The organism is Pseudomonas marginalis, assembly GCF_900105325.1.
GTDB lineage: Bacteria > Pseudomonadota > Gammaproteobacteria > Pseudomonadales > Pseudomonadaceae > Aquipseudomonas > Aquipseudomonas marginalis.
This window is the reverse complement of record NZ_FNSU01000003.1, coordinates 2,619,383-2,676,435: the sequence shown is the minus strand read 5'-3', so window position 1 is coordinate 2,676,435 and position 57,053 is coordinate 2,619,383. Positions and strand designations below refer to the sequence as shown.

Below are 57,053 nucleotides of genomic sequence, written 5' to 3'. Positions count from 1 at the left end.
TAGTTGGCTTCTGGCTGGCCGAAGTTGCGATCGTAGATTTCCAGCGGACGAAAGCCCGGCAGGGCATTGACGAAGTGTTCCAGGTCCCGCGCCCGTTCGGGGTATCGGCAGTAGTAGGCACCGGCGAAACAGAACGCATCCTTGCGCTCATACAACTCGATCGGGTTGTGCATCGCCGGTTGGCAGGCAAAGGGCAGCAGGTAGACACGCTCATGCCCCAGCGCGCTTTTATAGCGATGAATACAGTCGATATCCGTGGTGAACACCAGGTCGAACTGTGTGGCGGTACCCAGGAACGTCTCGAAGTGCACCGGGTCTTCCTTGTTCCAGAACACCGTTGGCACCTTGTGTTCCCGGCACCACTGCAAGACCTGGCGCAGCTCTGTGCTGTTCTGGGCGATCTTGTTATGCCAGCGGCCATCCTGGCCGCGCCATGCGGATTCGATAAACAGCAGGTCGGGTTGGAACGATTGCAGTTCGGCCAGGCCCTGGTCCGGTGTCAGTTGCAACAGCTCGCATTCATACCGGTAGGCCTCATGGGTAAAGGTGTCCATCACACAGGCCATTCTGAAGGGCTTGGCCGTGTCGTGGGGGGCGAGCAACAGCTGGTTGCGCACATGCTCTGCATCCGCCAGCGGAGTGGGGGCCGGCGTGACAAGGAAAGCGGCGGTGCCAGGCAGCGCCGGTGGGATCGCATCATCGCCAGGGGGGGCCGTAGGTGCGTTGCCTTTGCGACGTGCGCGGGCTTGTTGATACAGCTTGAACAAGGCGCCAGGCAAAAGCAGGCATTCACGTAGCGAGCCCACCCCCACACGCAGTTGATACCCCAACTGATAGGTGGTGCTGGCCCGCGTCTTGATCAAGCGATTTTCCAGCAGGTGGCACCTGGCGTTTGCGCGCTGCAGATTGGCGGTCAGGACTTCTATTTGCCCTTGCTGCCGGGTATTGCACTCGGTTGAGTACGCCAGTTCGTTCTTGAGTTGCTGAATGCGCTCAGTCGCTTCACGGTATTTCTGATTGACCTGTTCCCGCTGTTGGCGACCGCCGGCTACCTGTCCTAGCAGGTTACGCTCGACGGACTCGAACGCCGCTTCCAGTTGACGTAGATGCTCGACACCCAGCGAACAGCCCTCGGGTTCTGTTTTGATGGCGACCATTCCCACCCACTTGCCCAGCATTTCGACCTGGATGACCTGCAGGTACGCACTCAACAGCCGAAAGGGTTCCAGCAGGTAGAACGTGTGCTTGTGGTCAAGGAAGTCATTCACCCCGAACGGCACGGTGATGATCAGCCGGCCACGCGGCTTGAGCATCGATGCGGCTTTTTCGACGAAGGTTGCCGGGTGGATGAGGTGCTCAAGCACTTCACTGATCACGATGCTGTCAGGTTCCAAGCCCTGGGTGTCCAGCGACATAAAGTCTGCATTCAAGTAGCGGACGTTGCGCTGCACGTGATCGGGTTCGGCCCTCAGGTAATCTTTGGCCTGCTCGAACGCCCTGGGGTCGTTATCCACGCCCGTGACCCTGTGGCCTTCACGGGCCAGCAACACGGGGATAATGCCCTGGGAGCAGCCTATGTCGAGTATTGTCCTGCCGGTGACCTGTGCGCAGATCCAATGGATCCGCGCACGGGTTTCCTGCATGAAGTGTTCGCCCAGCTTGCCGTAATAGGCTTCCATGACACGATCATGGGTATCGGCGAGTGGCGGTGGATTATTCATCGTCAGTTCGCCAGTACGCCGGCAGCATCAATCACCACGCCGTTGCTATGTCGCGCTGACATGGATCTGAACTCGCGATGCCCGACCAGCAACACATGGATATGGGCGCTGTCCCAGGCACAGGCCACGTCGGTCAGGGAATGGCCAGTCAGGTCGTCGGGCAGTGCATCGATATTGGGCTCGACCAGCAGCAGCGTTATCCCCAGTTCGTTGGCCAACTGGCGGGCAATGCCAAGTGCCGGGCTTTCGCGCAGGTCGTCGATGTCTGCCTTGAACGCCAGGCCATAGCAGGCAATTCGCACGTTGTGCGCGCACAGCCCGGGGTGCTTGAACAAAAGGTTGGCCACCGCCACCTTGACTTGCTGGATGACCCACTGGGGTTTGCTGTCGTTGACCAGGCGTGCGGTGCGGATCAACAGCGCCAGGTCCGGTGTTTTACTGACGATGAACCACGGGTCCACCGCTATACAGTGCCCACCGACGCCAGGCCCGGGCTGCAGGATATTCACACGCGGATGATGGTTGGCCAGGCGGATCAGCTCCCATGGGTCGATCTTCAACTGTGCGCAGATCATCGAGAGTTCGTTGGCGAAGGCGATATTGACGTCGCGGAAACTGTTTTCGGTCAGCTTGCACATTTCCGCGGTGCGTGTGTCAGTGACAATGCACTGGCCTTCGACAAACTGCTGGTAAAGCCGTACTGCTGCGGCTGAGCAGGCATCGGTCATGCCCCCGATGATGCGGTCATTGCTGACCAATTCCCTCAAGACATGCCCTGGCAGTACCCGTTCGGGGCAGTGGGCGATGCGGATGTCACTGGCTTGCTGATGGGTGGTGGGAAAGGTCAGGTCCGGACGCACACTGGCCAGCCATTTCACCATCAGTTCGGTGGTACCGACCGGAGAAGTCGACTCCAGGATCACGAGGTCGTGCTTTTTCAGCACCGGGGCGATGGCACGGCAGGCTGCTTCTATATAGCTCAGGTCTGGCTCGCGGTTTTCCAGGAATGGGGTGGGCACGGCGATCAGGAAGGCATCCGCCGGCTCCGGCCGGGTTGTCGCCCGCAGGTAGCCGTGGCTGACCGCCGAGCGGACCAACCGGTCCAGATCGGGCTCTATGATATGCACTTGGCCGAGATTGATGAGGTCCACGATATGCGGGTTTATATCGACGCCAATGACTGTTCGTTGCGGCGAGGCAAACAGCGCGGCGGTGGGCAAGCCGATATAACCCAGGCCGAGGACGCAGAGTGTCGGCATGCTCATGCCGCTGCCTCGTTTTTTCGCCAGGTTGCGATCAGAACTTCGCGAATGCGTGTGCACGCTCTGCCGTCACCGTAGGGGTTGTGGGCATTACTCATCTCCCGATAAGCCGCTTCATCGCTGAGCAACTCCCTGAGGTGGTGAGTAATGCTTGCGATCTCCGTGCCCACCAGCCGCGCCGTCCCGGCATCGACTGCCTCGGGGCGTTCAGTCGTGTCACGCATCACCAGCACCGGCTTGCCCAGTGCAGGTGCTTCCTCCTGGATGCCGCCCGAATCCGTGAGGATCAGGTACGCCCGGGTCATCAGGTAGACAAACGGCAGGTAATCCAGCGGCTCGATCAGATGTACATTGCTGATGCTCGCCAGTCGCCGTCGCACGGGTTCCTGCACATTGGGATTCAGGTGCACGGCGTAGACAAAGGTCACCGCCGGGAAATGCGCGGCGGTTTCAGCCAGGGCCTGGCAGATACGTTCAAGACCCTCGCCAAAATTTTCCCGGCGATGGCCTGTCACCAGGACCATCCGCTGGTCTTGGGGCAGAAAGGCAAATTGCCGGTCAAGGCGGCTACGCAGGGGTGATGTCGGGGCGTGGAGTTTCTCTACAACACTGAGCAGTGCATCGATCACCGTATTGCCCGTGACATGAATGCATTCGGCGGCCACCCCCTCATTGATCAGGTTCTGCCGCGAGGTTTGGGTGGGGGCGAAATGCATCGACGCGAGGCTGCCCGTCAGGCGTCGGTTGCCCTCCTCGGGCCAGGGGGAATAAAGGTTGTGGGTACGCAGCCCGGCTTCGATATGGGCAACGGGGATCTGTTGGTAATAGGCCGCCAGACTGGCTGCAAAAGTGGTCGCCGTATCCCCGTGGACGAGGATCACATCGGGTTTGAAGTCTTCCAGGACAGCTTGCAGCCCCTGGATGATTGCCGTCGTCACATCCGTCAGGTTCTGATCCGGCTTCATGATGTTCAAGTCGTAGTCGGGTACCAGTCCAAACAGCTCAAGCACTTGGTCCAGCATCTCCCGGTGCTGCGCCGTGACACACACTCTCGAGTGGAAACGGTCGTCATTTGCGAGATTGATCACCATCGGCGCCATTTTGATGGCTTCCGGGCGGGTGCCGAAGATAGACAGTGTCTTGAGAGGCATGGGGATGGCTTCTTGTATAGCGGGTGAATAAACGCTGGGCCTGAAACGCGGGTGCACAGCTGCCTTCAACGCAGTGCCAGGCGTGTCAGCGCGTGGGGACCGGGTTGTACGGAGTGGGTCGGTAACGAAGGGGGATTCTGCCCAAAGGGCGCGGAGCCGACTACTGACCGTTCGGCTGGTTACGAGGTGTTACCAATGTCGTAAAAGTACCCGCGCCGCGCCGAAGGCAGCCTCAGCCTGCCAGCATTGGATAGGTAAACAACCCGAAGTGAAGCAGATTCAAGCCAAAGTGCGTGGCAATCGCCGCACCCAGCCCGCCAAACCGATACGCCAGGCCATAACCGACCCCGGCGATGCCCGCCAGCAGCACCCATTGCCACCCTGCACCCACGTGCACCAGGCCGAACAGCAGCGATGCCAGCAGCAGCGCGAGGTTTTCGCCGTAGGGCAACTGTTTGAAGCGTCGGCTCAAGCCGCCTTGAATGTAGCCACGGAACAGGGCTTCTTCCACCAGGGTCACCAGCAATAGGTTGTTGAGTACCCACAGCCAGGCCTGGTCCGGCCATTTCGGCGCCCAACTGATCACGCCCAGCAAGGCTGCGCCACCCAGCGCGACGATGGCGGTAAGGGTCAGTACCAACGCGGTGACGCAGATCGACAGGCGCAACGAACGCCGCGCCACAATCCACGGGCAGGCCAGCAGCAACCAGAAACCAATCAGCGGCTTGTCCTGGTTCAGGTACATCGAGAACGGCACGGCATCAGGCGTAAATCGCTGCGGGTCAATGCCGCGACCGTTATAGAACCCCGGCAGCCAGTGCATCGCCAGGCCTAGCGCCAACACGACAAACAGCCCGTGACCCAGGTAACGCGCCCACGGCGTGCGCTGCTGGCATACGGCATAGCCGGCGATCAACAGCAAGGCGACGGACACCAGCGCCAGTACGCCCAGTTTTCCGTAGGCCAAGGCCAGCAGATAGCCGATGGAAAGAAGTGCCAGGTACAGCCAGGGCAATGGGAGCATGGGGGAATCCTTGGAAAATACCGGTCGGCATTATAGCGACGGCCCGCGCCCCGAAACGTGAAAACGCCTCCCCGCAAAAGGGCTTGGGCAAGTGATTGCAAAACATGTCATCGGCTGGTTATAGTCCTCGCGTCCTTATCCCTTCAAAAAGATCAGCACATGCCAGCTTCCCTGCGCATAGCGGTAGTCGATTCAGCGGTCAACGCTGTGCGCGTGCCGTGCGCGAACAAGCAGCCTGCGCAGATCAGTCACTACCCCCCACCTGTCAGTAGCACGCCGGTGTACGCAGTCGTATCACCGCCGGGTGTTGGCATTTCGGGCTGATCGGCACGTTGCTGTGCCCGCTCTGCCTGCCTGAAAAAAAACTACTGAATTTCAGCCTCTGCGGCTGAATCGGCTTTTTTTGCCTGATTACAGGTGGTAACCATGTCCGTTCTTTCGAAACACTCCGTGGCCGCGGCGGCCTCGACGAGCCTGTTTGTCCTGCTGTGGAGCAGCGGGGCGATCTTCTCCAAGCTGGGCCTGGCCCATGCTTCGCCCTTCGCCTTCCTGCTGATCCGTTTTGCCATCGCCCTGGCGGGGCTGGTGATCCTGGTGCCGGTCCTGCGGTTGAAACTGCCGCGTCCCGGCAAGCCCATGTTGTACGCGGTGGCAACCGGGTTGGTATTGCTGGGGGCCTATCAGATTTTCTATCTGCTGGCCCTGGACCTCAGCGTCACCCCAGGCGTCATGGCGACCATCATGGGGGTGCAGCCGATCCTCACCGTGGTGCTGATGGAGCGCCAGCGATCCTGGCGCCGGATGTTCGGCCTGAGTCTGGGCCTGGCCGGGCTGATCATGGTGGTCTACCAAGGCATCGGGCTGGCGGGCATGTCCCTGGCCGGGATGCTGTTCGGGCTGCTGGCCCTGGCAAGCATGACCTTCGGCTCGATCATGCAAAAGCGCATCACCGACAACCCCCTTGGCACCCTGCCGGTGCAGTACCTGGCGGGGCTGCTGTTGTGTTCGGTGTTTGTGCCGTTCCAGCCGTTCCACGTTGAACACAACGCCGGCTTTTACCTGCCGGTGCTGTGGATGGGCCTGGTAGTGTCGTTGCTGGCAACGCTGTTGCTGTACCGCCTGATCGCCCGGGGCAACCTGGTGAATGTCACCAGCCTGTTCTACCTGGTGCCGGCGGTGACGTCGGTGATGGATTACCTGATCTTCGGCAATCGGCTCGCGATGCTGAGCCTGTTGGGGATGGGCTTGATCATCATTGGGCTGGTCTTCGTGTTCCGCAAAAACTGATGCCCCCCGTAGGTGCCGGCCAGCCGGCGCCTACGGTTTTCGAGGCCGCAATACCAGCCACAACGCCCCGGCAATCAACACGCCGCCATATAAATGCGCCATCGATAAGAGCTCGTCGAGCAACAACGCCCCCCACAACACGCCGAACGGCGGGATCAGGAAGGTGGTGGTCATCGACCTCACCGGCCCAATCGCGGTGAGCAGCCGGAAGTACAACACGTACGCAAACGCCGTACACACCAGCCCCAACCCCAGCAGCGACGACCAGACCTGCCACCCACCCCAACTCGCAGGCGGATGGCTGATCGCGCTGTAGGCAAATAACGGCAGCAGAAACAGCGTCGCGCCCAGCATGCTGCCCAGGGCCGCGAGACGACTGTCCAGCCCGCCACGCTGGTCCAGCCAGCGCCTGGCGAGGAACCCGGCAAAGCCATAACAGGTGGTGGCCAACAGGCAAGCCAGTGCGCCCATCAATAATTCCAGGTCAAACGCCACCGGTCCTGCACGGGTCAGCACGCCTACACCGAACAGACCCAGGCACACCCCGGCGATTTTCGACGGGGTGAGGCGTTCGCTGAAAAACAGCCCGCCAATCAACACCCCCATCAACGGCGTGGTGGCATTGAAGATCGCCGAGTAACCCGCCGGCAGCACCTGGGCGGCCACCGAATACATGGTCGCCGGGATCCCCGAGTTGATCACCCCCAGCAACAGGACTGTCTTGAACTTGCCCTGGAAATCCCAGTTCACCCGCGCCATCGCCAGGATCACCAATAGCCCGGCGGCGGCAATCGATACGCGGAAAAATGCGGTCGGCAGCGTGCCGATTTCCGGCGCGATAATGCGCATGAACAGAAAGCTCGCGCCCCAGATGGCGGCGAGCCCCAGCAGGTAAAGGGTGTCAACGGGCCTCACGGAACACTCCTACATCAATAAGGCCGCGAGTGTTGCACGCCGCCTTCATTGATTACAGGACAAACCGCGTCACCAGCCCATTCAGGTCCACCGCCAGCCGCGACAGTTCCTGGCTGGCGGCCGAGGTCTGGGTGGCGCCGGCGGCGGTCTGGGTGGACAGGTCGCGGATGTTCACCAGGCTGCGGTCCACATCGCGCGCTACCAGCGCCTGTTGCTCGGCGGCGCTGGCGATCACCAGGTTGCGCTGGCTGATCTGCGAGATGGCGGCGGTGATTTTTTCCAGGGCGCTGCCGGCGCTGTTGGCTCGCTGCAAGGTCTGGCCGGCATGCTCGGCGCTGCTGTTCAGCGCCTCGACGGTGGCCTGGGTGCCTTGCTGGATACCGGTGATCATCTGTTCGATTTCTTCGGTGGAGTCCTGGGTGCGCTGTGCCAGCGAACGCACCTCGTCGGCGACGACCGCGAACCCACGCCCGGCTTCACCGGCACGCGCCGCTTCAATCGCGGCGTTGAGCGCCAGCAGGTTGGTTTGCCCGGCGATGCCACGGATCACTTCCAGCACCTTGCTGATGTCCTGGGCTTGCAGCGCCAGGCCTTCGGCCTTGTTCGAGGCGCCGAGCACTTCGTCCACCAGGTTCTGGATCGAGCTGATGGTTTCGCTGATCTGGTAGTGGCCGTGCTTGCTGTCCTCATCGGAAGCCTGGGACGCCTCGGCGCTGGACACCGCATTACCCGCGACCTCGTCCACCGCCGTGCTCATCTCGGTCACGGCGGTGGCCGCCTGCTCGATTTCATCGTTCTGCGCCTGCAGGCCGCGCGTGCTTTGTTCCATCACCGCGCTCATTTCTTCCGCGGCGGAAGCCAGTTGCTGCGCCGATTCGCTGATGCCTCGGATGGTGGTCTGCAGCTGCGCTTGCATGGTCGCCAGGGCGCTCAGCAATTGCGCGGGTTCGTCATGGCCGTGCACCACGATCGGCTGGCTCAAGTCGCCGGCGGCGATGGTGCGCGCCACGTTCAGGGCCTGGCCGATCGGCGCGGTGATGCTGCGGGTCAGCAGCCAGGCCAGCAGCAAGGTGGCGATCAGTGCGACTGCGATAATCAGGCCGACAATCCACTGTGCGCTCGAATACATCTGTGCGGCCGAATCGGCCGCCGCTTCCACGCCGTTCTGGTTAAAGACGATCAGGTTTTCCAGGCTCTGGCTCAGGATCGTGCCCTGGGGGGCGAGGCGGCTGACGAGCAGGTCGAGGGCGTCTTGCTGTTGATCCTTGTCCACCAACGCAACCATCTGCCCGACGATGGCCAGGTATGTCGCGACATTGGCCTTGAGGGTTTTCAGCAGTTCGCGCTCTTCGTCATTGCTCAGCAAGGTTTCATGGCGCTCGAGCAGGGCTTGCAGTTCGCTGCTGGTGCGGGTGATCAGGCCTCTGCTGGTCTCACGCACGCGAGACTCGTCGGTGCTCACCAGGCGCAGGGACTCCAGGCGGACAGTGGCCACCAAGGCTGCGCTGTCATGGATATTCTCGATGCTCGGCATCCAGGTTTGTTCAATGACCAGCGCGCTTTCCCGCAGCTTGGCCATCTGGCCCAGGCCAAACATTCCCACAATCACCAGCAAGCTGGCCAAAACCCCAAAACTCAGACTGGCACGCAGACCGATCCTCATATTCCTCAATGACATCTCAATGCTCCTTGGGCGATTAGAACCTGCTCCCGGGTCGGTCTTCGGACCTTGTTAGGGTGGGAGAGGGCGCGCTATATATCAAAGTGCCATCAAGGTAGTAATCGGGGTTTCCCTTAGTTGGATCCAAAGCCCTATGGAGGACCCGCGGCCGTTCTGGTTGGCGGTTTTTCGGCTTCTACCTGCCAGGCCACGGCGCTCAAGGCCTGTGGATCAAACGCGGATCGACTGTGAGGTGCGTTTATTGACCGTTCGGTCGAATTAAAAAATTGAAAATAAATGTACGAAATGAACGGAGCTGTACAAGTCAGTGCAAAAAATGACCCTTCTCCTGCCTGCGTACACTGGCTAAGCTCAGGGCATCCCAGATGCCCGCTCGAGGTTTCCCGCATGTCGCCATCCACGCCTGCCCTCGCTATCGCCCGCACTATCCTCGAAGGCTTCGACGATTACCGCGAGCACTTTCGCCAGATCACCGATGGCGCCCGCGAGCGTTTCGAAAAGGCCCAGTGGCAACAGGGGCAGGCGGCATCGGCGGCGCGGATCAACCTGTACGAAGACAAGGTCGGTGAAGTGAGCGCGCGCCTGCGCGCGAACTTCGAGGGCAGCGCATTGCTCGACATTGACCTGTGGCCGCTGGTGAAAAGCGCCTATATCGGCCTGATCGACCTGCGTTTTGACGATGAGCTGTCCGAGACCTGGTACAACTCGATCTTCTGCGGCCTGTTCAGCCATGACCTGATCAGCGACGGCTGCATGTTCATCCACACCACGCGGCCGAGCCTGCGCCGGGCACGGGCGGCACAAACCCATACCTACGCGCCCGCCGGCCAGATTCCCGAGATACTCGCGCAGATTTTTGCCGACTATCGTTTCAGCGAGCCCTACGCCGACCTGGCAACCGACCTGGGTCGCCTCGAAACCCAACTGCGGGAAAACCTGCCGGACTGGGTGTGCAAGGACCCGGACCTCAAGGTCGAGCTGTTTTCCTCGGTGCTCTACCGCAACAAAGGCGCCTACCTCGTCGGGCGCATCTACACCCGCGACGAACAATGGCCCCTGGTGATTCCGCTGCTGCACCGCGAAGGCCAGGGCATCCAGATCGATGCGCTGATCACCGACGAGGCCGAGGTGTCGATCATCTTTTCGTTCACCCGTTCCTACTTCATGGTCGACGTGCCGGTGCCGGCGGAATTTATCGGCTTTCTCAAACGCATCCTGCCGGGCAAGCACATTGCCGAGCTGTACACCTCGATTGGTTTCTACAAACACGGCAAGTCGGAGTTCTACCGCGCGCTGATCAACCACCTGGCCACCACCGACGATCAATTCATCATGGCCCCCGGCGTGCGTGGCATGGTCATGAGCGTGTTCACCCTGCCGGGCTTCAATACCGTGTTCAAGATCATCAAGGACCGTTTTTCACCGTCGAAAAACGTCAACCGCGCCACGGTGATCGAGAAGTACCGCCTGGTCAAAAGCGTCGATCGCGTCGGGCGCATGGCCGATACCCAGGAGTTTGCCGACTTCCGCTTTCCCCTGGGCAAGTTCGAGCCCGAGTGCCTGGCTGAACTGCTGGACGTCGCTGCCGGCACCGTCGAAGTGGAAGGCGATACGGTACTGATCCGCCACTGCTGGACCGAACGGCGCATGACCCCGCTCAACCTCTACCTGGAAAACGCCAACCCCGCCCAGGTGCGCGAAGCCCTGGAAGACTACGGCCTGGCGATCAAGCAACTGGCGGCAGCGAACATCTTCCCCGGCGACATGCTGCTGAAGAACTTCGGCGTCACCCGTCACGGTCGCGTGGTGTTCTACGACTACGACGAAATCTGCTTTCTCACCGAAGCCAACTTCCGCCACATCCCCGCGCCGCGCACGCCCGAGGATGAAATGGCCTCGGAGCCCTGGTACTCCATCGGCCCGCTGGACGTGTTCCCGGAAGAATTCCCGCCGTTCCTGTTCGCCGACGCCGGCCAGCGCAAGCTGTTCGATGAACTGCATGGCGAGCTGTATAACGCTGATTATTGGAAAGGCCTGCAGGATGCGATTCGTGCAGGCAAAGTGATCGATGTCTTCCCTTATAAAAGAAAAGAGCAGCCATAAGCTCAAAGCGGCAAGTAAAAGCAGATCCGCCCTGACTTGCCGCTTGAAGCTTGCCGCTCGCAGCTGCTTTTCTGCGACAATCCGCACCCTGCATAAATAGACGACCTTTGCGTACCCGATGACTGACCAAGCGCCCGCTATCGACCAACTGCTGAAAAACCTCGACCACGCCATGCTCGCCGACCGTCACCGCTTGCGGCGGCAACTGCTTGAGCTGCGCAAGAAGCCCGACGAGGAGAAGCTGGCGCAGTGGGTCACGCGCATGCAGGCGTCCTGCGCCCAGGTCACGGCGCGGCGCGCCAGCCTGCCGGTGATTCGTTACGACGACAGTTTGCCGATCGCGGCCAAGCGCGATGAGATCAAGGACGCGCTGCAAAAGCATCAGGTGCTGATCATTGCCGGCGAAACCGGCTCGGGCAAGACCACCCAGTTGCCGAAGATCTGCCTGGAGATCGGCCGCGGCCAATATGGCCTGATCGGCCATACCCAACCACGTCGGATCGCTGCGCGCAGCGTCGCCAGCCGCGTCGCCGAAGAGTTGGCCACGCCGCTGGGCACGTTGGTCGGCTATCAGGTGCGCTTCGAAGACCAAAGCGACGCCAACACCCTGATCAAGCTGATGACCGACGGTATCCTGCTGGCGGAAACCCAGAACGACCGTTACCTGGAACGCTACGACACGATCATCGTCGACGAAGCCCACGAACGCAGCCTGAACATCGACTTCCTGCTGGGTTACCTGAAAACCCTGCTGCCGCGTCGTCCGGACCTGAAAGTTATCATCACTTCGGCGACCATCGACCTGGAGCGTTTTTCCAAGCACTTCGACGACGCACCGATTGTCGAGGTCTCGGGCCGCACCTTCCCGGTGGACACCTGGTACCGCCCGCTGACCCTGGAACAGGACGAGGAGGGCAACCGTGTCGAAGACGACCTGACCGTCGATCAGGCGATCCTCGCCACCCTCGACGAAATCGCCGCCTATGAGCGCAGCGAACGCCGCAGCCCTGGTGACGTGCTGGTATTTTTGCCCGGCGAGCGCGAGATTCGCGATGCAGCCGAGATGCTGCGCAAGGCCCAGCTCAAGCACACCGAGATCCTGCCGTTGTACGCACGCCTGTCGCCGGCCGAACAGCAGCGCATTTTCCAGTCCCACCCAGGGCGCCGAGTGGTGCTGGCGACCAACGTCGCGGAAACCTCGCTGACGGTGCCGGGCATTCGTTATGTGATCGACAGCGGCACCGCACGCATCAGCCGCTACAGCTACCGCGCCAAGGTGCAGCGCCTGCCGATCGAGGCGATTTCCCAGGCCAGTGCCAACCAGCGTAAAGGCCGTTGCGGCCGGGTGGAGCCGGGGATTTGCATTCGCTTGTACAGCGAAGAGGATTTTATCGGCCGTCCGGAATTTACCGATCCCGAGATCCTGCGCACCAACCTCGCCGCCGTCATCCTGCAAATGCTGCATTTGCGCCTCGGCGAAATCACCGACTTCCCGTTTATCGAACCGCCGGATGGCAAGGCCATCAGCGATGGTTTCAACCTGTTGCAGGAACTCTCGGCGGTCGATCGCAACAGCCAGCTCACGCCATTGGGCCGTCAGTTGGCGCGCCTGCCTGTGGACCCGCGCATGGGCCGCATGCTGCTTGAAGCCGCCAAGCTCGGCAGCTTGCAGGAAGTGCTGATCGTGGCCAGCGCCATGTCGATCCAGGACCCGCGCGAGCGCCCACCGGAGCGCCAGCAGGCCGCCGACCAGGCCCATGCGCAGTGGAAAGATGCGGACTCGGACTTCGCCGGGCTGGTCAATTTGTGGCGTGGTTTTGAAGAGCAGCGCCAGGCACTCACCGCCAGCCCGCTGCGCAACTGGTGCCGCAAGAACTTCCTCAACTACCTGCGCCTGCGCGAGTGGCGCGACTCCCATCGCCAGTTGAGCCTGATCTGCCGCGACATGCAGTTGACCGTCAACAAAGAACCGGCGGACTTCCCCAAGCTGCACAAGGCGGTGCTGTCCGGCCTGCTCAGCCAGATCGGCCAGAAGACCGAGGACGGCGATTATCTCGGCGCCCGTCAGCGACGCTTCTGGATTCACCCGTCCTCGGGTATCGGCAAGAAACGCCCGCAATGGCTGATGACCGCCGAACTGGTGGAAACCACCAAGCTGTATGCGCGCATGGTGGCGAAGATCGATGCCGACTGGATCGAACCGCTGGCCGGGCACTTGATCAAGAAAAACCACTTCGAACCCCACTGGGAGAAGAAGCGCGGCCAGGTGGTGGCGTTCGAGCAGATCACCCTGTTCGGGCTGATCGTGGTCGGGCGTCGGCCGGTGCATTACGGGCCGATTGACCCGGTGGTGTCGCGGGAGTTGTTTATTCGCGAAGGCTTGGTGCGTGGCGAGATCCAGTCCCGCGCCAAGTGCCTCACGGCCAACCAGCAACTGCTGGAGCAGCTCGACGAACTGGAAGCCAAGGCGCGCCGCCGCGATATCCTGGCCGACGAAGAGACCTTGTACGCGTTCTATGACGCACGGCTGCCGGCGGAGATCCACCAGACCGCCACCTTTGACAGCTGGTACAAGGTCAACAGCCAGAAAGACCCGCAGTTGCTGATCATGCGCGAGGAAGACGTGCTGGCCCGCGAAGCCAGTGAAGTCACTGCCGCCCATTACCCGGACACCCTGCACCTGGGCGATCTGGAACTGGCCCTGAGTTACCACTTCGAACCCAACCACCCCCGCGACGGCGTGACCCTGCGCGTACCGGCACCGCTGCTGCCGGCCTTGCCGCCGGAGCGCCTGGAGTGGCTGGTGCCGGGGGTGATCGAAGCCAAGTGCATCGCCCTGGTGCGCAACCTGCCCAAGGCCCTGCGCAAGAACTTCGTGCCGGTGCCGGATTTCGTCAAGGCGGCGCTGCAGCGCATCGAGTTTGGCCAGGGTTCGCTGCCCCAGGCATTGGGGCGCGAATTGCTGCGCATGACCGGGGCGCGGGTCAGCGATGAGGCCTGGGCCGAAGCGGCGCAGCAGGTGGAAAACCATCTGAAGATGAACCTGGAAGTGGTCGACGGTCAAGGCAAGTTCCTTGGCGAGGGCCGCGACCTGGCCGAGTTGACCGCGCGTTTTGTCGAAGCCAGCCAGGCCGCGCTGGCCGTGCCGCACACCGCGAAAAGCCAGCAGCCGGTGGAGGCCAAGGTGTTCGCGGCGGTGGCCGAGAAAACCCAGCAGAAGATCGCCGGGCTGTCGATGACGGTCTATCCGGCGCTGGTGGAAGAAAACGGCACCGTGAAAGAGGGCCGTTTTTCCACCGCCGCCGAGGCTGAGTTCCAGCACCGCCGTGCGTTGCAACGCCTGTTGATGCAGCAATTGGCGGAACCGGCCAAATTCATGCGCGGCAAATTGCCCGGCCTCACTGAACTGGGCCTGATGTACCGCGAACTGGGGCGTATCGACGCCCTGGTGGAAGACATCCTGCTGGCCAGCCTCGACACCTGTGTGCTGGAAGGCGAAGCCAGCCTGCCCCGTGACGGTGCCGGTTTGGCGGCGCTGGCTGAACGCAAGCGTGGCAGTTGGACCGAACACGCCGAACGCCTGGCGCGCCTGACCCTGGACGTGCTGAAGCTCTGGCATGGCCTGCAAAAGCGCTTCAAGGGCAAGATCGACCTGGCCCAGGCCGTGGCCCTGAACGACATCAAGCAGCAATTGAGCAACCTGGTGTATCCCGGCTTTGTGCGCGAAACCCCGGCGCAGTGGTTCAAGGAATTGCCGCGTTTTCTCAAGGCCATCGAATTGCGCCTGGAGAAACTGCCTGGCCAGGTGCAAAAGGATCGGGTGTGGAGCAGCGAACTGGGCGGCCTGTGGGCGCAGTACCAGAACCGCTTGAACAAGCACACCCAGGAAGGCAAGCGCGACCCGCAACTGGAGCTGTATCGCTGGTGGTTGGAGGAATACCGGGTGTCGTTGTTTGCCCAGCAGTTGGGGACCAAGGTGCCGATTTCCGACAAGCGCTTGAGCAAGCAGTGGAGCCTGGTCGAGGCCTGATCCCTTTCTCGGTTATCCAGACCAGACAGGTCCAAATGTGGGAGGGGGCAATCTCCCACATTGAAACTTGATCGCGCTTTGATCAGGGTGTTTATCCGGCATATGGCGCCAAACCCCAGGGTTTGTGGCAAACTTCGCGGTTATAAATGCCGGGATCGTCGTGATGGGCTGGTGTGTAGCCACGGCGCGATGGAATAAAGCGATGCCAGTTTGATGTCCGCTGGGCGGAATAGAACTACTTACGGTTTGGTACGTCGGTACCAATATCATCTGCCTGACAGATTTAGAGGAACGATCGTGCATAACGTCGTCATCAGCGGCACTGGCCTTTACACCCCTGCCAACAGCATCAGCAACGAAGAACTGGTGCAGTCTTTCAATGCTTACGTGCACCAGTTCAACTCGGACAACGCCGCTGCCATCGAGCGCGGTGAAGTCCAGGCGCTGACGGAGTCGAGCGCTGCGTTCATCGAAAAAGCCTCGGGCATCAAGAGCCGCTTTGTGATGGACAAGGAGGGCATTCTTGACCCGCAGCGCATGGCGCCGCGCCTGCCCGAGCGCAGCAATGACGAGTGGTCCGTGCTTTGCCAGATGGCCATCGGTGCCGCCGAGCAGGCCCTGCAGCGCGCCGGCAAGACCGCCGCCGACATCGATGGTGTGATCGTCGCCTGTTCCAACCTGCAACGTGCCTACCCGGCCATCGCCATCGAAGTCCAGGAAGCCCTTGGCATCGCAGGCTTCGGTTTCGACATGAACGTGGCGTGTTCCTCGGCGACCTTCGGTATCCAGAACGCCGCCAACAGCATCCAGCTGGGCCAGGCCCGGGCGATCCTGATGGTCAACCCTGAAGTCTGCACCGGCCACTTGAACTTCCGCGACCGCGACAGTCACTTTATCTTCGGCGACGCCGCCACGGCCGTCGTCCTCGAGCGCGCCGACCTGGCGACCTCCGCGCATCAGTTCGACGTGGTGAGCACCAAGCTGCTGACCAAGTTCTCCAATAACATCCGCAACAACTTCGGTTTCCTCAACCGCGCGGCGGAAGAGGGCATCGGTGCGCCCGACAAGCTGTTCGTGCAGGAAGGCCGCAAAGTCTTCCGCGACGTGTGCCCGATGGTCGCCGAACTGATCGGCGTGCACCTGGAAGAGAACCAGTTGAACGTGGCCGATGTGAAGCGCTTCTGGCTGCACCAGGCCAACCTGAGCATGAACCACCTGATTGTGAAGAAACTGCTGGGCCGCGAAGCCACGGTGGAAGAAGCACCGGTGATCCTCGATACTTACGCCAACACCAGCTCGGCGGGTTCGGTGATTGCATTCCACATCTACCAGGACGATCTGCCCAAGGGCGCCGTCGCGGTACTCAGTTCGTTTGGCGCAGGCTATTCGATCGGTAGCGTGATCCTGCGCAAGCGTTAAGACAATCGAGGTCTTGAATGGCAGCAGCGGACGACGCGCACCTGCTTGAACGACTGCTCAAGGGCGAGCAACGGGCCTACAAGGAATTGGTCACCACGTACCAAAGCGCAATGCGGGCGGTGGCGTATGCCATCGCCGGCCAGCGGCATGCCGACGAAGTGGTGCAGGACGCCTGGCTGTCGGTGGTGCGCAACCTGGCCAAATTCGAAGGGCGTTCCAGCCTCAAGACCTGGCTGCTGACCATCACTGCCAACGCCGCCAAGGGGCGCTATAAGCAGAATCGCCGGGAAGTGCTGCTCGACGATTTGCCTTCGCCCCACGGCACCATCGGCGATGATCGATTCTCCCCCGATGATGGCCACTGGGCCGTCGCCCCGTATGCCTGGCACCAGGACACCCCGGAAGCCTTGCTGACCGAGGATGAGCTGCGCAAGTGCCTGGAGCACACGTTGCTGAGTTTGTCCGAACTGCAAAGCAGCGTGCTGGTGCTGCGTGAACGCCAGGGCCTGGAACTGGAGGAGATCTGTAATCTTCTGACGCTCTCACTCTCCAATGTCCGCGTGCTGTTGCATCGAGCACGGCTTAAAGTCTTCGCCACGGTGGAGCATTTTGAGGAAACGGGCGAATGTTGACCTGTAAAGAACAAGTGGCACGTTCCAGTGACTATCTCGATGGGCAATTGACCTTTCGCGAACGTCTGCTGGTGCGTCATCACTTGATGTTCTGCCCCAACTGCCGACGGTTTATCCGCCAGATGCGCCTGCTGCAGGCGACGTTGCGGATGCTGCCGCAGGAACCGGTGAAGGATGTGGATGCCTTGGCGCAGCGGCTGGCTGCCGAGCGGCTCAAGGATCAGAAAGGCGGGGAATAAGCAGGCTCGCGTGGGGCGATCGGACGGATGATGGGGACCGATCCACCCACGCAAGTCTGGTACAGCCACCTCGGGCCGTCCTGGCCCGAGGTCTTGAACACTTATCTTTAGAACTTGGCTTCTGCATCCAGCTGGAAGGTGTTGGCTTTGGCGCTACCGTCCACCAGCGTGCGGCTGTAGGTGTCGGTCTTGGTCAGGAAGTAGGTCGCGCCGACGGCGAAGTTCTTGTCGATGTCATAGCCGACTTTGAACTTGTGACCACGGGAACCGGTGAAGCCGCCGCCGAAGTCCGAATCGGTGAAGGCCCCCACCACGGCGTTTTTCTGCACGTCGCGATAGTTGTAGTCCAGGTTGAAACCGAACACCTTGGACTTGGCACCCAGCAACCAGGCCGTGTCCGCATCGTCGATTGCGTCGTTGTTTTTCACGTACTGACCGTAGAACGACAGAGGCACCGCCAGGCCGCCGATATCGACTTGACCGAAGCCTTCATACAGGCGGAACTCGCCGTTGGGGGTGTTGCCGTTGGTGGCCAGCACGTTCGGGGTGCTGGTGCCTGAGGCACGGCTGTCTTCATCGTTCTGGTAGGCGTAGACGCTGCCGCCCAGGGTCATTTTCAGGTTGTCGGTCACCGAGAAGCGGGTCCCCAACTGGCCGGTGGTCAGGCGCAGGTCATGGCGGTACTGCACGCCGTCACCGTCCACGTTGTCCTTGAGGTTGTAGTTACCCAGGCTGCCGAACAGCTCGGCGCTGCCGCCCAGTGGGTACTTGTAGGTGAGTGCCAGGCCTTCCGGGTTGATGTCGCTATCCCAGATCACATCGCCCATGTTGACCCAGGGCTGCAGCATTTTGCCGCCAATGATGTGCAGGTTTTTGATCTGGTCAGGGTGGTAGTCGATATAGCCGAGGTCCAGCCAGATCGATTTTTTATCGAAGTAGCCGTCCAGGTCCTGGTTGGTGGAGCGCGCATCGCTGCCGCCGCCGGTGGCGATACGAATACCGGTGTCCACCTGCGGGTTGATTTCGGTGTAGGCGCCGAGGCGTGCGCGGATCCGTTCGCGGTCCTTGTCACGACCGGTGACGCCGGCGCGGGTAACGCCATTTTCGCCTTCGACCTTGATGGTCTCGTGGCGCATGCGCACATCACCCTTGAACTGAGTCTTGGCGGCCCAGGCCAGTTTCTGGTCGAAGCTGCTCAGCTCGTTGGTTTTCTTCGCGGTGGCCGCGATCTGTTCGTTGGTCTCTTGTTGAGCTTGCCGTGCGATCTGCTGTTCTTTCTGGTCTTTGGCCAACTCGTTTTGCAGTTCGGTGTACTGCGAAGCGGTGATTTGGCCGTTGGCCTTGAGCATGTCGAGCAATTTAGCGTCGACTGCAGCGCTGGCCGGAACGCTCAGGGCCAGTAACAGGCCCCCGCACAGGGCCGCTGCAGTTTTAGTGGAAGCAAGACGCATATCAATCTCCGAAAGTGAGGAGGGATGGCAAACCATCCAGGACACAACCGACCGATGACGGACGGAAAAGTAACCACCTGATAGAACCAGGCGCTCTAAAAACAGGCGTCAGTATCACGATCGTTTATGACGGCGCAGTGGCGAAGTGATGTCATGTAGATGACAAATTATTTAAGAATGGAACTATTGATTTAGAGCCTTGTCGGGCGATTCGGGGGTGTGCCCGGACCTGCGATAAGCGATACTCGCGAGGTTTTCATGCCATGACGTAGTGAGGATGCCAATGCCGCTGCAACGCCTGGACAGCCTGTCCGAAATCGCCCCGCAGGCCTGGGACGCACTGGTGCCGGACGCCCAGCCTTTTGTGCGGCACGCCTTCCTCAGCGCGCTGGAAGACAGTGCCAGCCTGGGCCCTCAAGCGGGCTGGCAACCGGAGCATTTGTTACATTGGGAAGGCGACCGACTGGTGGCGGCATTGCCCAGTTATCGCAAATGGCATTCCTACGGCGAGTACGTGTTCGACCATGGTTGGGCCGATGCCTGCGAGCGTGCGGGCATTGATTACTACCCCAAGCTGCTGACGGCCGTACCATTCAGCCCGGTCAGCGGCCCCCGCTTGTTGGCGGCCAGCGTCGACGATGGTTTCGAACTGCTGAAGAGCCTGCCGGGCTACCTGGAAATCGAAGGGCTCTCCAGTGCCCATATCAACTTCACCGACGGCTTGGCCGATGAGGCGTTAGCCCAACAACCGGGTTGGTTGCAGCGCCTGGGTTGTCAGTTTCACTGGCAGAATCGCGGCTACCGTGACTTCCAGGATTTCCTCGACGCCCTCAGTTCCCGCAAACGCAAACAGATGCGCAAGGAGCGCGAACAAGTGGCGGGGCAGGGCATCGACTTCGAATGGTTGCAAGGCCACGAGCTGAACGAGGCGCAGTGGGATTTTGTCTACGCCTGCTACGCCAATACCTACGCAGTACGCCGCCAGGCACCGTACTTGACCCGCGCGTTTTTCAGCCTGCTGGCCGAGCGCATGCCCGAGGCGATCCGTGTGGTGCTGGCCAGGCAAGGCACGCGACCGGTGGCCATGGCCTTCAGCCTGATCGGTGGCGACAGCTTCTACGGCCGCTACTGGGGTTGCCTGGCGGAGTTTGACCGGCTGCATTTTGAAACCTGCTTCTACCAGGGCATGGACTACGCCATCGCTCATGGCCTGCAACGCTTCGACGCCGGCGCTCAGGGCGAGCACAAATTGATTCGCGGGTTCGAGCCGGTGATCACCCGGTCGTGGCACTACCTGCGCCACCCCGGGTTGAAGAATGCCGTGGAGGATTTCCTCGAGCGCGAGCGGGTGGGGATTGTGGCGTATGCCGAAGAGGCGAGGGCGGCGCTGCCCTATCGACAAGCCTAAACCGCCCCCACCCTGCTACGGGGGTGAGGTCTTGATGGGGGGCTCGTAGCAGCTGTCGAGCCCCGGCGAGGCTGCGTTGGCCGCGACTCGAGCCTGAATCGGCAGCGCGCCTGACGCAGCCTCGCTTGCGCTCGGCAGCTGCTACGGGGGTTGCGTTTCAGCCCGGCTCCTCCTTGCCCAGCCATCGATAGACCACACCGCCCACCACCGCACCGAGGATCGGCGCGAGCCAGAACATCCACAACTGCTGGATCGCCCACCCGCCCACGATCAATGCCGGGCCGGTACTGCGGGCCGGGTTGACCGAGGTGTTGGTCACGGGGATGGAGATCAGGTGGATCAAGGTGAGGGCCAGGCCAATGGCGATGGGCGCGAGGCCCTTCGGGGCACGGTGGTCGGTGGCGCCGAGGATGATCAGCACGAACATGGCTGTCATCACCAGCTCGCAGACAAACCCCGCTGCCATTGAATAGCCGCCCGGCGAATGCTCGCCATAGCCGTTGGAGGCCAGCCCACCGGCCAGTTCAAAGCCCGGCCTGCCGCTGGCGATGAAGTACAACAATGCGGCGGCGACCACCCCGCCGACGACTTGGGCCACGATGTACGCCGGTAACTCCCTGGCCGGAAACCTCCCGCCCACTACCAGCCCCACCGATACCGCCGGGTTGAGGTGACAACCGCTGATATGCCCGATGGCCACCGCCATGGTCAGCACCGTGAGCCCGAACGCCAGGGCCACGCCCAGCAATCCGATCCCGACTGCGGGAAACGCGGCGGCCAACACCGCACTCCCGCAACCACCCAACACCAGCCAAAACGTTCCCAACCCCTCTGTGACTGAACGCTTGAACAAAGACATGCAGCACGTCCTTGATAGATCGCTCTACCCAATCAGTAAATCAGTGATGCTCCCTGCAGATTTACTTCAGCGCCCGTCTGGGCACTGCACTGAGTACAGCACGGTTTTTACACAAATCCAGGCCACCAAATGTGAGAGGGGGCTTGCCAGTCAGTTAAGGCTTTTTGTAGGAGCGAGCTTGCTCGCGAAAAACTCACAGGCGCCGCGTTCATTCAGGAAGCACGCGTTATCGTTGACGTTTTTCGCGAGCAAGCTCGCTCCTACAGGAGGCGATGTACGCTTGCCCCCCTCACATTATTTTAAACGGTGTTTGCTTCAGTCGATGCCGACAAACCCTCCGGTCTGGTGCTGCCACAAGCGTGCATACAAACCGCCATGGGCCAGCAGTTCGGCATGGCTGCCCGTCTCGGCAATCTGGCCTTTCTCCAGCACCACCAGGCGGTCCATCCGCGCGATGGTCGACAACCGGTGCGCAATCGCAATCACCGTCTTGCCTTGCATCAGGGTCTCCAGGCTCTCCTGGATCGCCGCCTCCACTTCCGAGTCCAGCGCCGAGGTGGCTTCGTCCATGATCAGGATCGGCGCATCCTTGAGCAGTACACGGGCGATAGCGATACGTTGACGCTGCCCACCGGAGAGTTTCACCCCGCGTTCGCCGACGTGGGCATCCAGCCCGGTACGGCCTTCCGAGTCCGACAGCAGCGGGATGAACTCGTCGGCACGCGCCTTGTGCACGGCGGCCCAGAGTTGTTCGTCGGTGGCGTCCGGCTTGCCGTACAGCAGGTTGTCGCGGATCGAGCGGTGCAGCAGCGAGGTGTCCTGGGTGATCATGCCGATCTGTTCGCGCAGGGTTTCCTGGGCCACTTCGGCGATGTTCTGGCCGTCGATCAGGATCCGCCCGCCTTGCAGGTCGTAGAGGCGCAGCAGCAGGTTGACCAGGGTCGACTTGCCCGCGCCGGACGGGCCGATCAGGCCGATCTTTTCACCGGCCTGGATGTTCAGGTTCAAGCCGCCAATGATCCCGCTCTGCTTGCCGTAGTGGAAATCCACCTGCTCGAAGCGTACTTCGCCATGGGGCACTGTCAGGCGCGGGGCGTTGTCGCGGTCGACCACGGCCAGGGGTTGGGCAATGGTCTTGAGGCCGTCCTGCACGATGCCGATATTTTCGAAAATGCCGTTGACCACCCACATGATCCAGCCGGACATGTTGACGATGCGAATCACCAGGCCAGTGGCCAGGGCGATGGCGCCCACGGAAATCAGCGACTGGGTCCACAACCACAGGGCCAGGCCGGTGGTGGTGACGATCAGCAGGCCGTTGAGGACGGTGATGACCGCATCCATGCTGGTGAGCACGCGTGCCGCCAGCTGGGTTTTTTCGGTTTGCTCAATGATCGCTTCCTTGGCGTATTCCTGCTCATTCTGGGTATGGGCGAACAGCTTCAAGGTGGTGATGTTGGTGTAGCCGTCGACGATGCGCCCCATGAGTTTGGAACGGGCTTCGGAAGAAATCACCGAACGCTCTTTCACCCGCGGTACGAAGTAACGCAATGCCAGGCAGTAACAAATGATCCAGGTGATCAACGGAATCATCAGTCGCCAGTCGGCCTCGGCAAACAGCACCAGGGAGGTGATGGCGTAGATCGACACGTGCCAGATGGCTTCCGCTGTTGCCACCGCAGAGTCACGCAAGGAGTTGCCGGTTTGCATGATGCGCTGGGCAATGCGCCCGGCGAAATCGTTCTGGAAGAAATTCAGGCTCTGCTTGAGCACATAGCTGTGGTTCTGCCAGCGGATCAGGCTGGTCATGCCGGGGTTGATGGTCTGGTGCACCAGCAAGTCGTGCAGGCCATTGAAAATCGGGCGCAGCAGCAGGGCGACCACGGCCATCCAGATCAGCTCGGTGCTGTGGATCTGGAAGAAGTCGGCGGGCGGTGTGCCCTGGGCCAGGTCGATGATACGGCTCAGGTAGCTGAACAGCGCGACTTCGATCAGCGCACCGACCAGGCCCACCACCAGCAGTGCGGCAAAACAGGGCCACACCTGGCGCAGGTAGTAGAGGTAGAAGGGCAGGACTTTGTCGGGAGGGGCGGCGCTGGGAGCGTCGCGGAAAATATCGATCAGTTGTTCAAAACGACGATAGAGCATTAGGGTTGACGCCCGCCTGGCGGGCTCTCCTTTCAAATGCGCGCGCGGCCTTGTGGGCCGTGCGCGGAGTTTCCTGCAGACTTCAGTCGATGCGCTTGGCCGACTTGATCAGGACAGGATCGATTGGCACGTTCTGCATGCCTTGCTTGGTGGTGGTCTGGGAGTTGACGATGATATCGACCACATCCATGCCCTTGACCACTTTGGCGAACACCGCATAACCGGCATCGCGACCCGGGTCGAGGAAGGCGTTGTCAGCCACGTTGATGAAGAACTGGCTGGTGGCCGAATCCGGGTTCGAGGTGCGGGCCATCGACAGCGTGCCACGCACGTTATGCAGGCCATTGCTGGCTTCGTTCTTGATCGGCGCTTCGGTCGGCTTTTGCGACATCTGCTGGGTGAACCCGCCACCCTGGACCATGAAGCCCGGGATCACGCGGTGGAAGATCGTGTTGGTGTAGAAGCCTTTGTCGACATAGGCGAGGAAATTCTTGGTACTGATCGGCGCCTTGACCGGGTCCAGTTCGATTTCAATGTCGCCGTTGGTGGTGGAGATCAATACGTGTGGCGCCTTGGAAGGCTCGGCGGCCATCAGGTTGGCAGCGAACAGAACGGAACCGGCAAAAAAGGCGATTTTTTTCAGCATGGGTCAGTGATCCTGGGTAGTGGTTTCGACTGTCTCTAGAAAATCGAGCAGGGTGGTATTAAAGACTTCGGGTTGGTCCAAGGGCGTGGCATGGCGGGAATCCTCGATCACCACCAGTCGCGCATCGGGCAGCAGTTTTACATAGTTTTCTTTCTGGGCCACGGGGGTGTAGTCGTGGTCGGCGCTGATGACCAGGGTTGGACAGGTAATCCTCGAAAGTCGTTCCTGTACGCCCCAGCCCACAATCGCATCGAAGCTGGCGAGATAAGCACGTTTGTCGTTTTTTGCCCAGCGTTCGGCCATCTTGCGGCGCAGGTCGGCCTGTGCCGGTTTTGGGAACAGCCGGTCGCCGAGTGCCTTGCCGATGGTGGCGAGGCTGAGCACACGGGCGAGCGTCCAGCGCCTGGCCCACCACCAGTACTCCTGGGCACTGCGTACCTTGACCTGTGGCGCGCTGTTGACGATGCACAGGCTCTTGACCCGGCCGGGTTCGTCCACCGCCAGTTGGAAGGCGATCATGCCGCCCATGGACAAACCCACCACATGGGTGGGCGGCAGATCCAGGTGCTCGATCAGGGCGACCAGGTCGTAGGTGAACCCTTCGATGCTATAGCGCTCCCGAGGCTTGTCCGAGCGCCCATGGCCGCGCACATCCACCACAATCAGGCGGTAGTGGCGGCCCAGCGCTGGCACCTGCAGTTCCCAATCCTGGCTGCTGGAGCCCAGGCCGTGGATCAGGATCAGCGGCGTGCCGTGGCCGTACTCCTCATAGTGCAGGCTGCAGCCTTCATGGTCGAACCAGGCCATGCATGAACTCCGTTTCAGGCTTGCCGGGGGGCGGCGAAAGGCGCGTCCAGGGGGGCGGTGTCAAAGGTGCGCAGCAGCTCCACGAGGATCTGCGTCGCCGGCCCCAAGGGTTTGTCCTTGTTTGAATACAGGTAGAACGTGGGGTGGCGGCTGCCGCCCTGTTCCAAGGGTAGCTGCTTGAGCACGCCTTCGGCGAGTTCACGCTCGATCATGTGCCGTGGCAGCCAGGCAAAACCCAGGCCGCTGCCGACAAACGCGGCGGCGGTGGCCAGGCTGCCGACGGTCCAGCGTTGTTCGGCGCCGAGCCAGCCTACATCCCGGGGTTGCTGGCGGCCGGAGTCGCGGATCACCACCTGCATCTGGCTTTCCAGGTCCTGGAAGCTCAGTTCGCGGTTCATGCGGTGCAAGGCGTGCTCGGGGTGGGCCACGGCGACGAACTCCACGTCGCTCATTTCGGTGCCCAGGTAGCCGGGGATGCTGAAGCCGCAAATCGCCAGGTCGGCCACGCCTTCCATCAACAGCTCTTCGACGCCGGACAGCACCTCTTCACGCAAACGCACCCGGCAACCACGGCTCTGCGGCATGAACGCGGTGAGTGCGCGTACCAGGCGCGCGTTGGGGTAGGCCGCATCGACGACCAGCCGCACTTCGGCTTCCCAGCCCTGTTCCATATGGTGGGCGAGGTCTTCCAGCTGGCTGGCGTTTTTCACCAGTTGCCGGGAGCGGCGCAGCAGCACTTCACCGGCGTCGGTGAGTACCGCCTTGCGCCCGTCGATGCGCAGCAGCGGCACGCCGAGTTGGTCTTGCATACGGGCCACGGTGTAGCTCACCGAGGACTGCGAACGGTGCAGCGCTTCCGCTGCCTGGGCGAAGCCGCCGTGGTCGACGACGGCTTGCAGCGTGCGCCATTGATCGAGGGTAACGCGGGGCGCTTTCAAGATGTGTTCCTCTTGTCCTAAGCTGGCGGTCCCTATTGGAGACTGCCGAATGAGAAAATTCTGTTGTGTGTTGCTGACGCTGCTGCCGATGAGCGCGTTTGCCTACCCCATCGACGTGACGAAAAAGATCGACGGCGTGAGCATCGATTACACCGCCTCCGACGTGGACGGCGATATCAGCTCGATCCAGCTGAATAACTACGGCACCCAGGACGCCGTGTGTTCGGTAACGTTCACCAACGGCCCGGAATCGCCGCGTCGTCGCACGGTTACGGTGCCGGCGGGGAAAAGCACCAACACCACGGTCAAGTTCAACCGCGCCATTATCAAGATGCGTATCGCGTTGGCCTGCGCGCCGAAATAACACAGCAGCGGAGCATGCCCATCGGGATACTCCGCTTATAAACAAATTTATAGATGGGTTATAGCAGTTTTTTGCGCTTTTTTATCGAATTGGCTCTGTCTAATCTCCACTCCATCGACTTACAGCAATTACAGATGGAGCCTACGAAGCCATGTCCAATGTTCTGATCATCGAAAGCAGCGCCCGCCAGCAGGATTCGATCTCCCGCCAACTGACCCAGCAGTTCATCAGCCAATGGCAGGCCGCCCACCCGATGGACCGGATCACGGTACGTGACGTGGCGCTCAACCCGGTTCCGCACCTGGACGCCAACCTGCTCGGCGGCTGGATGAAACCGGCGGATCAGCGCAACGGTAACGAACAGGCTTCCCTCGACCGCTCCAACGAGTTGACCGACGAACTGCTGGCCGCCGACGTGCTGGTGATGGCCGCACCGATGTACAACTTCGCCATCCCCAGCACCCTCAAGGCCTGGCTGGATCACGTGTTGCGGGCGGGTGTGACCTTCAAGTACACCCCCACCGGGCCGCAAGGTTTGTTGACCGGCAAGCGTGCCATTGTGTTGACCGCGCGGGGTGGCATCCACACCGGCGCCAGTTCCGATCACCAGGAACCGTACCTGCGCCAGGTCATGGCCTTTATCGGCATCCACGATGTCACTTTCATTCACGCCGAAGGGGTGAACCTGAGCGGGGACTTCCAGGAAAAGGGCATCAACCACGCCAAGGCCCAGCTGGTACAGCTCGTGGCATGAGGTGGTTGATCCTTTAATCGTCAGATAATCGCGCGGTGTTTATATCGCTCCACGCCAACCCTTCAAGTACGCGTACGAACCTCCCTTTGCACTTGTTGCTCCTGAGTGCTCCTGCCCGACTGCCGCTTTAGCGAGGTCGGGTTTTTTTTGCCCCGAGTTTCTTCAATCGCCGAAAACCTTTAATGTCCCGCCCATTCGATGCGAGGCGCACATGGGCTATCTACTGGTTGTCACCCTGATTCAGGCATTTTCCTTCAGCTTGATCGGCGAATACCTCGCCGGTCACGTCGACAGCTACTTCGCGGTGCTGGTGCGTGTCGTGCTGGCTGGGCTGGTCTTTATCCCGCTGACCCGCTGGCGCTCGGTCGAACCTGCCTTTATGCGCGGCCTGCTGGTGATCGGCGCGCTGCAGTTTGGCGTGACCTATGTGTGCCTGTACCTGAGCTTTCGTGTGCTCACGGTGCCGGAGGTGCTGCTGTTCACCATTCTCACGCCGTTACACGTGACCCTGATCGAGGATGCGCTCAACCGGCGCTTCAACCCGTGGGCACTGGTTGCTGCCCTGGTGGCAGTGGCGGGGGCGGCGGTGATTCGCTTCGACCAGATCACCCCGCACTTCCTGATGGGCTTCCTGCTGCTGCAACTGGCTAACTTCACCTACGCCGCCGGGCAAGTGATGTACAAGCACCTGGTGGCACGCTACCCGAGTGACCTGCCGCACTACCGGCGTTTCGGTTATTTCTACCTCGGTGCGTTGCTGGTGGTGTTGCCGGCGTTCCTGTTGTTCGGTAAGGCCGATTTCCTGCCGCAAGCGCCGCTGCAATGGGGTGTCTTGCTGTTCCTCGGGCTGGTCAGCACTGCCCTTGGCATTTATTGGTGGAACAAAGGCGCCTGCCTGGTGCATGGCGGAACCCTGGCGGTGATGAACAACCTGCATGTGCCGGTAGGATTGTTGCTGAACCTGCTGATCTGGAACCAGCACGAGCCGCTGGGTCGCCTGGCCTTGGGTGGCCTGGTGATCCTGGGGGCGGTGTGGATAAGTCGATTGGGCGTAAAGCCCGCGCCTGGCGTACAGTCTGCGACGTGATCGGTCGAAGGCAAGCGTGAGCGGCAATGAAAGTCTGCTATCGAAAAGAACGGTGTGGGGGCGGCAGAGTGGACAAGATTGATGAACTGATCATTGCAGCCTTGAAGGATGACTCCCGAGTCAGCCTGGCGCAATTGGCGCGGCAAGTTCATAAGTCTCGAACCGCAGTGGAGTCGCGTGTTCAAAAGCTGATTGAGAAAGGCATCATCCTGGGCTTCACCATCAACGTCGCCGAGGGCGATGAGACCCTGCAAGCGGCGTTCTTGATGCTGACGCTCAATGGCAGCAACTGCCATCTGGTGTTTCCGAAGATCCAGCAGTTCAGCCAGGTGGTGCATGCCTATTCACTGTTTGGCGACGTGGACATGATGCTCGACGTTCGGTACAGGAGCTTTGAAGAGCTGATGGTCTTCAAGGACAGCCTGCTGAAGATCGAGCATGTGAAGGAAGTGGTGGTCAACCCGGTGCTGAAGGCCTGGCGCTAGGCGCCGGCCAGCCCTTCATGTGCTGGCTTCAGGCGTGGTCGCGCACGGTTTCAAGAAAATGATGGCTCAGGTTCGGCATTTTCTGGCGCAGGGTGTCCACGAGTTCTTCGATGACCGCCTGGTTGAACTGGAACGATGTGTCGTCGTGCCCCAGGATCACCACCAACAACCTCGACGAGTCTTTCGTCAGCCGGAAGTCATGGGCATCGGCATCCACCTTGCCGATGCTCGCCAACGGCACATCACCGCAGGTATAGACGATATCGCCGACGGGAATCGTGATGGCCTTCTTGGCGAACAGGGGGCGTAGCACCCTCGGCTTTTCCGAACGCATCACATAGATGTCATCCTTCTGATGATAGGTGTGCACGCCGATGCTGACCCCATGTCGGATCGCGACTGCGTTATAGGCGTCGACGATGTTGTTGATAGGGTACACGCCTTTGGCGATGAAGCGGCGCAGCAGCTTTTCGTTGGCACTCACGGTATTTTCGTAGCCGAGTTTCTTGAGCTGTTTGGCAAACCCTTCGTACACGACGTTCGAGTCCAGCTCGTTAAGGCGCGAGGCCACGTGGTTCAGGTTACTTTGCAGTACCCCGACGAAGCTCTGGTCATCCGACACGGTGATGTCTTCGATCACGGCGGCGCACGCATTATTGATGCCCAGCTCACAGGCTGACTTTCTGATGATCAAACGACTTTTCATAACCTTAGCCCCACAGTTTTTTTCGCAGGTTGGCGGTACTGGTGTCCAGTTGCTGCGCCGAAGGGCTTTGCAGCCAGAACAGCCCTGGACAGGTGGCGAAGTCGATCGTGACCGGCGTGGTTTCGCCGGCGCTGATGAAATAACGGTGCCCGCAATAGGCCTCGTCCGCCTGGGCGCTTTGTATGGCCTGGGGTGAGGGAGGAGCGAAGGCATGGCGTTCATCGGAACAGAAGAAACCGATCCGGCCATGGCTGATCTGGCTCACCGCATCGGCCTCGGGGCGTGGGTGGCCGAGGTAGCTGTCGATCGACAGTAACAGCAAGTCGGGGTGATACACCTGCTGGAACAGCAGGGGCGCGATGCCGCCGTGCAAGCGACCGCCGGCCTCGATCATCACCGGCCCGGCCTCTGACCAGATGATTTCCATATGAATCGGCCCGACCCGCACGCCCAGGGCCGCTGCCGCCTGGCGCGCGTAATCGGTCAGCGGTTGCAGTTCTTCAGCCCGCGGGTCGAGGGTGTCGAGGCTTTCGTAGACAAACATGCTGCCGTTCTTCTGGATCTTGGTGTACTTGCAGACGCTGGCAACGACGTAGGTGCCGTCAAAGGCGACCATATCCACCACGTACTCCGGTCCCGCTATGAACGACTGCACGATAAAACCGAGGTTGACTTCGCCCAGGTCGTTTTTCTGCTGCCAGGCCGCGTTTTTCAAGGCGGTCTCCACTTCGCGCTTGCCTTGGGCAAACACCACGCCTTCGGTGGCGGCCGAGTTCAGCGGCTTGACCACATAGGTGGCCGCCTCGTCGAGTTTGGCCAGCACTTCGCCGATGCGGCTCGGTGAGCTCAGCAAGTGCGAATCGATGTGGGCCAACTGGTATTTTTTCAGCGCCTGCTGCATGGAGAACTTGTTGCGTCGCAGGTCGCTGGTGATACGGCTATTGCCCGGGATGTCGAGCAGCTCCGTCAGGTAGTCCGTGAGGTAGATCGCGGTTTCGCAACCGGCGATCACGGCGCTCGGTGACAAGGCTTCCAGGGTAATCAACAGGCTCTCTTCCCAGGCATACACCTCATGGAAGTTCTCTGTGATCAGGTCGTTGGTGAAGTGTTCAGGCAAGGCGCGTGTGGAGATCACGGCGATGCACCGTATGCCCTGTGCGTTGAGCAAGGGCGCGTAGAGTTTGCCCGTGGAGAACGGGTCAACGATCAGTACGGTTTTCACGTCGTGCATTCCTTATTCCGTGGTGGCGGTGGGCGCGGCGGCCGGGGTCAGGTTCCACGCCAGTACGGCGGTGGCCAACAGGCCGGCGGAGACGATCATCAACAGGCGGGCGCCTTCGAGTCCGAGAAATCCCGAGGTGGTGAAGAACGTCAGGATCATCGGTGCCGAGCCACTGACCAGCAGGTAGTAGAGCGAACTCTTGGCCGCGATCACATCGGCTACCCGGGCGTTGGGCGCCGACTCGATCAGGGTTTTACGCAGCTGGATCCGCAGGCTGTTGATGCAAAAACCCAGCAGGAAGGCCGCAGCCATCATCACGTAGAGGTTCTGGAAGTAGACGATTGCCACGTCCGCCAGTATCACCAGCGAGATGGCCCCATAGCTGTTGAGCTTGATGCGCGGCAACACGGCGGCGCTGAAGGCGCCCAGGCCGGCCAGGCCACTGGCGACGCCGAACAGGGTGGCATTCCACTCATTGAGCTTTTGAAAAACGATGGGCACCAGGCTGTTGAACGCGCCTATATGGAAGCCGATCATGCTCAACACGATGATCAGAATGTAGAGGTTGCGCGGCAGGTCCAGCGGCCGCGCAGTGGAGGGCCCTGTGGCCTGTTCGGCGGTGTGTTCGTTGGGGTTGTCGGCCACCAGGAGGATGGCCGCGAGCGAGAGGATCGCCGCCAGGCTGATGATCTGCAGTGTCTGGTTGACCGAGAACACATCCACGATCAACCCGCCCAGCAGCGCACCGCCGAAAGCACCGATCTGGATGGAGGTTTGCATCAACCGCGCGCAGGTATCGCTGTCGGTGAGGCCGGCCAGCACCAGCTTGGTATTTTTCGATTCCAGGGTGCTGATGGTGAAGTAGTCGGTGACGCCCACCACGAACGCGATGGCCAGGAAGCCGATCGGCAGCAAGGCGGCCTGGGTAAACGACAGCCCCAGTACTGCGGCGAAGGCCGCCAGGCGAATGTACAGCAGTCGTTTCAGGCTGAGTTCAATGGTAAAGAACTTGCCGATGTACTGTTCGCACAAATAGGGCACCACGGTCGCCACGCACAAGGTGGCGCCGACCAGGAATGTTGAACCGGTGGTCTCCAGGCCGAACCAGACCATCGCGATGACAATCGCCATGTCGAGGCCGGTGAACAGGGTCACGATTGAATAGAACGCGGTCAATGTCGATTTAGTATTCATGGGCTTCATCAGTTGTAGCGGGAGATTTTAAGCAGCGGCACACAGCGCTCGGTGTCGCCGACGACGGTGCTGATCTGGTTCCTGACGCGCACCGTGGGCAGTGCTTTTTTTTCCAGGTTGCAGACCTTGTAGGCGTTGTCGTGCCAGGGACAGATCACGCTTTGGCCGTCGCCTGTCACTTCGCCCATGTGCAGCGGGCCGCCACGATGGGGGCATGCGGTGGGCAGCAATTGCGTCGAATACGCATGACGCTTGAGAAAGTAGGTTCTTTCCCCCACGGCCACATAGTTGGCGTGGGTGATATTCAGGCTGATGGCTTTCATTGGGTTGCCTACTCAGATGGCGGTGACGGTGTACGTGCAGGACGGGCTGGTGATGCGGGTGCCGTGCAGCATTCCCTTGGGAATTACCACGCCTTCGCCGGCCTTGAGGCGCACCGTCAGTTCGGGGCTGGCGACGAACTCCAGCTCGCCTGATTCGACCCAGAACAGTTCGTCATTCGGGTGGGTATGCAGCACCGACAGCTCGTGTTCGGTCTCGGTAATCCTCAGGTCCACCGGTTTGTGGCCCTGGAGCGCCGCTGCCTGTGCGCGATGCTCATCGAACGCGTCATGCCAGTTGATATGGGCATACAACTCTTCGTCGGCGATGTCCTGAAGCAGCCTGAACTCTTCAAAGCCGCGAATAAGGTCGGGGATGATCTGGGGGCCGAACTGCTTGATCATGGGAATGATCAGGCGCTGGAGGGCCATTCTTCCGTGGTGCACATCGATGTGGGCATGCTCATCGAAATAGCCCGTGGAGACGCTGCCGTTGAAGATGGTCTTGATCGCGCGTGACTGGTGCTTGGTGGTCAGCGCCAATGTAGCTTCGGTGTAGTACATGGCGCCGATATAGCGGAAAAGCTCGCCATGGTTGGCCGATACGTAGTGGAAGTAGTTGGTGAGCGACAGCGACGCCGGCGTATAGAACTGCCAGTAGTGGTGCACGTGATGGGACATGCCCATGTCCTGGAGCATGTCTTCAAAAATGGTGCTGTGCTTCTTTTTGTCGACGCCGTAGCCATACTCGTCGATCAGGATCTTGAACAATTCGCTGGTGTACGCACCGCTGTTGCCCAGTACGTTGCGGGCCATGGCCGATGCTTCACTGAGGAAGTCTCCCGCACATTGCGTCATGAAAAACCTGGCGGCTCGCTCGGGATGGCGGCTGGTGGTCAGCACTTCATGGAGTTTGGACTCGGATCGGGCGACGTCATCCAATACTTTATCGGTGTGGGCGATAAAAGAGTCCAGGCACCAAGGGCCATTGATATGTACTTCTTCCTTGAGCCAGTTGTACAAGTAGTGTTCCAGCAACGGGCGGATCTTTTTGCCACTGGCCGCGTGCTGCGGATCATAGAAACGCTTGAACGCCTTGAAGTCCAGTTCCAATGGCGGCTTGGGCAAGAAGACCAGGTCTTGTTCGTAGATATTCAATAACAACCGCTGTGCCAATAGATGCTGGCTGTTTGAAAGCTGGTCGCTGGTCAGGCAGGTGGTGATGATTGAATCGGTTACGTCCTGCGGCCGCGAAGGGCGCTGGTAGGGGTTTTGGGTATAAAAATCGTGGGGTTGAGCAAAGGCGCCAGCACCACAATAGTGGGTCAATGCTTCGGCATTCGAACTTAATACAAAGTCTGCTGCATTATCGGAAAGCTGAGTTGTCCATAACATGAGGGGGGCCTTTTGCTGGCGTTGTTTGATGGCCAGATGCTAAGGCGTGGATTTTTTTTAAAACAGATTAGAAATAGTGCGCGCAAGTAGTGAAATTCACTAAAGGCGTAGGAGAAATTTTCTTTATGGGGTGGGCCCGTTGAATAATCGGCAGCAGCGGCTATACATAGACGCTGGCTTTTATCGGTCGTGTTTAGATGAATACGGTTGCGCCCATCGTCCTATATAGCGACGAGGCGCTTGCCAGCCCCTCGTCGATATCGTTGTCACTACGCCGGGGTTTCCAAGGTTCGGGCAGTGCCTGCCAGGGCCAGTATCCCGGTGCGCAAGTCGGTGCCGCTGGGTTGCTGGTACAGGTTCAATCCGAACTCCGGCAACACGGCCAGCAGGTAGTCGAAAATATCCCCCTGGATCCGCTCGTAATCGGCCCACACGGTGGTGCGGGTAAAGCAGTAGATCTCCAGCGGCACGCCCTCGGCGGTGGTTTGCATCTGGCGCACCATGCAAGTCATGTTCGGCTGGATATCCGGATGGCTTTTGAGGTAGGCCAGGGCATACGCGCGGAAGGTGCCGAGGTTGGTCATGCGCCGGCGGTTCGCCGACAGTTGCGCGCTGTGGCCCTGGGCTTCGTTCCAGGCCTTGAGTTCGGCCTGCTTGCGCCCGATGTAGTCGGTGAGCAGGTGCACCTGGGTCATGCGCACTTCTTCATCGTCACGCAAAAAGCGCACGCCGCTGGCATCAATAAACAGGCTGCGCTTGATGCGTCGCCCACCCGAGGCCTGCATGCCGCGCCAGTTCTTGAACGATTCCGACATCAGGCGCCAGGTCGGGATGGAGACGATGGTCTTGTCGAAGTTCTGCACCTTGACCGTGTGCAGGGTGATGTCCACCACATCGCCATCGGCGCCGACCTGGGGCATTTCGATCCAGTCGCCGACACGCAGCATGTCGTTGCTGGTCAACTGCACGCTGGCGACGAACGACAACAGCGTGTCCTTGTAGACCAACAGGATCACCGCCGACATCGCACCCAGGCCCGACAGCAGCAACAGTGGCGAACGGTCAATCAGGGTCGCGACGATGATGATCGCGCCAAACACGTACAGCACCATCTTCGCCAACTGCACGTAGCCCTTGATCGAGCGGGTACGCGCGTGTTCGGTGCGCGCATAGATGTCCAGCAGGGCGTTGAGCAGGGCGCTCATGGCCAGCATCAGGAACAGGATGGTCAGGGCCAGGGCCACATTGCCGATAAACAGGATGGCGGTCTTGCTCAGGTCCGGCACCAGGTACAGGCCGAACTGGATCACCAGCGACGGCGTCATCTGCGCCAGGCGGTGGAAGACTTTGTTGTGCCGCAGGTCGTTGAGCCAGTGCAGCGCCGGTTGCCGGCCAAGCAATTTGACGGCGTGGAGGATGAGGTAACGCGCCACACGTCCGAGCAGCAGGGCCACCACCAGCAACACCAGGAAACCGAGGCTGGCATGCAGCAGCGGGTGTTCGTCGAGGGTGCCCCAGAGGTCTTGGACGTTGAGCCAGAGCTGTTTGATATCCATGGATGAAACCGATTCTTCTGTAAGACAAGACGGCGCGATTAGAGCATTTAAGTGCAACAAAGTTGATGCCGTGGACAAATGCTCTGACAAAAAAGCAACTGATTAGCGCCGTTCGCGTAAAGACACTCGGTTTGGACGCCCGAAACCGGTACCCTATGCAGCTGATTTTTTGTATTTCTTCGAGGTAGCACCCGTGTTTTCCCAATTCGCCCTGCACGAACGCCTGCTCAAAGCCGTGGCCGAGCTTAAATTTGTCGAGCCTACGCCTGTGCAGGCAGCGGCCATCCCGCTCGCGCTCGAAGGGCGTGACCTGCGGGTGACGGCTCAAACCGGGAGTGGCAAGACCGCCGCTTTCGTGCTGCCGATTCTTAATCGCCTGATCGGCCCGGCCAAAGTCCGCGTCAGCATCAAGACCCTGATCCTGCTGCCGACCCGCGAGCTGGCCCAGCAGACCTTGAAGGAGGTGGAGCGCTTCTCGCAGTTCACCTTCATCAAGTCCGGCCTGATCACCGGTGGCGAAGACTTCAAGGTCCAGGCCGCCATGCTGCGCAAGGTGCCGGACATCCTGATCGGCACGCCTGGGCGCATGATCGAGCAACTCAATGCCGGCAACCTTGACCTCAAGGAAGTCGAGGTGCTGGTGCTCGACGAAGCCGACCGCATGCTCGACATGGGCTTTGCCGACGACGTGCAACGCCTGGTGGCTGAATGCGTGAACCGCCAGCAGACCATGCTGTTCTCCGCTACCACCGGTGGTTCGACCCTGCGCGAGATGGTCGCCAAGGTCCTGAACAACCCTGAGCACCTGCAGGTCAACAACGTCAGCGACCTGAACGCCACCACGCGCCAGCAGATCGTCACCGCTGACCACAACGTGCACAAGGAACAGATCCTCAACTGGTTGCTGGCCAACGAGACCTATCAGAAGGCCATCGTGTTCACCAATACCCGCGCTGCCGCCGACCGCATCTACGGCCGCCTGGTAGCCCAGGACTACAAGGCGTTCGTGCTGCACGGCGAGAAAGACCAAAAGGACCGCAAACTGGCGATCGACCGTCTCAAGGCCGGCGGCGTGAAGATCCTGGTCGCCACCGACGTCGCCGCGCGCGGCCTGGACGTGGACGGCCTGGACATGGTCATCAACTTCGACATGCCCCGCAGCGGCGACGAATACGTGCACCGTATCGGCCGTACCGGGCGTGCTGGCAACGATGGCCTGGCGATCTCGCTGATCTGCCACGGCGACTGGAACCTGATGTCAAGCATCGAGCGCTACCTCAAGCAGTCGTTCGAGCGCCGCACCATCAAGGAAGTCAAAGGCACCTACACCGGGCCGAAGAAGGTCAAGGCATCGGGCAAGGCCGTTGGCGTGAAGAAGAAAAAGACCGACGCCAAGGGCGAGAAGAAAAAGGCCGGTGCCAAGTCGCCGACCAAGCGCAAGATCGCCAACCGGCCGAAGACCGACAACCTGTCGCTGGTCAGCAAGGATGGCATGGCGCCGCTCAAGCGTCGCAAGCCAGAAGCACCCGCTGCCGAGTAAGGCGTGAGGGATGTGAAAAAACCGGACGTTGTCCGGTTTTTTTATGGCCTCAGTTTTTCGCTTTGGCCGCCGCTTCTTTCAATTCCTTGAGGCGGGCGTCGATCAACTGGCACTTGTCGGGAAACTCCGCGCTTTCAGTATCCAGGTCCATCTTCTGCAGCTCGTCGTTCATCTCCTTGGCCTTGGTCGGGTTCTGCTCGGTGAGTTTGGCCACTTCCTGGGCCAGTTGCTCGCGCTTGGCCGTGGCCTCTTCCGGGGTGCAGGCCCAGGCGGGCAGGGCGGTGAGCAACGTGGCGGCGATGGCCAGGTTCATCAGGGTTTTCATGGTCGGACCTCCTTGGCGGTGATGCTCAGTTGAGGGGGCGAACGTCTGGAAAGTTCAGAGAAATGACGCCCGTCGGTTGGTATGAACGGCCACAGCCCCATAGGGTCACTCCTACAGACGGGCTACTTTCCTTAGGCCTGCAGGAGGAATCAGGATGACGACTTACAACTGGGATCTGATCGAACGTCTGCTGCATGAAGTGCAGAACGGCGAGGGCAGTTTTGCCCCGCGCAAATACGCCGAGCAGGAAGCGGCCGAGAAGGCCACGGCGGGCGAGTCCACCGGTAACCTGGATGCGCTGAAAAAGACCGCCGCGGACTATGAAGCGCTGTTGTTCAAGCGTGGGTTTATCGAGTCGCGGCCTGAGGAAGAAGGCGGTAACGGAGAGAATTTCATTCTGACCGCCCTGGGCGCGCAGCTGTTGGCGCTGATCGACAGCTCCATCCCGGGCAATGATCATCCGCGCCAGGTGCTGGATGAGCAGGCCGATGCGTTGGACCCGGCGACCTTTGCAGAAGTGGCCTCCAAAGCGCAGATCGCCTGACCCCTCCATGCCCCGGCACCCAGGCGGTGCCGGGCACGCCGAAACTGTCGGATCGGTAATCTGCCGCTAAGGTTGCTGACAGCCGGCGCCCCCTAATCTGCTGCCATTCAACTGACGGACTTGAATCGGCATGCACTCTACTACCTCCAGACGAACCTTCGTCAAAGGCCTGGCCGCCGGCGGCCTGCTCGGCGGGCTCGGGCTATGGCGCACGCCGGTATGGGCGCTGACAAGTGCGGGCGAGCCCACCGTGCTGGCGGGCAGCGAATTCGCTCTGTTTATCGACCAGACGCCGGTCAACCTCACGGGTCAACAGCGCACCGCGTTGACCATCAATGGCAGCCTGCCCGGCCCGTTGCTGCGCTGGCGTGAGGGCGACACCGTGACCCTGCGCGTGCACAACCGCCTCAGCGAGCCGACGTCGATCCACTGGCACGGCATCGTGTTGCCGTCGACCATGGACGGCGTGCCCGGCCTGAGTTTCAAGGGCATCGAGCCGGGTGGCGTGTTTGTCTATCAGTTCAAGGTCAGACAGCACGGCACTTACTGGTACCACAGCCATTCCGGGTTCCAGGAGCAGCAGGGGGTGTACGGCCCGCTGGTCATCGAGCCGTTGGAGCCCGAGCCCTTCACCTGCCAGCGCGACTACGTGGTGATGCTCTCGGACTGGACCGACGAAGATCCCGTCGCCCTGATGAAGACCCTCAAGAAGCAGTCCGATTACTACAACCGGCATAAGCCCACCGCGGGCGATTTCGTACGGGATGTGGGCAAGCAGGGCTGGTCGGCCACCGTCAGCGACCGGCTGATGTGGGCGCAGATGAAGATGAACCCTACCGACCTTGCGGACGTCAGCGGCCAGACCTACACCTACCTGCTCAACGGCCAGCCCCCCGGCCTCAACTGGACCGGGGTATTTGAGGCCGGGGAGAAAATTCGCCTGCGCTTTATCAACGGTTCGGCGATGACCTATTTCGATGTGCGCATCCCGGGGCTGAAGATGACCGTCATCGCCGCCGATGGCCAGCCGGTCAAGCCGGTCAGCGTCGATGAGTTCCGCATTGCGGTCGCCGAAACCTTCGATGTGCTGGTGGAGCCCACGGCAACGGCCTACACGCTGTTTGCCCAGTCCATGGACCGCACGGGTTATGCCCGTGGCACGCTTGCCCGCCAGGCGGGGGCGACGGCACCCGTACCGGCACTTGAGCCGCGCCCCTGGCTCACCATGGACGACATGGGCATGGGTGGGATGGATCACGGCGCCATGGCGGACATGCCGGATATGGCGGGCATGGATCACAGCGCGATGGGCGCGATGTCGATGCAGAGCCACCCGGCCAGCGAGCAGAACAACCCTTTGGTGGACATGCAGGCGATGAGCCCGGTGCCCAAGCTCGACGATCCGGGGATCGGCCTGCGCAACAACGGTCGGCGAGTGCTGACCTATGCCGACCTGCACAGCACCTTCGACGATCCCGATGGCCGCGATCCCACGCGCACCCTTGAATTGCACCTCACCGGGCATATGGAGAAGTTCGCCTGGTCATTCAATGGTGTGAAGTTCTCCGATGCCGAGCCCTTGCAACTGACCTATGGCGAGCGCGTCCGGCTGGTGCTGGTCAACGACACGATGATGAGCCACCCGATTCACCTGCACGGCCTGTGGAGCGACCTTGAGGATGAAAACGGCCAGTTCCAGGTCCGCAAGCACACCATCGACATGCCGCCGGGCTCGCGCCGCAGTTACCGGGTGACCGCCGATGCCCTGGGGCGTTGGGCCTATCACTGTCACCTGCTGTACCACATGGAAATGGGCATGTTCCGTGAAGTGCGCGTGCATGAATGAGGAAGCGAGCATGAACCGTCGGGTTTTATCTGTGTGTATCGCGCTGGCCGGGTGGGCATTCGGCTCGCCGGCCCAGGCCGAGGAGTTTCAAGGCATGAGCCCGGCGGTTCCGGCGCTGAGCGAAAGCCGTACGCCGATCCCGCTGCTCACCGACGCTGATCGCGCCGCCGTGTACAACGCGCCGGGCGGGCATGTGGTGCATGACAGCGGCATCAACTCGATGCTGCTGGTCAACCAGCTGGAATGGCAAGGCGGCGGTGGCGGTGGTGCGCTGAACTGGGACATCAAGGGCTGGCTCGGTGGTGACATCGACCGCCTGTGGCTGCGCAGCGAAGGCGAGCGCAGCGCCGGTCGCACTGACAGCGCCGAAGCCCAGGCGTTGTGGGGGCACGCCATCAGCCCTTGGTGGGACCTGGTTGGCGGCGTGCGCCAGGACTTCAAGCCCGCAGATAGCCAGACCTGGGCGGCGTTCGGCCTGCAGGGCATGGCGCTCTACGACTTCGAGGCCGAGGCGACGCTGTTTGTGGGTGAGTCGGGCCACACCGCGGCACGTCTGGAAGGGGACTACGACATCCTGCTGACCAACCGCCTGATCCTTCAGCCGACGGCCGAACTCAATTTTTATGCGCAGAACGATCCGCAGCGCCGGGTGGGCGCAGGCCTGTCGGAAAGCGAGCTGGGCCTGCGCTTGCGCTACGAGGTGCGCCGGGAGTTGGCGCCTTACGTGGGGGTGAGTTGGAACCGCAGCTATGGGCGGACGGCGCAGTACGCTCGCGACGAAGGCGAAGACATCAGCCAGCTGCGCTGGGTGGTCGGTGTGCGCCTTTGGTTTTAACCGGTTTCTTATTCCTATAACTCGCCGCCTTGAGCGGCCTGGAGCCTTGCATGTCGATGTTGAAAACCGCGTTAACAGGGGGGGCGCTGTGGGTCGGATTGATGATCAGCCTGCCGGCCTCGGCCCATCCGAAACTGTTGTCCTCCCTCCCTCCAGCCGGGGCCCAAGGTGCCGCGCCGGCCGTCATTGAACTGCGCTTTTCGGAGAACCTGCTGACGCAGTTTTCCGGGGCCAGGCTGACCATGACCGATATGCCCGGCATGCCCAATTCGCCGATGCCCATCAAGGCCAGTGTCGCGGCGAGCACCGACCCCAGGGTGATGCTGATCAAGCCGGCCTCTGCACTGGCTACCGGCACCTACCGGGTCGATTGGCGCGCAGTGTCATCCGACACGCACCCGATTACCGGTAACGTGGTGTTCAGCGTCCAGCCATGAGCGAATTGACCCAAGTCACACTGCGCTTTGCGCTCTATCTTGACCTGATGTTGTTGTTTGGCCTGGGGCTCTTTGGTCTTTACGGGCTCAAGGCGCCGGAGCGCGTGCTGCTGAATTTGAAGGGCCTGCTGCGGCTGACGGCTGGCGTCGGGATAGTGCTGTCGATGGCGTCGCTGTTGACGCTGACCCAGGCCATGAGTGGCGCAACGGATTGGCAGACGCTGTGGCCGCATCTGCACATGATGCTCTGGCAGACCGACCTGGGCTTGACGTGGTGGCTACGGATGGCGGCGCTGGTGGTGGCTGCGCTTGGCACTCGCCTGCCATTGGCCACGTTGTCGGGCGCCGCCGCGTTGGTGACGCTGGCGTGGACCGGGCACGGCGTGATGCATGAAGGCACGCTGGGTGTGTGGCACATCCTCAGCGACGGCGCGCATCTGTTGGCGGCCGGCGGCTGGGTCGGGGCGTTGGCGGCGTTCGGGTTGTTGTCGAGGCGCACGTCTTTGCACGATGCTTATCACGTTCGGGTGCTGGCAAGGGCGCTGAAGGGGTTCGAGCATGTGGGAGCGGGATTTGTCGCGGTGCTGATCGGCACCGGTGTGGTCAACTATCTGCTGGTGGTCGGGCTGAATCTGGAGGGCCTTACCGGCGGTGTCTACGCGATCCTGTTGTGCCTGAAGCTGGGACTGTTTGGCTTGATGCTGGGGCTGGCGGCGCTCAATCGTTTCCACCTGACGCCGCTTCTGCAACGGTCCGTGGCGACCGGTGATTATGTCGCTGCCATGGCTGCGCTACGGCGCAGCATGGTGCTGGAGATGGGGGCAGGGGCGCTGATCCTCGCGCTGGTGGCCTGGTTGGGCACCCTGGCGCCCAATTAGGACTGCGCGCTTTTCAGGCATTTGAGCGCCTGGAAGTCACTGCGGACCTTGTCGATTTTCTGGGTGAGTTTCAGCCGTTGCGGCACGCTGCTGTCGGCCATGACGTCGACGATCAGGCTACGCGCGGCGGCTTCGGTCTGGGCATACGCCGCGCGATACTCCGGTGTCCACAGGCTTTCGCGGTCCACCAGCAGTTGCTGGATTTTCTGCGGGAAATCGGTGCTGTGGCGTTGCTGCACGGCGTCGATGAATTGTGCCTGCCAGTGGGCACGGTTGCCGATCCACTGCTCGTTCTGCTCGCCCAGGCTGATGGACCAGGCCATGACCCGGTTCTTCTGGCTATCGCTCAGTGGCCCCATCCACGCATCCAGACGCTTGTTCATACGCTCGGCGCGGTCCTGGATCTGCTTGGCCAGCGGCGGCTTGAGGTATTCGTCCTGGCGTTTGCGCAGGTCCTTGGCCAGGGCATCGTTCATGTCGTTGACCTGCTGGTCATCCAGCCCTTGTAACAATTCAATCGCCGACGGGGTGATTTCCCGTGCCACCTCGGCAATCGCCTGCTTGGCCTCAACCGTGCGGGTTTGCAGCGCTGCATCGGTGACCTGGTTGTTCTCGACCATTGCTTGCAGGCGGTCGAGCCAGTCGAGGTAACCCGGCAATTGTGTGGTGCAGTGCCAGGCCAGGTGGTCCTTGAGCTTGTCGTTGAACCAGCTCTTCTGCCCGGCGTTCATGTCCAGGTAGTCGTTGAGGGTCCAGGGGATGATCACGTCCAGGTTGCGGTAGGCCAGGCCCACGCGGTTGCAGCCGGCGAGCACCAGGCTCAGGGTCAGGAATACCACCAGCAGTTTGAGCCGATGCAACATGGGCGTGTCCTTGCGCAGAGGGAGTCAATGCATGTGAACCCGCGGCGCACGCGACAGTTCAGCCCATCAATAAAACGACCGCACCGCCTTCAGGGTCAACAGGCCATCGCATTGCGAATTGTGTCCGGAGTAGGCCGAACAATCGCCACCGCTGAGGCTGGAGTCGCTGTAGATCAGGTCTAGGTCGATGCCTTTCCAGGCGCGGGAGAACTGTACCGACCAGTCGCTGAAGCTGCTGATGGTGCCGCCCTCTACCGAAGCCGGCGTGCCCAGCTGATGGGTGGTGTATTTCATGCTGACGCCGATGCCGAAGGGCTGGGTACCGCCGAGGTCGGCGAACAGCGTGCTGTCCTGGCGGTCCGGGTCGTTGCTGAAGGAAGCGCCGAAACGATTGCCGAGTAGATTCAGACCGCCGTAGAACTCCTGGCTGTCGAGGGGGCTGAGCTTGGGGTAGCTGTAGTGGATCAGGCCGACTTCATAGCCCAGGGTCTGGTCGAAAGGGTGCTTGAACCCCATGTACGAATCGACTTCGAGAGTGCTGGCCGAGGACAGGCCCATGTTCGGCGAAAACTGGCCGAAGTACAGGCCGCTGTCATGGCTCAGGTCCAGCCCGCCATGGAACGAGTCGCTGCCCGGCGAGGTCGGCTTGACCAGTCCCTGGGCCATGCTGCGGCTGGGGGTGGTGCCCAATTTCAGGTCGAAGTCGCCCAGTTCACGCTGGAAAATCTGCGCTTCGGCGAGAGGGCTGGCCGCCAGGATACTGGCCACGAAAATGCAGCGTTTAAGCATGCTTCACTCCATGAAAAGCGAGGAGCAGTAACGGAAAAATAGGGCAGATACCCGTGCTAGACGTGTGCAAGCATACCGGCGAATGTCAGGAGGTGAGGCCCGTTCGTCGATTTGCACGTTCTTGAAGGTGACGCGAGAGGGTATTTCGGGCTCTAGTCCTAGCGCCTTGAAGGCAAGACGCTTAGGGACCAGATGTGCTGCGCGGTATTACTTTTTACCCAGGCTGATCTGCTTGGACGGGCCGAAAGTCTGGCCGCTCACGCCCTTGGCAATTTGCTGGATTTCGCCACCGGACTTGAGGAAAGCAGCAATCTGGCTGTTGATCGATTCGCTGGTTTCAACGGCGGGAGCTGGCTTTGCTTTGCTGTTGGATGCTTTTACACGCATGGCGGCCACTAACCTGTAGAAAATTAACTTGGCCAGGCATCGTACAGGAAATACTTGACAATTGCTCGGTAAATATCCCCCGGGAATAAGAGCGGCAGCTGAAAACAGCCAAAGTTTATTTTTGATATTAGCCCCTAACTTACTGTTTTAACTCGAAACCACGGGCTGAGCCGGCACCGGCGGCGTGGCAAAATTCAGCCGAATGATCGGACGAGCGGGGCGCTGCCACTGGAACGCCAGGCAAACCCGCGATTTTTCAGGCGCACGCGCGTGGCAAGCGCAACTCGGGTAGAATGCCGCCCACGCAATGAGGGTATTGGAAATGGCTTTAGTCGGGCGCTACAACAGCTTGCAAGTGGTTAAACACACTAACTTTGGTTTGTACCTCGATGGTGCGCAAGATGGCGAAATCCTCTTGCCTAATCGGTATATCCCCAAAGATATTCCCAGTGAAGATGAAGACTGGCTTAACGTTTTCATTTATCTGGACAGCGATGACAAACTTATCGCCACTACCGAAAAACCGAAAGTTCAAGTCGGCGAATTTGCCAGTTTGAAAGTCGTGGAAGTCAACAGTATTGGCGTGTTCCTCGACTGGGGCTTGCCAAAGGATCTGTTGCTGCCGTATTCGGAAGAGAAACGTCAGATGACCGCCGGTGAATACTGCGTGGTGCATGTCTACCTCGACAAACACACCAAGCGTATTACCGCGACCGCGCGCCTCGACCGCTACCTGGACAAGACGCCGGCCAACTACGTCGTGGGCCAGGAAGTCGACCTGCTGGTCGCCGAAGCCACCGACATGGGCTTCAAGGCGATCATCAACAACAAGCACTGGGGCCTGATCCACAAGAACGAAGTGTTCAAGTTTCTGCGCCCGGGCAAGGAAGAGAAAGGCTTTATCAAAGAGATCCGCGCCGATGGCAACATCAGCCTGAGCCTGCAACCGGTCGGCCAGGAAGCGGCGTCCAGCCTCAACTCGAAGATCCTCGCCAAGTTGCGTGAAAACAACGGCAGTTTGCCGGTCAGCGACAAGAGCGACCCGGCGGTGATCAGCAACTTGTTTGGCGTGAGCAAGGGCAACTTCAAGAAGGCCATTGGTGCGCTCTACAAGCAGGGCCAGATCGTGATTCACGCGGATCGCATTGAACTAAGCTGAGTGCGGTTTGCTCTTCTGTAGGAGCGAGCTTGCTCGCGAAAAAGGTCCATCCGACACCGTGATGCGCCTGGAATATTTTCGCGAGCAAACTCGCTCCTACAGAGGCTGCATCAATGTCCAAGAAGTCTGTCTTCGCCTACCTCGGCACCTTGCTTGCCTTCCTGGTCCTCGACGGCCTCTGGCTTGGCGTCCTCATGGGCCCGACCTACAAATCCCTGCTGGGTCCGCTGATGCTCGATCAGCCTCGCCTGTTGCCCGCAGTGCTGTTCTATCTCCTATATGTCCTCGGTTGCGTGGTGTTCGTGGTCTTGCCCAGTGCCAGCTGGCAACGCGCGGCGCGACTGGGTGCGTTGCTGGGCGTGGTGGCCTACGGCACCTATGACCTGAGCAACTGGGCCACGCTGCAAGGCTGGTCCGGCGGGTTGGCGGTGATGGACATGGCCTGGGGCGCCTTCCTCACATCGGCTTGCTGCACGGTCGGGTACTTGTGTGCACATCGGGTGCACCAGTGATTGTGTACAGGATTAATCTGCACCGTTGCTGAGCGCAGTCCCCGTTACTAAAGCTCTGTGTAGCCCTTTGGAACGCGGTTTTAGAGGGATTGTGTGCTATTGGCACGTATTCTGCTGACTGTCTCGTATACAAACCATGCCGCCTCCCGTATGCACCCCGTGACGGAAGCGCAGGCCGGTATGACGAGGAGCCCGCGATGACCGAACAATTGCCCAAAGGCTACAGCCCCCGCCTGTACAACCAGGACCTGGGGCCGCTGCCGCAAAAGTGGACCTGGTACAACATCTTTGCCTTCTGGATGAGTGACGTGCACAGCGTGGGTGGCTATGTGTTCGCCGCCAGTCTGTTTGCGCTGGGGCTGGCCAGTTGGCAGGTATTGATTGCCTTGCTGGCAGGCATTTGCATTGTGCAATTGATTGCCAACCTGGTGGCCAAGCCCAGCCAGCAGGCCGCCGTGCCCTATCCCGTGATCTGCCGGCTGGCGTTTGGCGTGTTCGGCGCGAACATTCCCGCCGTGATTCGCGGCTTGATTGCGGTGGCTTGGTACGGGATTCAGACCTACCTGGCGTCGAGTGCCCTGATCATTGTGGTATTGCGCTTTTTCCCACAGATGGCGGTGTTTGCAGAGCCGCATTTTGCAGGCCTGTCTTACCTGGGCTGGTTTGGTTTCCTCAGTTTATGGGTGTTGCAGGCGGCCGTGTTCTGGGCCGGCATGGAGTCCATCCGCCGCTTTATCGATTGGGCGGGGCCGGTGGTCTATGCGGTGATGTTTGCCCTGGCCGGCTGGATCGTCTGGAAGGCAGGGTGGGCGAATATCAGCTTTACCCTGGCGGAAAAATCCCTGTCGGGCTGGCAGGCGTTCGGCCAAGTGATCGTGGCGACGGCGCTGGTGGTGTCGTATTTTTCCGGGCCAACCCTGAATTTCGGTGATTTCAGCCGTTACTGCCGCAGCATGCAGGACGTGCGGCGCGGCAACTTCTGGGGCTTGCCGGTGAACTTCCTGGCGTTTTCCCTGGTGACCGTGGTGATCGTCTCGGGCACCTTGCCGGTGTTTGGCGAAATGCTCCATGACCCGATCGCTACCGTCTCGCGCATTGATAACAGCATGGCGGTGCTGCTGGGCGCTTTTGCATTTGTGACTGCCACCATCGGCATCAACATCGTTGCCAACTTCGTGTCCCCGGCGTTCGACTTCGCTAACGTCGCACCGAGCAAAATCAGCTGGCGCGCCGGTGGCATGATCGCCGCGGTGGCGTCGATCTTCATCACCCCGTGGAACCTGTTCAATAACCCGCTGATGATCCACTACACCCTGGATATCCTCGCGGCCTTTATCGGCCCGCTGTTCGGGATTCTGCTGGTGGACTTCTACCTGATCAAAAAGCAGAAGATCGACGTGGACGCGCTGTTCGATGACAGCCCGAGCGGGCGCTATTACTTCGACGGCGGAGTGAACTGGACGGCGGTCAAGGCCCTGGTGCCTGCGACCCTGGCAGGTGTAGCGATCACCTTCACGCCGGCGTTGCAGGGCATGGCTAACTTTGCCTGGTTCACCGGCTGCTTCCTGGGTGGGCTGTTTTTCCTGGTGTTGGCGCGGCGTGAGCAGGTTCGTGCGCCGGCACCGTTGGTCGCCGGCTGACCAACACCCCTCCCGCCACTGACAGGCCTGCACCGGCAATCACCAACGCCGGTTGCAGGCCACCGCTCAGGTGGCTGCTCACCGACGCCAGCAACGGCCCACTCAACTGGCCGATGGCAAAGCTGGCGGTCAGCAGCCCGGTGTTGCGCTGATAGCCGTGGGGCGCAACGTCCCGCAGGCGCGCCATCACCAACTGCATGCAGGCCAGGAACGGCCCGCCGCACAGCAACACCCCCAGCGCCAGGCCCCAACCGTTGCCCAGCAGGCAGGCGAATACCCCGGCCGCCTGCAGCCACAACGTGGTCATCAGCCAGCGGCGGGTGGTGTCCGGGTCCTTGGGACGCAGGCTTGCGACCACTACCCCAATCGCCGCGGCCAAACCAAAGCAGGGCCAGAACAGATCAGCCTGCCAGGCGCCCTTGAATTGCGCGCTGGCCATCTGTGACAGGAAGGTCGCCGGAATGATGTAGCCCAGGCCGAACAACACGTAGATCCAGCACAGGTGAGTAATGCTGCCGTTGCTGGCCGTGTCGGCGCGGCTTGCAACAGGCGCAGTGACGGCGGACGGCTGTGGCAGGAAGGGCAAGATTGCCAGCAGCATCACCAGCGCCACTACGCCGTAGATCAGCCACAAGGTTGCAGAGCTTTGGCCCAACAGGTTGGAGCCCAGCGCCAGCAACCCGGTCAATACAATCCCCAGCCCCGGCCCGGCGAACACCAGGGCGCCCAGGCGTGCACGCCCGGCGGCAATCGCCAGCGGCTGGCTCAGGCTGGTGATCATCACCAATGCCCAGGCACTTGCAACGCCGGTACCGAAGCGCAACAGCATGTGTGGCCAGAAACCCTGGGCCCAGTACGACGCCAGGGTCAGCAGCATGCACAACCAGAGCCCGCCATACAGGCGACCCCGCACATGGTGATGGCTGCGCGCAAAAATCGAATCCACCGCGCCTACGAAGTAGCCCAGGTAATTGGCCGCTGCGATCAGTCCGGCGCCGGTCAGGTCGATCTGGCCTTCACTGAGCAAGTGGGGCATTTGCGGGGTAAGGGCGAAGCGGCCAATGCCCATGGCCATCATCAGGGCGATAAAGCTGGCGAGTAAGCGGGTGAGGGGTGACATGGTCGGGTGTCCTGCGGGTAAGCGAATACCGTCAGGCTAGAGCGGATTGACTTTCTGTAAAAATGAATAATAGTGAGTAACTTGTTCAGTTTTGGAGAAAGCCATGGAGTTCAGTCAATTGCGCATCTTCCAGGCCGTGGCGGAAGAGGGCTCCATCACCCGCGCTGCCGAGCGCCTGCATCGAGTGCCGTCGAACTTGTCGACCCGGCTCAAGCAGATGGAAGAACAGCTTGGCGTGGAATTGTTCGTGCGCGAGCGCCAGCGCTTGCAGCTTTCTCCGGCGGGCAAGGTGTTGCTGGACTACAGCACTCGTCTGCTGGCGCTGCATGATGAAGCCCATGGCGCCGTGCAAGGCGGGCAACCGGCCGGCAATTTTGTACTGGGCAGCATGTACAGCACGGCAGCAGTGCATTTGCCGAAGCTGCTGGCGTGCTATCACAAGGCGTATCCGATGGTGAACCTCCAGGTGCTGTCGGCGCCCAGCGGTGAACTGCTCGAAGGGTTGATCACCGGTCGCCTGGACGCCGCATTTGTGGACGGGCCCATCACGATTGCCTCCCTGGACGGTGTGGCCCTGTGCGAAGAACGCCTGGTGCTGATATGCGAAGCCGACCACCCACCGGTGCGCGGGCCACAGGATGTTGCTGGCCGTTCGGTGTTCACTTTTCGCCGCAGTTGCGCCTACCGCGCGCGCCTGGAAACCTGGTTTTCCCACGAGCACGTCGCCATGGGGCGGGCGATTGAGATCGAGTCTTACCAAGGCATGCTCGCCTGTGTCATCGCCGGTTCAGGGGTGGCGCTGATGTCCGAATCCATGCTCGACAGCCTGCCAGGCAAGGACAGCGTGTCCGTTCATCCGCTGACAGGGCAATTTGCCACTGCGACGACCTGGCTGATGTGGCGAAAGGGTATGCTCGGCGCTAACCTCAACGCATGGATCGACCTGCAGCAAGAGGGCAGGGCCGAGGTCCTGCAAGACGCACGTGCGATTGCTTGAGCGATCCGTCAGGATTTGCATCAATTCAGTAACAGTTCGTTGTGGTTTCATTCAAGCAATACGTAGGACTTAGGGCTACTATCAATGTAGGAAAAGGCGACAGAACTTGCGCCGACCAGCATTTCCCTCAAAGGGGGCAAACCATGAAAGAGAAAATCCAGAACTGGCTCCACGACCTTGGCGTTGCATTGGGCTTGATCGAGCCACCCCTGCAACCGGTGCCGATTCGTACCGATGACGAGCAGCGTCGTCCTCGCCGCAGATAATCTCTGGCTGAAGCAGGATTAAAGGTGGGGGCGAGTAAGCCCGCTCCCACCGTTTATTTTGCGCCAGGCAAAACCAGCGGGCGTGACATCCCGCGTCGCAGCGTCCACACAGCGTTTCCAACGCCAGTCCTACCTCCCGCCGCCCCAGTCACCCTTGCCTCGGGCCTGCGCGATAGCCCCCTCACGCCATAACACTCACTCGCCCCTCGGTAGCTTGGGCGAGTAGTCCGAATCCATGCAGGTCAGTCAGGCCTCTGACCTTCACGTGTCGGAATCAGGCTACTTGTTCATCAGAATTGGCTGGCTTATTCAATTCAAACCATGAGCGTAGGTTGAGTTCCTCAACGGCCTTCCAATAACGCCCACCTTTATTGAAGGGCTCTCTGCGAGGCATCAGTCCGTCAGAAGTGTTGGAGACACAGCTATGAGGCTCTCTTCCATTCAGCCAGTCGCCGCGTCACTCATCGCCATAACCGGAAATATCCTGCATCTCGCACCGGTGTCGAGAGCCTGGAAAGCTCACGCACCCAGTAACGTGGTGTTCTTTCCCCCGACATTGACCAAACACGATCTGCTCATACAGATCGGTCTCCTGAGTCCATCGGCGATCATTGTCGGGGACCAGGCGATCGATGCAGACGTCATCGCTCAATGGCGCATATCCCACCCGTTTGGCGACCTCCATTTGATCCGCAGAGGTACGAGCCTGGATAAGGTGCGACTGGACCTTTGCGGCTCCAACGACATCCGCGTAGTCAATACGCCGGGGGTCAACGCGCCACATGTCGCCGCCTATATGGCGCGCTGGCTGACACTGGCCGATGGCTCCCTGCCGCGCGACATCTGTGTGCTGGGATACGGCAACGTGGGCAGGGAGCTGGTCAAGTTGTTGCTTGATCGAGATCCGGAGGTTCGGATCAAGGTATTGGATCGACATGGTCAGAGGCCGGACACTCTCGGCAGAGCCTATTCCGACAGCCGAGTGTCCTTTGGCGTGGACTGGTTCGAGGTGCTGGAGGGGGCTCGTGCCGTCGCTATCTGTTTATCCCTGAATGATGAGTCCACCCATCGCATTGATCGGGCCCTTATTCAGTGCCTGCACAGACAGGCTCGTCTGGTCTGCGTCGCCAAGCCGGATGTCTTCAGCGATGACGCTTTGCGGGCCCTGGCAACGGCTGAAGCTATCCAGCTTGTATTGGACTACGGGCCTGGGACACTGGATGCATTTCGGGTGCGCGCGCAGGCACTCGGCTGCAGTGTCTCCAAGTGGCGCAAACCGGCGACCCTGACAACCCAGGCGGCAATGACTGAAGCCTGCCATGGCGACCTTGACTATGCCGTCTCGATTCAACTGAGCCTGACCGCCTTGCGCTGCCTGGTCCGGCGCAAACTTGCCCACTCATTGATGATCCCCGCGCAACAGGCAGATGCCGGCGCGCCGCGCGTATCGATCATCGGTCGAGGCATCAACGGCCTGCTCCAAGCCGTGATGTTCCGCCTGGCCAATTATCAGGTCTCGGTCTACGGAGGACATCAGCAGAGCGATGGCGCCACTCATAAGCAGGTGAACATGCGCCACCTTTCAGCCACGGAGACGACTGCAAAGCCGCTGGACAACGCTTATCTGACGCCTGGAAACCAGTACCTGGCCGTGGAGTGCAACCGTGCAGGCATTGAGCTGTTTGAAAAGTTTCTGGCCGACAATCCATCAATTGACGCATCGGGCGACGATCTGGGCATTGCGCATTTGATGGATGAGATAGAGGCGCTTTTGCGGCGCGCTGGGGTTTGGTTCCTGCCCCAGCATCTGAGTCCGGCCCGCATTGCTGAACTGAGCAGAGAACAGTTCGTCGTCACGGCCATGGAAGGAGAGGAGCCTGATGGACTGTCGATAGTTTATTGCTCCGCCTACAACCGCATTGCCGCCGGCGGAACGTATGCCGGCGGCACCACCCAGGGATTGGTGTGGGCCTCCTTGGTCGAGGAAATCATCCAGGCAAAGGCGCCCGCAGTTTCCACAATGTACTCATGATAAAAAACGGGCGCGACATCCGACGTCGCGCCCGCTGAAGAAACCGCTCTAAATCCCGCTCTATCTCAAACCGCGCTGGCCGCGACCCCCTCGGGCCGGCGTGACAACACACTCACCAGCACAAAACTCACCAGCGCCACTGCCAGGCTGTAGTAGATCGGCGTGTTCGCATCCAGGCCATCCTTGAACATGAACACCAGCGCCGTTACAAAACCCAGGCTCATGGACGTGATTGCCCCCGACGTGGTCGCGCGCTTCCAGAAGATCGCGCCGATCAGCGGGATCAGCATGCCACCCACCAGCAGGTTGTAGGCCAGGGTCAGGGCGCTGATTACGTCATTGACCACCAGTGCGATGCCCAGCACGACGATACCGGTCAGCATCGTGAACAGGCGGTTGATTGCCAGGCTCGATTGTCTGCCGCCGCGCAGGCGTGGCAGCAGGTCTTCGGTCAATACGGTGGAGGCGGCGAGCAAGCCGGCGCTGGCGGTGGACATCATCGCCGCCAGTGCCGCCGCGATCACCAGGCCGCGGATGCCGTCCGGCAGCGAGACTTTGACGATGGCCGCGAACGCGTTGTTGACGTTGTCCAGGTCCGGAATCAGCACATGGGCCGCCATGCCGATCAGCGCACAGGCGAGGCCGTAAAGGATGCAGTAGAAGCCGGCGAAAGTGCCTGCGTACTTGGCGACCTTTTCGTCACGGGCGGTGAACACCCGCTGCCAGATGTCCTGGCCGATCAGGATGCCGAAGAAGTAGATCATGAAGTAGGTGATGATCGTGTCCCAGCCGATCGCGGTGAAGCTGAAGCTCGATGCCGGCAGCTTGGCCACCAGCTCATCCCAGCCGCCGACGCGGTACAGGCAGATCGGCAGCAGGATAAACATCAGGCCGACGGTCTTGATTACGAACTGCACGATGTCGGTGAGGGTCAGCGACCACATGCCGCCGATGGTCGAGTAGACCACCACCACACCACCGCCCAGCAACACCGAAATCCAGAATGGCAGGCCGAACAGCACTTGCAGCACCGTGCCGATGGCCAGGATCGAGGTCACGCCGATCATCAGCGCATAGGCCAGCATGATCACCGCACTCGCCTGGCGGGCCATGGGGTTGTAGCGTTTTTCCAGCACCTGGGTGACGGTGAAGATTTTCAGCTTGAGCAGCGGCTTGGCCAGGAACAGGTTCAGCGCGATGATCCCCATGCCCAACGCCGCACACAGCCAGAAGCCGGAGATGCCATGCACATAACCCAGGCGCACGGTACCGACGGTGGATGCACCGCCCAGTACCGTGGCGGCCATGGTGCCCATGTACAGCGACGGGCCCAGGTTGCGACCGGCCACCAGGTAGTCTTCGTGGGTCCTGGCGCGGCGCATGCCGTAATAGCCGAGCACGAGCATGCCGGCGGCGTAGATGAGTACGACGAATAAATCCAAAGCCATGACGGCGGGTCTCCGATTATTGTTTTAGGTAACAGGCGAACTTGTTGTGGGAGCGGAGCCTGCTCCCGCAGGGCTGCGAAGCGGACCCTTGGGGCCATACACCGAAGCCGGCTCCGGAAACACACGCAACAACGTCAGGTACACCACCGACGCCAACCCCAGCGTCACCGGCAGGCTGATATCGATGCCATCGGCCAGGTTGCCCAGCGGCCCGACAAACTGCCCCGGCAAGTTGACGAAGCACAGGCCCACCAGCGCACTCGGAATCCAGGCCCCCAGCCCGCGCCAGTTCCAGCCATGGCTGAACCAGTAGCGGCCGCCGGTTTCACCCCGGGTAAACACCTGCAGGTCATCGGGGCAGTAGAAGCCGCGACGCACGATCAGGCCGATGATCATCATCACCATCCATGGCGTGGTGCAGGTGATGATCAGCACGGCGAAGGTCGACACGCTCTGCACCAGGTTGGCGGCGAAACGTCCGATAAAGATGAAGGCAATCGACATCACCCCGATCAGCAGCGTGGCCTTGACCCGCGACAGCAGGCGCGGGAACACGCTGGACATGTCCAGCCCGGTGCCATACAGCGAGGTGGTGCCGGTGGACATGCCGCCAATCACCGCGATCAGGCACACCGGCAGGAAGAACCAGGTCGGTGCCACCGCCAGCAGACCGCCGACGTAGTTGTTGGCCGCGATGTAGTCCGGCGCCTTGATCGCCACGATGGTGGCGGTGGCCAGGCCGAACAGGAACGGGATCAAGGTGGCGATCTGTGCCAGGACTACCGCCAGCATGATGCGCATTTTCGGCGTCTCACGCGGGATATAGCGTGACCAGTCACCCAGGAACGCCCCGAAGGAAATCGGGTTGCTCATGGCCACCAGCGCCGCGCCGATAAAGGCCGCCCAGAAGCCGGCCTGGCCCAGGGCTACGGTGCCGGCGAAGTGGCTGTCGAAGGTCGGCGCGAACGCGAAGATGCCCAACAGAAACAGCAGGCTTGCCGCCCAGACCGCAATGCGGTTGACCCACAGCATGAAGCGAAAGCCGTAGATGCACACCGTCAGGACAAGCATGGCGAATACGCCGTAGGCCAGGCCCAGGGTCAGGTCGGTTTCCGGCAGGCCGATCAGCCGTTTCGCACCGCCGACCAGCGCATCGCCTGAACTCCACACCGACAGTGAGAAGAAGGCAATCGCCGTCAGCAATGACAGAAACGAGCCGACAATCCGCCCGTGCACGCCGAAGTGCGCACCGGAAGACACTGCGTTGTTGGTGCCATTGATCGGCCCGAACAGGCCCATCGGCGCCAGGATCAACGCACCCACCAGCACACCCAGCACAATCGCCCAGACGCCAGCCTGGAACGACAGGCCGAACAACACCGGAAAGGAACCGAGCACGGCGGTGGCAAAGGTATTGGCGCCGCCAAAGATCAGGCGGAACAGATCCTTGGGGGTGGCGGTACGTTCGTTGTCCGGGATCTGTTCGACCCCGTTGGTTTCTATTGTGCGAATACTTTTATCGTTGTTTTTATTATTCATGATCAGCTCCGATCACATTGGCTAAGGGGACGGCAGCCCTTCCGGCATAGCGGACAAATGTTCGTGACAGGCCAGCCACGGGCCTTCTTGTTGTTCTGTGCGAGATCCTTGGCGTTTGAAGACAATGGTCTCGCGTTCCTGGCTAAAGAATTGCTCCCCGTTCATGCGCAGCTCGGTGGCCACGTTATGGATAAATATCGCCACGTCACCCTGCAGGCTGACCACGGCGTTACTTGAGGTGCAGGACAGCACCTCAAATCCTTCATCCCGGCGCCAGCTGTCCCACAACGCCTGGTAGGCATCGCGACTGAGCAGCGGCTGGGGGAGGGTGTAGAACACAAAGCTGGCATCGGCCGTGAACGCGCCGAAGTAGGCGGCGCGGTCGTTACGCGCAAAGGCCGACACCAGGTCGGCGGCGGCTTTCAATACCTGCGGCACGCTCATCAGCGGTGCGCCACGCCAGGCAGTACGCAGAGCATCTCGTACAGCAGGTTGGCGCCCAGCAGCGAGGTGTTGCCGGTGGTGTCGTAGGGCGGCGAAACTTCTACCAGATCGCAACCGACCAGGTCGAGGCCCTGGCAGCCACGGATGATTTCGATCGCCTGGATGGTGGTCAGCCCGCCGATTTCCGGGGTGCCGGTGCCGGGCGCCCAGGCCGGGTCGATGCCGTCGATGTCGAAGCTCAGGTACACCGGGCCGCCGCCGACTTTTTCCCGCACCTCGGCCATCAGTGGCGCGAGGGAGTGGTGCCAGCATTCTTCGGCCTGCACTACGCGAAAGCCCTGTTTGCGGCTCCAGTTGAAGTCTTCGGCGGTATAACCCTGGGCGCGCAGGCCGATCTGCACCACGCGGTCGCAATCGAGCAGGCCTTCTTCCACGGCGCGGCGGAAGGTGGTGCCGTGGGCGATTTTCTCGCCGAACATATGGTCGTTGACGTCGGCGTGGGCATCGATGTGCACCAGCCCGACCTTGCCGTGTTTCTTGTGGATCGCCCGCAGGATCGGCAGGGTGATGGTGTGGTCGCCGCCCAACGTCATCGGGATCACGTTGTGCTCGAGAATCTCATCGTAGGCCTCTTCGATGATGCGCACGGCGTCCAGCAGATTGAAGGTGTTGATCGCCACGTCGCCAATATCCGCCACTGACAGCGAGTCGAACGGCGCGGCACCGGTGGCCATGTTGTAAGGGCGGATCATCACCGACTCGGCGCGGATTTCACGCGGCCCGAAGCGGGTACCGGCGCGCAGCGAGGTGCCGATGTCCAGGGGCACGCCGATAAAGGCCGCATCCAGGCCCTTGGCCGATTGCAGGTGGGGAAGACGCATCATGGTGGCGATGCCGGCGAAGCGCGGCATTTCGTTGCCGCCCAGTGGTTGGTGGAAAATCTTGTCCACGGGATTGCCTCATCGTTGTTGTGTTTATCAGGGGCCGATTCTGCGAAAAGCGCAGGAAGGGAAGAATCGGCAGGGGCAAATACTTAGTTCAGGTTTTTCTAAACTAATGCGGGCAGGTAGACTGCCCACATCTACACCCGGAGCCGACCATGGCCAGCGCCTTGCCCGACCTGAAACTCCTGCGCATCTTCGTCAGCGTCGTGCGCCACCAGGGGTTCGCCAATGCCCAGCACGAACTCAACCTGTCCACCTCGGCCATCAGCACCTACATGAGCCAGTTGGAAAGTGCGTTGGGCCTGGTGCTGTGCCATCGCGGGCGGGGTGGGTTCAGCCTGACCAGCAAGGGCGAGCTGTTTCACCAGGAAACCTTGCGCCTGCTCGGCGAACTGGAAGGCTTCGAACAATATGCCGCCGCGCTCAAGGGCGAGCTGCGCGGGACGCTCAAGCTCGGCGTGCTCGACTCTACAGTGAGCGACAAGGCCTTGCCGTTCGCCGAGGTTATCGGCGCCTACAGCCTGGAGCACCCGGCGGTGCACCTGAATCTATCGGTGATGAGCCCCTACGAACTGCAACTCGGCGTGCAGGACAACCGCCTGGACCTGGCCATCGGTGCCTTCTCCAACCGCATGAGCGGGCTGATCTACATGCCGCTGTACCGTGAGCAGCACTGGTTGTATTGCAGCACCCGCCATCCGTTGTTCAGCGAACGGCGTATCCCCGAGCAGGTGATCACCCAGCAGCGCATGGTCGGGCGCGGCTACTGGAGCCAGGCCGAACTGGCGCGCCACGGCTTCAAACACAGCGCCGCGACGGTGGAAAGTATGGAAGCGCAGCTGATCCTGGTGCTCTCGGGTGCCTACATCGGCTACCTGCCCGAGCACTACGCCCAGGCCTGGGCCGACAAGGGCGACCTGCGCGTATTGCTGCCGGCGACCTTCGGCTACCAGGCGCCGTTCTCGATGATCATGCGCCGGGGCCGCAGCCGCGAACCGCTGATCCAGACCTTCCGCGATCTACTCAAAGCCCAGCTTAACCAGGCCTGAAAACCATGTCCCGACCCCACTGTTCCCGCTGCCTCAGGCCCGCCGCCCATTGCCTGTGCGCGCTGATTCCCAGCCTCGACAGCCGCACACGTGTGCTTCTTTTGCAGCACCCGAGCGAGGTCAACCATGCGCTCAATACCGCGCGGCTGGCGGCGTTGGGATTGAACAATGCGCAGTTGGTGGTGGGCGAGGTCTTTGATGACTTGCCGACCCTGTTGAACCCGCCCGGCTATCAGGCGCGGCTGTTGTTTCCGGCTGACGATGCCCAGCCGCTGCAAGCCTATGCTCCCGGCAATCAGCCGTTATTGTTAGTGGTGCCCGACGGCACCTGGCGCAAGGCGCGCAAACTGCTGCACCTCAATCCTTTGCTGGCGGCGCTGCCTCGGGTGACGCTGGTCGAGGGCCCCGTGTCCCGCTATCGACTGCGCAAGGCGCCGGGGCCAGGGGCGTTGTCGACGGTGGAGGCGATTGTGCAGGCGTTGCAGGTGCTGGAGGCGCCGGTGTCGTTCGAGCCGTTGCTCAAGCCGTTTGATGCATTGATCGAAGGGCAGATTGCGGCGATGGGGGAGGAGGTCTTTCGGAGAAATCATGGCGATGGGCATTTGCGCTAGGCGGGATATCGAGGCGCGGCCATCGGGGGAAAGCCCCCTCCCAC

General features: G+C 60.9%; 52 protein-coding genes (1 of these 52 cut by a window edge). 25 read left to right on the top strand and 27 right to left on the bottom strand.

The window, feature by feature from the left end; genetic code table 11:
• The 4 genes from BLW22_RS21540 to BLW22_RS21525 form a co-directional block, all read right to left on the bottom strand.
• Positions 1 to 1,721, bottom strand: the start of a protein-coding gene (locus tag BLW22_RS21540; RefSeq protein ID WP_074847444.1) for a methyltransferase domain-containing protein. Its footprint begins 2,608 nt before the window's first position; only the first 1,721 of its 4,329 coding nucleotides appear in the window; it begins with the start codon at positions 1,719 to 1,721; its stop codon lies off the left edge, out of view.
• A 2-nt stretch (positions 1,722 to 1,723) separates the two neighbouring features.
• A complete protein-coding gene (wecC, locus tag BLW22_RS21535; protein WP_065924727.1) occupies positions 1,724 to 2,986 on the bottom strand; it encodes a UDP-N-acetyl-D-mannosamine dehydrogenase in 1,263 nt (420 codons plus the stop codon).
• On the bottom strand, positions 2,983 to 4,134 hold the full coding sequence (gene wecB, locus BLW22_RS21530; protein ID WP_065924726.1) for a non-hydrolyzing UDP-N-acetylglucosamine 2-epimerase: 1,152 nt from the start codon (positions 4,132 to 4,134) through the stop codon (positions 2,983 to 2,985). Before wecB ends, wecC begins: the two co-directional genes overlap by 4 nt.
• Before the next feature lie 232 nt (positions 4,135 to 4,366).
• Positions 4,367 to 5,158, bottom strand: coding sequence for a CPBP family intramembrane glutamic endopeptidase (locus BLW22_RS21525; protein WP_074847443.1), 792 nt, complete (start codon positions 5,156 to 5,158; stop codon positions 4,367 to 4,369).
• A gap of 426 nt (positions 5,159 to 5,584) precedes the next feature.
• Here BLW22_RS21525 and BLW22_RS21520 point away from each other — a divergent pair, with 426 nt between their 5' ends.
• Positions 5,585 to 6,445 carry a DMT family transporter gene (locus BLW22_RS21520; RefSeq protein ID WP_074847442.1) on the top strand — a complete coding sequence of 287 codons (861 nt, stop codon included), beginning with the start codon at positions 5,585 to 5,587 and terminating at the stop codon, positions 6,443 to 6,445.
• A gap of 30 nt (positions 6,446 to 6,475) precedes the next feature.
• Here the strand turns inward: BLW22_RS21520 and BLW22_RS21515 are convergent, their stop codons facing one another.
• On the bottom strand, positions 6,476 to 7,360 hold the full coding sequence (locus BLW22_RS21515) for a DMT family transporter (protein WP_074847441.1): 885 nt from the start codon (positions 7,358 to 7,360) through the stop codon (positions 6,476 to 6,478).
• Between the two features lie 52 nt (positions 7,361 to 7,412).
• A complete protein-coding gene (locus BLW22_RS21510) occupies positions 7,413 to 9,023 on the bottom strand; it encodes a methyl-accepting chemotaxis protein (RefSeq protein WP_370737639.1) in 1,611 nt (536 codons plus the stop codon).
• Positions 9,024 to 9,428: 405 nt separating this feature from the next.
• Here BLW22_RS21510 and aceK point away from each other — a divergent pair, with 405 nt between their 5' ends.
• From aceK to BLW22_RS21485, 5 genes are all read left to right on the top strand, one after another.
• Entirely contained in the window at positions 9,429 to 11,144 is a 1,716-nt protein-coding gene (aceK, locus tag BLW22_RS21505) for a bifunctional isocitrate dehydrogenase kinase/phosphatase (RefSeq protein ID WP_065946868.1), read from the top strand.
• A 118-nt stretch (positions 11,145 to 11,262) separates the two neighbouring features.
• Complete coding sequence (gene hrpA / locus BLW22_RS21500) at positions 11,263 to 15,174, top strand: ATP-dependent RNA helicase HrpA (RefSeq protein ID WP_074847440.1); 3,912 nt, start codon at positions 11,263 to 11,265, stop codon at positions 15,172 to 15,174.
• Between the two features lie 297 nt (positions 15,175 to 15,471).
• Positions 15,472 to 16,593 carry a beta-ketoacyl-ACP synthase III gene (locus BLW22_RS21495; RefSeq protein ID WP_074847439.1) on the top strand — a complete coding sequence of 374 codons (1,122 nt, stop codon included), beginning with the start codon at positions 15,472 to 15,474 and terminating at the stop codon, positions 16,591 to 16,593.
• Positions 16,594 to 16,610: 17 nt separating this feature from the next.
• Positions 16,611 to 17,225: an RNA polymerase sigma factor gene (locus tag BLW22_RS21490; protein WP_027603751.1), complete on the top strand. Its 615-nt coding sequence runs from the start codon at positions 16,611 to 16,613 to the stop codon at positions 17,223 to 17,225.
• Positions 17,219 to 17,464 (top strand): anti-sigma factor family protein, encoded by a 246-nt coding sequence (locus tag BLW22_RS21485; protein WP_027603752.1) that lies wholly within the window; start codon positions 17,219 to 17,221, stop codon positions 17,462 to 17,464. Before BLW22_RS21490 ends, BLW22_RS21485 begins: the two co-directional genes overlap by 7 nt.
• 107 nt (positions 17,465 to 17,571) lie before the next feature.
• Here BLW22_RS21485 and BLW22_RS21480 read toward each other — a convergent pair whose 3' ends face one another.
• Positions 17,572 to 18,915, bottom strand: a complete 1,344-nt coding sequence (locus BLW22_RS21480; protein WP_027603753.1) for a putative porin — start codon at positions 18,913 to 18,915, stop codon at positions 17,572 to 17,574.
• Positions 18,916 to 19,198: 283 nt separating this feature from the next.
• Here BLW22_RS21480 and BLW22_RS21475 point away from each other — a divergent pair, with 283 nt between their 5' ends.
• Entirely contained in the window at positions 19,199 to 20,323 is a 1,125-nt protein-coding gene (locus BLW22_RS21475; protein ID WP_074847438.1) for a GNAT family N-acetyltransferase, read from the top strand.
• A 157-nt stretch (positions 20,324 to 20,480) separates the two neighbouring features.
• Here the strand turns inward: BLW22_RS21475 and aqpZ are convergent, their stop codons facing one another.
• From aqpZ to BLW22_RS21450, 5 genes are all read right to left on the bottom strand, one after another.
• Positions 20,481 to 21,182: an aquaporin Z gene (gene aqpZ, locus BLW22_RS21470; protein WP_065946862.1), complete on the bottom strand. Its 702-nt coding sequence runs from the start codon at positions 21,180 to 21,182 to the stop codon at positions 20,481 to 20,483.
• A 315-nt stretch (positions 21,183 to 21,497) separates the two neighbouring features.
• Positions 21,498 to 23,330 (bottom strand): ABC transporter ATP-binding protein, encoded by a 1,833-nt coding sequence (locus tag BLW22_RS21465; protein ID WP_074847437.1) that lies wholly within the window; start codon positions 23,328 to 23,330, stop codon positions 21,498 to 21,500.
• Positions 23,331 to 23,412: 82 nt separating this feature from the next.
• Positions 23,413 to 23,976 (bottom strand): peptidylprolyl isomerase, encoded by a 564-nt coding sequence (locus BLW22_RS21460; RefSeq protein ID WP_027603757.1) that lies wholly within the window; start codon positions 23,974 to 23,976, stop codon positions 23,413 to 23,415.
• A 3-nt stretch (positions 23,977 to 23,979) separates the two neighbouring features.
• The gene (locus BLW22_RS21455; protein WP_074847436.1) at positions 23,980 to 24,783 is read right to left on the bottom strand and encodes an alpha/beta fold hydrolase; all 804 of its coding nucleotides are present in this window, start codon (positions 24,781 to 24,783) and stop codon (positions 23,980 to 23,982) included.
• Between the two features lie 14 nt (positions 24,784 to 24,797).
• Positions 24,798 to 25,721, bottom strand: a complete 924-nt coding sequence (locus BLW22_RS21450; RefSeq protein ID WP_058425360.1) for a PA3225 family LysR-type transcriptional regulator — start codon at positions 25,719 to 25,721, stop codon at positions 24,798 to 24,800.
• Positions 25,722 to 25,770: 49 nt separating this feature from the next.
• Here BLW22_RS21450 and BLW22_RS21445 point away from each other — a divergent pair, with 49 nt between their 5' ends.
• The 4 genes from BLW22_RS21445 to BLW22_RS21430 all read left to right on the top strand — a co-directional run bounded on the left by BLW22_RS21445 (position 25,771) and on the right by BLW22_RS21430 (position 28,411).
• Positions 25,771 to 26,085 carry a hypothetical protein gene (locus BLW22_RS21445; RefSeq protein ID WP_027603760.1) on the top strand — a complete coding sequence of 105 codons (315 nt, stop codon included), beginning with the start codon at positions 25,771 to 25,773 and terminating at the stop codon, positions 26,083 to 26,085.
• Positions 26,086 to 26,236: 151 nt separating this feature from the next.
• Positions 26,237 to 26,839: an FMN-dependent NADH-azoreductase gene (locus BLW22_RS21440; RefSeq protein WP_065924713.1), complete on the top strand. Its 603-nt coding sequence runs from the start codon at positions 26,237 to 26,239 to the stop codon at positions 26,837 to 26,839.
• 211 nt (positions 26,840 to 27,050) lie between these two features.
• Positions 27,051 to 27,926 carry a carboxylate/amino acid/amine transporter gene (locus tag BLW22_RS21435; RefSeq protein WP_027603762.1) on the top strand — a complete coding sequence of 292 codons (876 nt, stop codon included), beginning with the start codon at positions 27,051 to 27,053 and terminating at the stop codon, positions 27,924 to 27,926.
• 68 nt (positions 27,927 to 27,994) lie between these two features.
• A complete protein-coding gene (locus tag BLW22_RS21430; protein ID WP_027603763.1) occupies positions 27,995 to 28,411 on the top strand; it encodes an Lrp/AsnC family transcriptional regulator in 417 nt (138 codons plus the stop codon).
• Positions 28,412 to 28,439: 28 nt separating this feature from the next.
• Here BLW22_RS21430 and BLW22_RS21425 read toward each other — a convergent pair whose 3' ends face one another.
• From BLW22_RS21425 to BLW22_RS21400, 6 genes are all read right to left on the bottom strand, one after another.
• A complete protein-coding gene (locus tag BLW22_RS21425; RefSeq protein WP_027603764.1) occupies positions 28,440 to 29,117 on the bottom strand; it encodes a phenylalanine--tRNA ligase beta subunit-related protein in 678 nt (225 codons plus the stop codon).
• Between the two features lie 4 nt (positions 29,118 to 29,121).
• Entirely contained in the window at positions 29,122 to 30,348 is a 1,227-nt protein-coding gene (locus BLW22_RS21420) for an ATP-grasp domain-containing protein (protein ID WP_074847435.1), read from the bottom strand.
• Between the two features lie 3 nt (positions 30,349 to 30,351).
• The gene (locus tag BLW22_RS21415) at positions 30,352 to 31,533 is read right to left on the bottom strand and encodes an MFS transporter (protein WP_074847434.1); all 1,182 of its coding nucleotides are present in this window, start codon (positions 31,531 to 31,533) and stop codon (positions 30,352 to 30,354) included.
• 8 nt (positions 31,534 to 31,541) lie between these two features.
• Positions 31,542 to 31,856 carry a Rieske 2Fe-2S domain-containing protein gene (locus tag BLW22_RS21410; RefSeq protein ID WP_065924709.1) on the bottom strand — a complete coding sequence of 105 codons (315 nt, stop codon included), beginning with the start codon at positions 31,854 to 31,856 and terminating at the stop codon, positions 31,542 to 31,544.
• 12 nt (positions 31,857 to 31,868) lie between these two features.
• On the bottom strand, positions 31,869 to 33,248 hold the full coding sequence (locus BLW22_RS21405) for an iron-containing redox enzyme family protein (protein ID WP_065946857.1): 1,380 nt from the start codon (positions 33,246 to 33,248) through the stop codon (positions 31,869 to 31,871).
• Between the two features lie 269 nt (positions 33,249 to 33,517).
• The gene (locus BLW22_RS21400; protein ID WP_065924707.1) at positions 33,518 to 34,804 is read right to left on the bottom strand and encodes a mechanosensitive ion channel family protein; all 1,287 of its coding nucleotides are present in this window, start codon (positions 34,802 to 34,804) and stop codon (positions 33,518 to 33,520) included.
• A gap of 193 nt (positions 34,805 to 34,997) precedes the next feature.
• Between BLW22_RS21400 and BLW22_RS21395 the strand changes: the two genes are divergently transcribed.
• Entirely contained in the window at positions 34,998 to 36,344 is a 1,347-nt protein-coding gene (locus tag BLW22_RS21395) for a DEAD/DEAH box helicase (protein ID WP_027603770.1), read from the top strand.
• A gap of 49 nt (positions 36,345 to 36,393) precedes the next feature.
• Here the strand turns inward: BLW22_RS21395 and BLW22_RS21390 are convergent, their stop codons facing one another.
• On the bottom strand, positions 36,394 to 36,669 hold the full coding sequence (locus BLW22_RS21390; protein ID WP_065940618.1) for a hypothetical protein: 276 nt from the start codon (positions 36,667 to 36,669) through the stop codon (positions 36,394 to 36,396).
• A gap of 154 nt (positions 36,670 to 36,823) precedes the next feature.
• Here BLW22_RS21390 and BLW22_RS21385 point away from each other — a divergent pair, with 154 nt between their 5' ends.
• The 5 genes from BLW22_RS21385 to copD all read left to right on the top strand — a co-directional run bounded on the left by BLW22_RS21385 (position 36,824) and on the right by copD (position 41,209).
• Complete coding sequence (locus BLW22_RS21385) at positions 36,824 to 37,213, top strand: hypothetical protein (RefSeq protein WP_017134854.1); 390 nt, start codon at positions 36,824 to 36,826, stop codon at positions 37,211 to 37,213.
• Between the two features lie 130 nt (positions 37,214 to 37,343).
• On the top strand, positions 37,344 to 39,059 hold the full coding sequence (locus tag BLW22_RS21380; RefSeq protein WP_074847433.1) for a copper resistance system multicopper oxidase: 1,716 nt from the start codon (positions 37,344 to 37,346) through the stop codon (positions 39,057 to 39,059).
• A 10-nt stretch (positions 39,060 to 39,069) separates the two neighbouring features.
• Positions 39,070 to 39,894, top strand: a complete 825-nt coding sequence (locus tag BLW22_RS21375; RefSeq protein ID WP_065946855.1) for a copper resistance protein B — start codon at positions 39,070 to 39,072, stop codon at positions 39,892 to 39,894.
• Between the two features lie 50 nt (positions 39,895 to 39,944).
• Positions 39,945 to 40,331, top strand: a complete 387-nt coding sequence (gene copC / locus BLW22_RS21370) for a copper homeostasis periplasmic binding protein CopC (RefSeq protein ID WP_027603774.1) — start codon at positions 39,945 to 39,947, stop codon at positions 40,329 to 40,331.
• Positions 40,328 to 41,209: a copper homeostasis membrane protein CopD gene (gene copD, locus BLW22_RS21365; protein WP_074847432.1), complete on the top strand. Its 882-nt coding sequence runs from the start codon at positions 40,328 to 40,330 to the stop codon at positions 41,207 to 41,209. Before copC ends, copD begins: the two co-directional genes overlap by 4 nt.
• Here copD and BLW22_RS21360 read toward each other — a convergent pair.
• From BLW22_RS21360 to BLW22_RS21350, 3 genes are all read right to left on the bottom strand, one after another.
• Positions 41,206 to 42,072: a DUF6279 family lipoprotein gene (locus tag BLW22_RS21360; RefSeq protein ID WP_074847431.1), complete on the bottom strand. Its 867-nt coding sequence runs from the start codon at positions 42,070 to 42,072 to the stop codon at positions 41,206 to 41,208. The two genes, copD and BLW22_RS21360, sit on opposite strands and share 4 nt — an antisense overlap.
• Before the next feature lie 66 nt (positions 42,073 to 42,138).
• Positions 42,139 to 42,861: a TorF family putative porin gene (locus BLW22_RS21355; protein ID WP_027603777.1), complete on the bottom strand. Its 723-nt coding sequence runs from the start codon at positions 42,859 to 42,861 to the stop codon at positions 42,139 to 42,141.
• 207 nt (positions 42,862 to 43,068) lie between these two features.
• On the bottom strand, positions 43,069 to 43,248 hold the full coding sequence (locus BLW22_RS21350; protein ID WP_003193095.1) for a hypothetical protein: 180 nt from the start codon (positions 43,246 to 43,248) through the stop codon (positions 43,069 to 43,071).
• Between the two features lie 322 nt (positions 43,249 to 43,570).
• Between BLW22_RS21350 and BLW22_RS21345 the strand changes: the two genes are divergently transcribed.
• The 3 genes from BLW22_RS21345 to BLW22_RS21335 all read left to right on the top strand — a co-directional run bounded on the left by BLW22_RS21345 (position 43,571) and on the right by BLW22_RS21335 (position 46,559).
• A complete protein-coding gene (locus BLW22_RS21345; protein ID WP_053133042.1) occupies positions 43,571 to 44,407 on the top strand; it encodes a CvfB family protein in 837 nt (278 codons plus the stop codon).
• 113 nt (positions 44,408 to 44,520) lie between these two features.
• Complete coding sequence (locus BLW22_RS21340) at positions 44,521 to 44,919, top strand: DUF2177 family protein (protein WP_074847430.1); 399 nt, start codon at positions 44,521 to 44,523, stop codon at positions 44,917 to 44,919.
• 197 nt (positions 44,920 to 45,116) lie between these two features.
• On the top strand, positions 45,117 to 46,559 hold the full coding sequence (locus BLW22_RS21335; protein ID WP_027603780.1) for an NCS1 family nucleobase:cation symporter-1: 1,443 nt from the start codon (positions 45,117 to 45,119) through the stop codon (positions 46,557 to 46,559).
• Here BLW22_RS21335 and BLW22_RS21330 read toward each other — a convergent pair.
• Positions 46,471 to 47,679: an MFS transporter gene (locus BLW22_RS21330; RefSeq protein ID WP_074847429.1), complete on the bottom strand. Its 1,209-nt coding sequence runs from the start codon at positions 47,677 to 47,679 to the stop codon at positions 46,471 to 46,473. The genes BLW22_RS21335 and BLW22_RS21330 overlap by 89 nt on opposite strands.
• Positions 47,680 to 47,782: 103 nt before the next feature.
• On the opposite strand from BLW22_RS21330, the gene ptrR reads away from it, so the two are divergent.
• From ptrR to BLW22_RS21320, 3 genes are all read left to right on the top strand, one after another.
• Complete coding sequence (ptrR, locus tag BLW22_RS21325) at positions 47,783 to 48,676, top strand: putrescine utilization regulator PtrR (protein WP_065946851.1); 894 nt, start codon at positions 47,783 to 47,785, stop codon at positions 48,674 to 48,676.
• A gap of 143 nt (positions 48,677 to 48,819) precedes the next feature.
• Positions 48,820 to 48,942: a PA1414 family protein gene (locus BLW22_RS35625; protein ID WP_003193089.1), complete on the top strand. Its 123-nt coding sequence runs from the start codon at positions 48,820 to 48,822 to the stop codon at positions 48,940 to 48,942.
• Positions 48,943 to 49,366: 424 nt separating this feature from the next.
• Positions 49,367 to 50,974: an NAD(P)-dependent oxidoreductase gene (locus tag BLW22_RS21320; protein ID WP_074847428.1), complete on the top strand. Its 1,608-nt coding sequence runs from the start codon at positions 49,367 to 49,369 to the stop codon at positions 50,972 to 50,974.
• 65 nt (positions 50,975 to 51,039) lie between these two features.
• Here the strand turns inward: BLW22_RS21320 and BLW22_RS21315 are convergent, their stop codons facing one another.
• The 4 genes from BLW22_RS21315 to speB are packed head-to-tail and all read right to left on the bottom strand — an operon-like array spanning position 51,040 to position 55,355.
• Positions 51,040 to 52,422: a sodium:solute symporter family protein gene (locus tag BLW22_RS21315; protein WP_065924696.1), complete on the bottom strand. Its 1,383-nt coding sequence runs from the start codon at positions 52,420 to 52,422 to the stop codon at positions 51,040 to 51,042.
• A gap of 24 nt (positions 52,423 to 52,446) precedes the next feature.
• Entirely contained in the window at positions 52,447 to 53,961 is a 1,515-nt protein-coding gene (locus tag BLW22_RS21310; RefSeq protein ID WP_074847427.1) for a purine-cytosine permease family protein, read from the bottom strand.
• Positions 53,962 to 53,982: 21 nt separating this feature from the next.
• Complete coding sequence (locus BLW22_RS21305; RefSeq protein ID WP_065946848.1) at positions 53,983 to 54,405, bottom strand: YybH family protein; 423 nt, start codon at positions 54,403 to 54,405, stop codon at positions 53,983 to 53,985.
• Positions 54,405 to 55,355: an agmatinase gene (gene speB / locus BLW22_RS21300; RefSeq protein ID WP_027603787.1), complete on the bottom strand. Its 951-nt coding sequence runs from the start codon at positions 55,353 to 55,355 to the stop codon at positions 54,405 to 54,407. Before speB ends, BLW22_RS21305 begins: the two co-directional genes overlap by 1 nt.
• Before the next feature lie 149 nt (positions 55,356 to 55,504).
• Between speB and BLW22_RS21295 the strand changes: the two genes are divergently transcribed.
• Positions 55,505 to 56,398, top strand: coding sequence for a LysR family transcriptional regulator (locus BLW22_RS21295; protein ID WP_065924693.1), 894 nt, complete (start codon positions 55,505 to 55,507; stop codon positions 56,396 to 56,398).
• A 5-nt stretch (positions 56,399 to 56,403) separates the two neighbouring features.
• Entirely contained in the window at positions 56,404 to 57,009 is a 606-nt protein-coding gene (locus BLW22_RS21290) for a tRNA-uridine aminocarboxypropyltransferase (protein WP_074847426.1), read from the top strand.
• The last annotated feature ends 44 nt before the right edge of the window (positions 57,010 to 57,053 follow it).

Coding starts and splice junctions, on each gene's coding strand:
- BLW22_RS21290 (WP_074847426.1), top strand. CDS start 56,404: ATGTCCCGACCCCACTGTTCCCGCTGCCTCAGGCCCGCCGCCCATTGC.
- BLW22_RS21475 (WP_074847438.1), top strand. CDS start 19,199: ATGCCGCTGCAACGCCTGGACAGCCTGTCCGAAATCGCCCCGCAGGCC.
- BLW22_RS21490 (WP_027603751.1), top strand. CDS start 16,611: ATGGCAGCAGCGGACGACGCGCACCTGCTTGAACGACTGCTCAAGGGC.
- BLW22_RS21420 (WP_074847435.1), bottom strand. CDS start 30,348: ATGCACGACGTGAAAACCGTACTGATCGTTGACCCGTTCTCCACGGGC.
- BLW22_RS21425 (WP_027603764.1), bottom strand. CDS start 29,117: ATGAAAAGTCGTTTGATCATCAGAAAGTCAGCCTGTGAGCTGGGCATC.
- wecC (WP_065924727.1), bottom strand. CDS start 2,986: ATGAGCATGCCGACACTCTGCGTCCTCGGCCTGGGTTATATCGGCTTG.
- BLW22_RS21315 (WP_065924696.1), bottom strand. CDS start 52,422: ATGGCTTTGGATTTATTCGTCGTACTCATCTACGCCGCCGGCATGCTC.
- BLW22_RS21305 (WP_065946848.1), bottom strand. CDS start 54,405: ATGAGCGTGCCGCAGGTATTGAAAGCCGCCGCCGACCTGGTGTCGGCC.
- BLW22_RS21445 (WP_027603760.1), top strand. CDS start 25,771: ATGAGAAAATTCTGTTGTGTGTTGCTGACGCTGCTGCCGATGAGCGCG.
- BLW22_RS21415 (WP_074847434.1), bottom strand. CDS start 31,533: ATGAATACTAAATCGACATTGACCGCGTTCTATTCAATCGTGACCCTG.
- ptrR (WP_065946851.1), top strand. CDS start 47,783: ATGGAGTTCAGTCAATTGCGCATCTTCCAGGCCGTGGCGGAAGAGGGC.
- BLW22_RS21455 (WP_074847436.1), bottom strand. CDS start 24,783: ATGGCCTGGTTCGACCATGAAGGCTGCAGCCTGCACTATGAGGAGTAC.
- BLW22_RS21320 (WP_074847428.1), top strand. CDS start 49,367: ATGAGGCTCTCTTCCATTCAGCCAGTCGCCGCGTCACTCATCGCCATA.
- copD (WP_074847432.1), top strand. CDS start 40,328: ATGAGCGAATTGACCCAAGTCACACTGCGCTTTGCGCTCTATCTTGAC.
- BLW22_RS21385 (WP_017134854.1), top strand. CDS start 36,824: ATGACGACTTACAACTGGGATCTGATCGAACGTCTGCTGCATGAAGTG.
- BLW22_RS21400 (WP_065924707.1), bottom strand. CDS start 34,804: ATGGATATCAAACAGCTCTGGCTCAACGTCCAAGACCTCTGGGGCACC.
- BLW22_RS21440 (WP_065924713.1), top strand. CDS start 26,237: ATGTCCAATGTTCTGATCATCGAAAGCAGCGCCCGCCAGCAGGATTCG.
- BLW22_RS21435 (WP_027603762.1), top strand. CDS start 27,051: ATGGGCTATCTACTGGTTGTCACCCTGATTCAGGCATTTTCCTTCAGC.
- BLW22_RS21485 (WP_027603752.1), top strand. CDS start 17,219: ATGTTGACCTGTAAAGAACAAGTGGCACGTTCCAGTGACTATCTCGAT.
- aceK (WP_065946868.1), top strand. CDS start 9,429: ATGTCGCCATCCACGCCTGCCCTCGCTATCGCCCGCACTATCCTCGAA.
- BLW22_RS21310 (WP_074847427.1), bottom strand. CDS start 53,961: ATGAATAATAAAAACAACGATAAAAGTATTCGCACAATAGAAACCAAC.
- BLW22_RS21295 (WP_065924693.1), top strand. CDS start 55,505: ATGGCCAGCGCCTTGCCCGACCTGAAACTCCTGCGCATCTTCGTCAGC.
- BLW22_RS21335 (WP_027603780.1), top strand. CDS start 45,117: ATGACCGAACAATTGCCCAAAGGCTACAGCCCCCGCCTGTACAACCAG.
- BLW22_RS21510 (WP_370737639.1), bottom strand. CDS start 9,023: ATGAGGATCGGTCTGCGTGCCAGTCTGAGTTTTGGGGTTTTGGCCAGC.
- BLW22_RS21525 (WP_074847443.1), bottom strand. CDS start 5,158: ATGCTCCCATTGCCCTGGCTGTACCTGGCACTTCTTTCCATCGGCTAT.
- BLW22_RS21375 (WP_065946855.1), top strand. CDS start 39,070: ATGAACCGTCGGGTTTTATCTGTGTGTATCGCGCTGGCCGGGTGGGCA.
- BLW22_RS21330 (WP_074847429.1), bottom strand. CDS start 47,679: ATGTCACCCCTCACCCGCTTACTCGCCAGCTTTATCGCCCTGATGATG.
- copC (WP_027603774.1), top strand. CDS start 39,945: ATGTCGATGTTGAAAACCGCGTTAACAGGGGGGGCGCTGTGGGTCGGA.
- BLW22_RS21480 (WP_027603753.1), bottom strand. CDS start 18,915: ATGCGTCTTGCTTCCACTAAAACTGCAGCGGCCCTGTGCGGGGGCCTG.
- BLW22_RS21390 (WP_065940618.1), bottom strand. CDS start 36,669: ATGAAAACCCTGATGAACCTGGCCATCGCCGCCACGTTGCTCACCGCC.
- BLW22_RS21520 (WP_074847442.1), top strand. CDS start 5,585: ATGTCCGTTCTTTCGAAACACTCCGTGGCCGCGGCGGCCTCGACGAGC.
- aqpZ (WP_065946862.1), bottom strand. CDS start 21,182: ATGTCTTTGTTCAAGCGTTCAGTCACAGAGGGGTTGGGAACGTTTTGG.
- BLW22_RS21345 (WP_053133042.1), top strand. CDS start 43,571: ATGGCTTTAGTCGGGCGCTACAACAGCTTGCAAGTGGTTAAACACACT.
- BLW22_RS21410 (WP_065924709.1), bottom strand. CDS start 31,856: ATGAAAGCCATCAGCCTGAATATCACCCACGCCAACTATGTGGCCGTG.
- BLW22_RS21380 (WP_074847433.1), top strand. CDS start 37,344: ATGCACTCTACTACCTCCAGACGAACCTTCGTCAAAGGCCTGGCCGCC.
- BLW22_RS21340 (WP_074847430.1), top strand. CDS start 44,521: ATGTCCAAGAAGTCTGTCTTCGCCTACCTCGGCACCTTGCTTGCCTTC.
- BLW22_RS21405 (WP_065946857.1), bottom strand. CDS start 33,248: ATGTTATGGACAACTCAGCTTTCCGATAATGCAGCAGACTTTGTATTA.
- wecB (WP_065924726.1), bottom strand. CDS start 4,134: ATGCCTCTCAAGACACTGTCTATCTTCGGCACCCGCCCGGAAGCCATC.
- BLW22_RS35625 (WP_003193089.1), top strand. CDS start 48,820: ATGAAAGAGAAAATCCAGAACTGGCTCCACGACCTTGGCGTTGCATTG.
- BLW22_RS21350 (WP_003193095.1), bottom strand. CDS start 43,248: ATGCGTGTAAAAGCATCCAACAGCAAAGCAAAGCCAGCTCCCGCCGTT.
- BLW22_RS21465 (WP_074847437.1), bottom strand. CDS start 23,330: ATGCTCTATCGTCGTTTTGAACAACTGATCGATATTTTCCGCGACGCT.
- BLW22_RS21355 (WP_027603777.1), bottom strand. CDS start 42,861: ATGCTTAAACGCTGCATTTTCGTGGCCAGTATCCTGGCGGCCAGCCCT.
- BLW22_RS21360 (WP_074847431.1), bottom strand. CDS start 42,072: ATGTTGCATCGGCTCAAACTGCTGGTGGTATTCCTGACCCTGAGCCTG.
- hrpA (WP_074847440.1), top strand. CDS start 11,263: ATGACTGACCAAGCGCCCGCTATCGACCAACTGCTGAAAAACCTCGAC.
- BLW22_RS21460 (WP_027603757.1), bottom strand. CDS start 23,976: ATGCTGAAAAAAATCGCCTTTTTTGCCGGTTCCGTTCTGTTCGCTGCC.